This window comes from Streptomyces sp. NPDC006283 (assembly GCF_040613325.1).
Lineage (GTDB): Bacteria > Actinomycetota > Actinomycetes > Streptomycetales > Streptomycetaceae > Streptomyces.
In genome coordinates this window covers 1-43,029 of record NZ_JBEXRZ010000041.1, presented here as the reverse complement: position 1 = coordinate 43,029, position 43,029 = coordinate 1, and the positions used below count along the sequence as shown (strand labels likewise).

Annotated in this window: 36 protein-coding genes, 2 tRNA genes and 2 pseudogenes; 19 read left to right on the top strand and 21 right to left on the bottom strand. The window is 69.5% G+C overall.

Going from position 1 to position 43,029, the window contains the following annotated elements:
- Positions 1–456: 456 nt before the first annotated feature.
- A complete protein-coding gene (locus ABZ070_RS11905; RefSeq protein ID WP_356632569.1) occupies positions 457–1,938 on the bottom strand; it encodes an amino acid permease in 1,482 nt (493 codons plus the stop codon).
- A gap of 168 nt (positions 1,939–2,106) precedes the next feature.
- Between ABZ070_RS11905 and ABZ070_RS11900 the strand changes: the two genes are divergently transcribed.
- Both ABZ070_RS11900 and ABZ070_RS11895 read left to right on the top strand, forming a co-directional pair.
- On the top strand, positions 2,107–2,595 hold the full coding sequence (locus tag ABZ070_RS11900) for a ribose-5-phosphate isomerase (RefSeq protein ID WP_356632567.1): 489 nt from the start codon (positions 2,107–2,109) through the stop codon (positions 2,593–2,595).
- 66 nt (positions 2,596–2,661) lie between these two features.
- Positions 2,662–3,474 carry a DNA-formamidopyrimidine glycosylase family protein gene (locus tag ABZ070_RS11895; RefSeq protein WP_356632565.1) on the top strand — a complete coding sequence of 271 codons (813 nt, stop codon included), beginning with the start codon at positions 2,662–2,664 and terminating at the stop codon, positions 3,472–3,474.
- A 31-nt stretch (positions 3,475–3,505) separates the two neighbouring features.
- On the opposite strand, the gene ABZ070_RS11890 is transcribed toward ABZ070_RS11895, so the two are convergent.
- The gene (locus ABZ070_RS11890; RefSeq protein WP_356632563.1) at positions 3,506–4,735 is read right to left on the bottom strand and encodes a GNAT family N-acetyltransferase; all 1,230 of its coding nucleotides are present in this window, start codon (positions 4,733–4,735) and stop codon (positions 3,506–3,508) included.
- Positions 4,736–4,841: 106 nt separating this feature from the next.
- Here ABZ070_RS11890 and ABZ070_RS11885 point away from each other — a divergent pair, with 106 nt between their 5' ends.
- Entirely contained in the window at positions 4,842–5,987 is a 1,146-nt protein-coding gene (locus ABZ070_RS11885; protein ID WP_356632561.1) for a PP2C family protein-serine/threonine phosphatase, read from the top strand.
- Here ABZ070_RS11885 and ABZ070_RS11880 read toward each other — a convergent pair.
- Positions 5,944–7,161, bottom strand: coding sequence for a cation:proton antiporter (locus ABZ070_RS11880; RefSeq protein ID WP_356632559.1), 1,218 nt, complete (start codon positions 7,159–7,161; stop codon positions 5,944–5,946). The two genes, ABZ070_RS11885 and ABZ070_RS11880, sit on opposite strands and share 44 nt — an antisense overlap.
- Positions 7,162–7,334: 173 nt before the next feature.
- Between ABZ070_RS11880 and ABZ070_RS11875 the strand changes: the two genes are divergently transcribed.
- Positions 7,335–7,796, top strand: a complete 462-nt coding sequence (locus tag ABZ070_RS11875) for an HD domain-containing protein (protein WP_356632557.1) — start codon at positions 7,335–7,337, stop codon at positions 7,794–7,796.
- 80 nt (positions 7,797–7,876) lie between these two features.
- Here ABZ070_RS11875 and ABZ070_RS11870 read toward each other — a convergent pair whose 3' ends face one another.
- Positions 7,877–9,043, bottom strand: a complete 1,167-nt coding sequence (locus ABZ070_RS11870) for an acyltransferase family protein (RefSeq protein WP_356632555.1) — start codon at positions 9,041–9,043, stop codon at positions 7,877–7,879.
- A 423-nt stretch (positions 9,044–9,466) separates the two neighbouring features.
- Here ABZ070_RS11870 and ABZ070_RS11865 point away from each other — a divergent pair, with 423 nt between their 5' ends.
- The gene (locus tag ABZ070_RS11865) at positions 9,467–9,661 is read left to right on the top strand and encodes a hypothetical protein (RefSeq protein WP_005317603.1); all 195 of its coding nucleotides are present in this window, start codon (positions 9,467–9,469) and stop codon (positions 9,659–9,661) included.
- A 95-nt stretch (positions 9,662–9,756) separates the two neighbouring features.
- On the opposite strand, the gene ABZ070_RS11860 is transcribed toward ABZ070_RS11865, so the two are convergent.
- Positions 9,757–9,827 (bottom strand) — tRNA-Gly (locus ABZ070_RS11860).
- Positions 9,828–9,969: 142 nt separating this feature from the next.
- Here ABZ070_RS11860 and ABZ070_RS11855 point away from each other — a divergent pair.
- The 5 genes from ABZ070_RS11855 to clpX all read left to right on the top strand — a co-directional run bounded on the left by ABZ070_RS11855 (position 9,970) and on the right by clpX (position 14,633).
- A tRNA-Pro gene (locus ABZ070_RS11855) sits at positions 9,970–10,046 on the top strand.
- Positions 10,047–10,193: 147 nt separating this feature from the next.
- A complete protein-coding gene (tig, locus tag ABZ070_RS11850; protein ID WP_356632553.1) occupies positions 10,194–11,582 on the top strand; it encodes a trigger factor in 1,389 nt (462 codons plus the stop codon).
- 295 nt (positions 11,583–11,877) lie between these two features.
- Positions 11,878–12,483: an ATP-dependent Clp protease proteolytic subunit gene (locus tag ABZ070_RS11845; RefSeq protein WP_356632573.1), complete on the top strand. Its 606-nt coding sequence runs from the start codon at positions 11,878–11,880 to the stop codon at positions 12,481–12,483.
- A gap of 41 nt (positions 12,484–12,524) precedes the next feature.
- On the top strand, positions 12,525–13,199 hold the full coding sequence (locus ABZ070_RS11840; protein ID WP_356632551.1) for an ATP-dependent Clp protease proteolytic subunit: 675 nt from the start codon (positions 12,525–12,527) through the stop codon (positions 13,197–13,199).
- A gap of 147 nt (positions 13,200–13,346) precedes the next feature.
- Positions 13,347–14,633 carry an ATP-dependent Clp protease ATP-binding subunit ClpX gene (gene clpX / locus ABZ070_RS11835; protein WP_356632549.1) on the top strand — a complete coding sequence of 429 codons (1,287 nt, stop codon included), beginning with the start codon at positions 13,347–13,349 and terminating at the stop codon, positions 14,631–14,633.
- Between the two features lie 1,177 nt (positions 14,634–15,810).
- Here clpX and ABZ070_RS11830 read toward each other — a convergent pair.
- The gene (locus ABZ070_RS11830; protein WP_356632547.1) at positions 15,811–16,779 is read right to left on the bottom strand and encodes a hypothetical protein; all 969 of its coding nucleotides are present in this window, start codon (positions 16,777–16,779) and stop codon (positions 15,811–15,813) included.
- A gap of 137 nt (positions 16,780–16,916) precedes the next feature.
- On the opposite strand from ABZ070_RS11830, the pseudogene ABZ070_RS11825 reads away from it, so the two are divergent.
- Positions 16,917–19,397 (top strand): annotated as a pseudogene (locus tag ABZ070_RS11825) (valine--tRNA ligase); the annotation flags it as partial.
- A gap of 621 nt (positions 19,398–20,018) precedes the next feature.
- Here the strand turns inward: ABZ070_RS11825 and ABZ070_RS11820 are convergent.
- From ABZ070_RS11820 to ABZ070_RS11810, 3 genes and pseudogenes are all read right to left on the bottom strand, one after another.
- Entirely contained in the window at positions 20,019–21,008 is a 990-nt protein-coding gene (locus ABZ070_RS11820) for an antibiotic biosynthesis monooxygenase (protein ID WP_356632545.1), read from the bottom strand.
- Positions 21,005–23,730: pseudogene (locus tag ABZ070_RS11815) on the bottom strand (molybdopterin cofactor-binding domain-containing protein). Before ABZ070_RS11815 ends, ABZ070_RS11820 begins: the two are co-directional and overlap by 4 nt.
- A complete protein-coding gene (locus ABZ070_RS11810; RefSeq protein ID WP_356632543.1) occupies positions 23,727–24,554 on the bottom strand; it encodes an FAD binding domain-containing protein in 828 nt (275 codons plus the stop codon). The pseudogene ABZ070_RS11815 and the gene ABZ070_RS11810 overlap by 4 nt, the downstream one beginning before the upstream one ends.
- Before the next feature lie 623 nt (positions 24,555–25,177).
- Between ABZ070_RS11810 and ABZ070_RS11805 the strand changes: the two genes are divergently transcribed.
- Both ABZ070_RS11805 and ABZ070_RS11800 read left to right on the top strand, forming a co-directional pair.
- Complete coding sequence (locus tag ABZ070_RS11805; RefSeq protein ID WP_356632541.1) at positions 25,178–25,390, top strand: DUF4287 domain-containing protein; 213 nt, start codon at positions 25,178–25,180, stop codon at positions 25,388–25,390.
- Positions 25,391–25,567: 177 nt separating this feature from the next.
- Positions 25,568–26,053, top strand: a complete 486-nt coding sequence (locus ABZ070_RS11800) for a hypothetical protein (RefSeq protein ID WP_356632539.1) — start codon at positions 25,568–25,570, stop codon at positions 26,051–26,053.
- Positions 26,054–26,080: 27 nt separating this feature from the next.
- On the opposite strand, the gene ABZ070_RS11795 is transcribed toward ABZ070_RS11800, so the two are convergent.
- Positions 26,081–26,521, bottom strand: a complete 441-nt coding sequence (locus ABZ070_RS11795) for a nuclear transport factor 2 family protein (RefSeq protein ID WP_356632536.1) — start codon at positions 26,519–26,521, stop codon at positions 26,081–26,083.
- 157 nt (positions 26,522–26,678) lie between these two features.
- A complete protein-coding gene (locus ABZ070_RS11790; protein ID WP_356632534.1) occupies positions 26,679–27,572 on the bottom strand; it encodes an SDR family oxidoreductase in 894 nt (297 codons plus the stop codon).
- 42 nt (positions 27,573–27,614) lie between these two features.
- On the opposite strand from ABZ070_RS11790, the gene ABZ070_RS11785 reads away from it, so the two are divergent.
- The 4 genes from ABZ070_RS11785 to ABZ070_RS11770 all read left to right on the top strand — a co-directional run bounded on the left by ABZ070_RS11785 (position 27,615) and on the right by ABZ070_RS11770 (position 31,769).
- The gene (locus tag ABZ070_RS11785; protein ID WP_356632532.1) at positions 27,615–28,103 is read left to right on the top strand and encodes a MarR family winged helix-turn-helix transcriptional regulator; all 489 of its coding nucleotides are present in this window, start codon (positions 27,615–27,617) and stop codon (positions 28,101–28,103) included.
- Positions 28,104–28,306: 203 nt separating this feature from the next.
- On the top strand, positions 28,307–28,753 hold the full coding sequence (locus ABZ070_RS11780) for a hypothetical protein (RefSeq protein ID WP_356632530.1): 447 nt from the start codon (positions 28,307–28,309) through the stop codon (positions 28,751–28,753).
- A 44-nt stretch (positions 28,754–28,797) separates the two neighbouring features.
- Positions 28,798–31,080 carry a hypothetical protein gene (locus ABZ070_RS11775; RefSeq protein ID WP_356632528.1) on the top strand — a complete coding sequence of 761 codons (2,283 nt, stop codon included), beginning with the start codon at positions 28,798–28,800 and terminating at the stop codon, positions 31,078–31,080.
- Complete coding sequence (locus ABZ070_RS11770; protein ID WP_356632526.1) at positions 31,077–31,769, top strand: hypothetical protein; 693 nt, start codon at positions 31,077–31,079, stop codon at positions 31,767–31,769. The genes ABZ070_RS11775 and ABZ070_RS11770 overlap by 4 nt, the downstream gene beginning before the upstream one ends.
- Positions 31,770–31,852: 83 nt before the next feature.
- Here ABZ070_RS11770 and ABZ070_RS11765 read toward each other — a convergent pair whose 3' ends face one another.
- The 9 genes from ABZ070_RS11765 to ABZ070_RS11725 form a co-directional block, all read right to left on the bottom strand.
- Positions 31,853–32,425, bottom strand: coding sequence for a GNAT family N-acetyltransferase (locus tag ABZ070_RS11765; RefSeq protein ID WP_356632524.1), 573 nt, complete (start codon positions 32,423–32,425; stop codon positions 31,853–31,855).
- 180 nt (positions 32,426–32,605) lie between these two features.
- Positions 32,606–33,394 carry an SDR family NAD(P)-dependent oxidoreductase gene (locus ABZ070_RS11760; protein WP_356632522.1) on the bottom strand — a complete coding sequence of 263 codons (789 nt, stop codon included), beginning with the start codon at positions 33,392–33,394 and terminating at the stop codon, positions 32,606–32,608.
- Complete coding sequence (locus ABZ070_RS11755) at positions 33,391–34,398, bottom strand: NADP-dependent oxidoreductase (RefSeq protein WP_356632520.1); 1,008 nt, start codon at positions 34,396–34,398, stop codon at positions 33,391–33,393. Before ABZ070_RS11755 ends, ABZ070_RS11760 begins: the two co-directional genes overlap by 4 nt.
- A 146-nt stretch (positions 34,399–34,544) precedes the next feature.
- A complete protein-coding gene (locus ABZ070_RS11750; RefSeq protein WP_356632571.1) occupies positions 34,545–35,723 on the bottom strand; it encodes a DUF6596 domain-containing protein in 1,179 nt (392 codons plus the stop codon).
- An 8-nt stretch (positions 35,724–35,731) separates the two neighbouring features.
- On the bottom strand, positions 35,732–36,139 hold the full coding sequence (locus ABZ070_RS11745) for a YciI family protein (protein WP_356632518.1): 408 nt from the start codon (positions 36,137–36,139) through the stop codon (positions 35,732–35,734).
- A 100-nt stretch (positions 36,140–36,239) separates the two neighbouring features.
- Complete coding sequence (grpE, locus tag ABZ070_RS11740; protein WP_356632516.1) at positions 36,240–37,016, bottom strand: nucleotide exchange factor GrpE; 777 nt, start codon at positions 37,014–37,016, stop codon at positions 36,240–36,242.
- Positions 37,013–38,872, bottom strand: coding sequence for a molecular chaperone DnaK (gene dnaK, locus ABZ070_RS11735; protein WP_356632514.1), 1,860 nt, complete (start codon positions 38,870–38,872; stop codon positions 37,013–37,015). The genes grpE and dnaK overlap by 4 nt, the downstream gene beginning before the upstream one ends.
- A gap of 182 nt (positions 38,873–39,054) precedes the next feature.
- Positions 39,055–39,546, bottom strand: a complete 492-nt coding sequence (locus ABZ070_RS11730; protein WP_356632512.1) for a peptidylprolyl isomerase — start codon at positions 39,544–39,546, stop codon at positions 39,055–39,057.
- Between the two features lie 291 nt (positions 39,547–39,837).
- The gene (locus ABZ070_RS11725) at positions 39,838–40,995 is read right to left on the bottom strand and encodes an AI-2E family transporter (RefSeq protein ID WP_356632510.1); all 1,158 of its coding nucleotides are present in this window, start codon (positions 40,993–40,995) and stop codon (positions 39,838–39,840) included.
- Positions 40,996–41,217: 222 nt separating this feature from the next.
- Here ABZ070_RS11725 and ABZ070_RS11720 point away from each other — a divergent pair, with 222 nt between their 5' ends.
- Positions 41,218–41,784: a hypothetical protein gene (locus ABZ070_RS11720; RefSeq protein WP_356632508.1), complete on the top strand. Its 567-nt coding sequence runs from the start codon at positions 41,218–41,220 to the stop codon at positions 41,782–41,784.
- A gap of 15 nt (positions 41,785–41,799) precedes the next feature.
- Positions 41,800–42,369, top strand: coding sequence for a hypothetical protein (locus ABZ070_RS11715; protein ID WP_356632506.1), 570 nt, complete (start codon positions 41,800–41,802; stop codon positions 42,367–42,369).
- Between the two features lie 207 nt (positions 42,370–42,576).
- Here ABZ070_RS11715 and ABZ070_RS11710 read toward each other — a convergent pair whose 3' ends face one another.
- Positions 42,577–42,915 carry a MerR family transcriptional regulator gene (locus ABZ070_RS11710; protein ID WP_356632504.1) on the bottom strand — a complete coding sequence of 113 codons (339 nt, stop codon included), beginning with the start codon at positions 42,913–42,915 and terminating at the stop codon, positions 42,577–42,579.
- Positions 42,916–43,029: the final 114 nt, after the last annotated feature.

Sequence of the window (43,029 nt, the reverse complement as noted above, 5' to 3'; positions counted from 1 at the left end):
CCTCCCCCCTCTCCCTCTTATGTGGCTCGCGGGGTCGTGCAGTGACCTGAGACCGGCGAGCCTCTTCTGCGTTTTTGGCTCGTGCGGCCCGTGCGTACGGTCGCCGCAGCGAACGCGAAGTCGGCGAAGCGGCCCACCGTCCGCGGCTCCAGCACCTCGAAACCCCGGGCGTGCAGGGCCCGGACGGACCGGCAGACCCTCTCCCGGCCGCGTACCGCACGCCCGCCCGGACGCCCTCGGCGTCACGGGCGGCGATCGCGAGCTCGGGCCACTGCGTGAAACCGGTCCGGAAACCGGCCGGTTCGCCGGCGTAGTTCTCGTCGCCCGGCCTCAGGACGGTGACGGCGGTGGGAAACATGAAGGAGGCTCTCCGTACGTTCCTTGTCGGACGTACGGAGAGCCTCGGAATACCTGACATGTGCCGCCAAGCATTCCCCCGCTGAAGTGCCGCTTCGATCAGGCGCCGGACACCGGTGCCTGCTCACGCTCCTCCGCCGTGGCAGCGGCCCTGGCGGCAGGCTGCGGGAAGAACTTCTGGCGGACCAGCGCGACGGCGAGGACGACGGCCGCGACGGCGATCGACAGCAGTGCGACCTGGCGGTTCGCGTCGTCGTAGACCATGTAGCCGAGCACGAAGACGATCATTGCCGCGGTCGCCCAGGTGAGATACGGGAAGAGCCACATCTTCACGGTCAGCTTCTCCGGCGCCTCGCGCAGCAGGATCCCGCGCATCCGCAGCTGGGTGAAGCAGATCACCAGCCAGACGAACAGCGCCACCGCACCCGAGGAGTTCAGCAGGAACAGGAAGACCGTGTCCTTGAACGCGTAGTTGAAGTACACGGCGACGAAGCCGAAGACCACGGAGGCCAGGATGGCCGCGGTCGGGACGCCCTTGGCGTTGGCCTTGGCGAACGCCTTGGGGGCGTCACCGCGCTCACCCAGCGAGAAGGCCATGCGGGAGGCGGTGTAGAGGCCCGAGTTCAGGCAGGACAGAACGGCGGTCAGGATGATGACGTTCATGATCTGACCCGCGTGCGCGATGCCGATCGAGTCCAGAGCCGCGACGTACGAGCCCTTGTCCGTGATCGACTTGTCGTTCCACGGCAGCAGCGTCAGGACCACGAAGATCGAGCCGAGGTAGAAGAAGCCCACACGCCAGATCACGCTGTTGGTGGCCTTGGTGACCGCGCGCCTCGGGTTCTCGGACTCGCCCGCGGCCAGCGTGACGATCTCGCTGCCCATGAAGGAGAAGACGACCAGCAGCACACCGGCGAGAATCGCGCCCGCGCCGTTGGGCATGAAGCCGCCCGCGTCGGTGAGATGGGAGAAGCCGGCGCCAGGGTTGTCGGAGCCGGGCAGCACGCCGAACACGGCGAGCAGGCCGATGACCACGAACGCGCCGATGGCGACGACCTTGATGCCCGCGAACCAGAACTCGAACTCGCCGTACGACGAGACCGACACCAGGTTGGTGGCCGTCAGCACGACCATGACGATCAGCGCCCAGCCCCACTGCGGCACGGCCGGTATCCAGCCCTCCAGGATCTCGGCGCCGGCGGTCGCCTCGACGGCCAGTACGACCACCCAGAAGAACCAGTACAGCCAGCCGATGGAGAAGCCGGCCCAGCGGCCGAGCGCACGGTCGGCGTAGGCGGAGAAGGAACCGGAGTTCGGGCTGGCGGCGGCCATTTCGCCCAGCATGCGCATCACGAAAACGACCAGCATGCCGACGAGGGCGTACGACACGAGGATCGCGGGGCCCGCGGCAGCGATGCCGGAGCTGGATCCGACGAAGAGGCCGGCGCCGATGACACCGCCGATGGCGATCATGGAAAGGTGGCGGTTCTTGAGACCGGCCTTGAGACCTTCGGGGGAATTCGGCTGTCCGGGGATCTCGGACGGGCCGCCTTCCTTTGTGAGGGTCGTCTGCGACGTCATGGACGAATCCTTATGTCTCGGTGTCGCTCGGGTTACGAACCTGGGCATTCAAACCCAGTACCTTCCGGTACGGAAGAGCCGACTCCGTTTCGTTGTACTCATCACTCCGAAACGCTGGGAGCCGGGCCCGGGCCCGGATGCGCCTGCCCCGCATGCCACACTCGAACCATGCGCGTGTACCTCGGCTCGGACCATGCCGGCTTCGAACTCAAGAACCACCTCGTCGAGTGGCTCAAGGCCCACGGCCACGAGCCCGTGGACTGCGGTCCCCACATCTACGACGCACAGGACGACTACCCGCCCTTCTGCCTGCGCGCCGCCGAGCGGACGGTCGCGGACGAGGGCAGCCTCGGCATTGTGATCGGCGGCTCCGGCAACGGCGAGCAGATCGCAGCCAACAAGGTCAAGGGGGTGCGGGCGGCGCTGGCGTGGAGCGAGCAGACCGCCGCGCTCGGCCGTGAGCACAACAACGCCAACGTCATTGCGATCGGCGGCCGGATGCACACCGTGGAGGAGTCGACGAAGTTCGTCGAGATCTTCCTGAACACCCCGTACTCGGGTGAGGAGCGTCACACCCGCCGTATCGAGATGCTCTCCGCGTACGAGGCCACCGGCGAACTCCCCCCGATCCCGGCCCACCACCCGCAGCAGGGCTGACCCCACGTCCCTCGTGCCGCCGGGTCTCCCCGGCGGCACAGCCATGCCGTCCAGGAGCCGCCGCCCATGCCCGAGGGGCACACGATCCACCGCCTCGCCGAGGACTACCTGCACCGGTTCGCGGGCCGGAGTACGCGCGTCAGCAGCCCGCAGGGCAAGTTCGCGGACAGCGCCGCCCTCCTCGACGGCCGGGTCCTGGACGCCGCCGACGCCCACGGCAAGCACCTGTTCCTCGGCTTCGAGGACACCGGGTGGGTCCACATCCACCTCGGACTCTTCGGCAAGCTGGGCTTCGGCAGGACGCCCGCCCCGCCGCCGGCCGACACGGTCCGGCTGCGGGTCCTGAACGAGGACCACTACGCCGACCTGCGCGGTCCGACCACCTGCACGCTCATCACCGAGCCCGAGAAGCAGGCGATACACGACCGCCTCGGCCCCGACCCGCTGCGCCCCACCGACGGCCCGGACCGGGCCTGGGCGCGGATCTCGCGCTCACGCACGACGATCGCCGCGCTGCTCATGGACCAGAAGATCATCGCGGGCGTGGGCAACGTCTACCGTGCCGAGGTCCTCTTCCGCCACGGCATCGACCCGTACCGGGCGGGCCGGGACCTCACCCCCCGGCAGTGGGACGCGATCTGGCACGACCTGGTCGACCTGATGCGCGAGGGCGTACGCAACAACCGCATCGACACCGTCCGTCCGGAGCACACGCCCGAGGCGATGGGCCGCGCGCCGCGCGTCGACGACCACGGCGGCGAGGTCTACGTCTACCGGCGGGCGAACATGCCGTGCCACATCTGTGCATCCGAGATCCGCACGGCCCCCATGGCGGCGCGCAACCTCTTCTGGTGCCCCGGCTGCCAGATCCCGTCCTGACCGGGGCGCCCCGCCTCGGCGCGGCGCCGGCTCAGAACCCGTGCGGCAGCCACGGCGCGACGTCGGACCCGAACGCCACCGACGCCTCCGCGAGCGCCCCCTTGCGCAGCTCCCGTACCCGGCCCGCCCCCGCCAGCGACGACAGCGACACGCCCCCGAGGTATGCCGCGCCCAGCTCCCGTACGGACACTGCGAGCTCCGCCGCGTCCCGGGTCCGCTCGCACGACGCGCCTTTCGCGTCCCCCGTCAGACGCCAACGTCCCTCGTTCCAGGGGCAGAACGCGTCCTCGACATCGAGCACCACATCGACCGGCGCCGTGTAGCGGCGTGCTTCGAGCGCGGCCCCCACGTCGACGAGACGTACATGCAGCGCGTCCCGTACGCGCACGCCGCAGCGCCGGATGTCCGTGACCAGGTGGAGCAGCGGGTCGTCGACCGGACGGTTGTGGGACCGGACCGTCGACGTCAGGTCGATCTCGCACAGGAACCGCCACAGCACCGCGTACGCCGCCGGGTCGAGCGCGTCGACGTGCCGGACCGAGATCGAGCCGTCGGCTCCGGCCGCCGCCCATGCCGGCTTGTTGTGGAAGCGGGCGTAACCCACGACCCGGCCGTCCCGTTCGGCGAGCACGCACTGCATCGGCGACGCGCCATCGCGCTCGCTCGACGGATCGAGCAGCGGCAGCCGCTCCCAGCCCTTGCCGCGCGCGAGCATCCCGGGCCGCGAGCCGATGGTGCGCCGGTACACCTGCTCGCACGCCTCTGCGCCCTCGGCGACCGGCACGAACCGCAGCCGTACGTCCTCGGCGCCGGGCGGCACGGCGACTCCCACCCGCGACGAGTCGATTTCCAGGGACATCTGATGGGTGGCGATCCCGTAGCCGAAGCGGCCGTAGATCACCGGCTCCGAGGCGGTCAGCACCGCGAGCGGTTCACCCCATGAGCGGACGTCGTCCAGCTGACGCCGCATCATCGACGTCAGGATTCCGCGCCGCCGGTGGGTCGCCGCGACGCTCACCATGGTCACGCCCGCCGCGGGTACGAACGTGCCGCCCGGCGCGGACACGGAGAACGTGAACGCCCCGGCGGTGCCGACGCACTCGGCACCGTCCCAGACGCCGATGGAGCGGTCGGTCTCCGTCAGCTCTTCCCAGAGCTTGCGTTCCGCACGGGCCTCGGCGACGCCGCCGAACGCGAGCTCGAGCCTGCCGTACCAGTGGTCCCACTCGGACTGCCGCAGCACCCGCAGTTCTGTCGTCATATGCCATCCCTACCAGGCGCGCGCGGCCCGTCGCGACCCGATTTCGAACACAATGTCATGGGGTCCCCCTGCACGCCGGGTCGGCGGGTGGATAGGGTCCACGGCAATGGCCCGCGGCTCTGCAGCAGACTCGTTCACGGCCCGGTTGCGCAAGGCGATGCACCGGGCGCGCATCGCGCTGCGCAAGTCCGCGGTCGACTACTTCCGCGGCGACGGCTCCGACCGGCTCGCTCTGGCAGGTCTGTTGGTCACCGTCCCGGCGATCACCTGGGGCACCGTCGTCGCGCCCGTGTGGTGTTCACCGGTCGCACTGGTCCTGCCGATCGTCGCGGGCGGGCTGCTGCTTCGGCCCGCGAGCCTGCTCGGTCTCTACGCGGCGGCCGCGGCGGCCCTGATCGTCGAGTCCATAGTGCTCGGCCCGTACACCGAGGGCCCGGCCAGGGTCACCCCCGGAACGGTGCTCGTGGTCGCGGCGTGCGGCCTGTTCGGGCTGCTGATCGCCCAGTTCCGGGCCCGGGTCGGCGTGCCGTGGCGGCGCGGCGGCACGATGCTCTTCGACCTGCGGGAACGCATCAGGGTGCAGAGCGCCCTGCCGCGGCTGCCGCACGGCTGGCACCAGGAGATGGCGCTGCGCCCGGCCGGGGGCCAGTCGTTCTCCGGCGACTTCGTGGTCGCCGCCCGCACGAGCGGCGGCCGCACCCTGGAGGTCGTCCTCACCGACGTGTCCGGCAAGGGCATGGACGCGGCCTCGCGTGCTCTGCTGCTCTCCGGCGCCTTCGGCGGGCTGCTGGGTTCGCTGCCGCCGCACGCCTTCCTGCCGGCGGCCAACGGCTATCTGCTGCGGCAGGACTGGGACGAGGGGTTCGCGACGTCGATCCATCTAGTCCTCGACCTCGACTCCGGGGACTACGAGCTCCTGTCCGCCGGCCATCTGCCCGCGCTCCAGCTCCACGCGGGCAGCGGCCGCTGGGAGGAGAAGGCCGCGGAGGGCCCGCTCCTCGGTGTCTACGACGGGGCGCAGTTCGACCCGGTGAAGGGTTCCCTGCGCCCCGGCGACGTGCTGATGCTGTTCACCGACGGCTTGGTGGAGGCGTCGGGCCGGGACATCAGCGAGGGCATCGACCGCCTCACCGGTGAAGCCGACCGCTACGTGTCCTCCGGTTTCGAGGGCGCGGCCTGGCACCTGATCGAGGCGGTCGCCAAGGACGTCAACGACGACCGGGCCCTGCTGCTGCTGTGCCGTCAGGCGTGAGGGATACGAGACCTTCCGCGTCGGGGCCCCCGCCCCCGCGGCCTCCCGGCAGGATGCGGGCGAGCCAGTGCGACCGCCCGGCCGCGAGCGGGGCGAGCACCGCGAGGATCAGCACGTATCCGGCGATGAACGGCGAGAGCCGGTCGTCCAGGCCGGCGCCCGCCGCCATCGTCGCGAGAATGAGGGCGAACTCGCCGCGGGCCAGCAGCGTGGTGGAGATGTTCGCCGTCTGCCCGGCGTCGAACCGGTAGATCCGTGCGGCGGCCAGTCCCGCCACCACGTTCATCAGCAGCGTCAGTGCGACGGCCGCGAGGACGGGCCATACGACGGTCGGCAGGTCCCCCGGGTCGATCGACAGGCCGAAGGCGAAGAAGAAGATCGCGCCGAAGGCGTCCCGCAGCGGATGCACCAGCTTGCGGATGCGCTCGCCCGAGGTGGTGCTGCCGAGCATCAGGCCGACCATGAACGCGCCGATGGCGTCCGCGACCCCGAACCATTCGGAAACCCCCGCCACGAACACCGCGGCGCCGAGGAAGGAGATGACAAGCAGCTCGTCGTCGCGGGTGGAGATCAGCCGTCCGACGAGCCGGGTGCCGAAACGCGCGGCGAGTGCGAGCAGCAGCAGGAAGGCGAAGGCCTTCGCGCCGTCCATGACGGCGGCGGCGAGGTTCTGTGCACCGGACAGGATGGGCTGCAGTGCGGCCAGGTAGAGGGCGAGGAAGACGTCCTCCACGACGATGATGCCGAGGATCGGCCGGGTCTCGTCGTTGCCCAGCCGGCCGAGATCGACGAGGACCTTGGTCACGATCGCGGACGAGGAGATGCCGAGCACTCCGGCGAGCACGAGCGCCTCGGAGGTGCCCCAGCCGAGGGCGAAGCCGAAGCCGAGCCCCGCGCCCACGTTCAGCGCGAGATACGCCCCTCCGGCGAGCGCCATCTTGCGGCCGCCGGCCTTGAGGTCGTCGAGATGGAACTCCAACCCCAGGTAGAAGAGCAGCAGCACGAGTCCGAGAGCGGAGAGCATCTCGAGGTCGTGCGGGTCGGAGACGAGAACGACCCCTGGGGTGTGCGGGCCGAGAAGGATCCCGGCCAGGATGAACAAGGGGATGGTCGGCAGTCCGATACGGCCGCCGAGGCGGGCGAGCACGGCGGCGGCGAGAAAGGCGCCGCCCATGGCGATGAGGGTGTCTGCGTGGCCGATGAGCTCAGGTCCCTTCGCATCTGTGCGCCTGGGGCGCAACAAGTCAAGAGAAGGTCAAAAAAACGTCAGTAGTTAGTTTACCAAACGATTATTTGCTCGGCGTTCGGCACCGCTCGAGGCGGTTCCGTTGCGCGTAGAGTCGTGCCATGTCGCAGCAGATGCTGACCCTGGCCGAGATCGAGGCGATCGCCCGCGAGGCCCACTCCGGCCAGAAGGACAAGGCGGGGCGCCCCTACGCCGAACACATCACCGCCGTGGCAGAGGGGGTGCGCTCGCGGGGCGGGAGCGACGACCAGATCGCCGCGGGCTGGCTCCACGACACCGTCGAGGACGACGTGTTGAGCCGCGAATGGCTGGAAGGAGCCGCGCTGCCGCCGGCCGTGAAAGACATGGTCCTCGCCCTCACCAGAGGTGAGGACGAGGACTTGGAGGTCTACACGCAGCGCATTCTGGCCACTCCCGGCGCGCTGCTCGTCAAGCAGGCTGACTTGGCCCACAACGCCGACCCCGCGCGCCTGGCCGTGCTGGACGAGGCGACACGGGACAAGCTGGCCGCCAAGTACGCGAAGATGCGCCGGCTGCTCGGCCTGACGCAGGAGGAGAGCTGACCGGCGGGCCCCGCTGGGGCCCGCCACGGCCGCCCGGTTCCACGAAGTCGTTCAGTGCATGAAGCCTCGCGGCCGCGAAGTCACCGACGCGGGCCCAGCTCCGAGGCGTCCCGGCGGAAGGCCCACCTCATCTCCGGCTCCGTCACGCACCTCAGCGCCCTGCGCACCGGCGGCGTGCACAGCAGCGTCACCGCGCCCGCCGCGCCCACCGTCACCACGATCAGACCGAGCGGGCTGCCCAGCCACGGGTAGCTCTCGAACAGGCCCCAGTAGTCACCGGCCTTGACCAGGAAACCGTGCAGCAGGTAGCCGCAGATGGTCCCGGTGCCCAGCACCGTGAACCAGCTCCTGCGGCGCGGCACCCAGGCGAGGAACGCCACGGTCAGCAGTACCGCGCACCCGAAGAAGGCGAAGGTCATCACAGCCCCCGACCACCACGGCACACCGAGCTCCTGCACGCTGCTCGAGCGGTAGAACCAGCCCAGCTTCATCCGCGGCGCCGCCCAGTACCCGACGAGCAGGGCGGCCGCGACCACCGCCAGCGACAGCAGCCGCACCTCGCGCCGCCGTACGAGCTGGAAGTGCTCCGGCTTCAGGCACAGGCCGAGCACGAAGAACGGCAGGAACTGCAGCACACGCTGAAGGTTCAGGTCCGCCCCGATGTCCGGCGTCAATGTGGCCAGAACCGCCAGCACCAGAGAGATGGTCAGCGGCCACCGCACCGTCCGCCACAGCGGGGTCGTCAGCCGCCAGATGAACAGCGCCGCCAGGAACCACGTCAGATAGAAGGGGTCGAGCAGGCTGATCGGATGCTCCGGATCGTCGTTCGCGTATCGGGCGAACAACGAGTAGGCCACCTCGAAGACCACGTACGGCAGGGCGATGCCGGTCAGCAGTCGTCTGAGCTGATGCGGTTTGCCCTGGTAACTCCGTGAGAAGTAGCCGGAGATGAGGATGAAGGCCGGCATGTGGAAGGTGTAGATCACCATGTAGAGGGCACGCGTGGCCCGGCTGCCGTCCATCACCGGCTCCCAGGCGTGCGCCATGGCCACCAGCACGATGGCCAGATACTTCGCATTGTCGAAGTAGGCGTCGCGTCCGGTGGCCTTGGGGGCCGGCTGCGGGGCGGACTTCAAGCCACTCGTGGCGGGGGCGAGAGCGGTCGCCGCCGACGTCGTAGGGGTGGGCTTCGGCTCCTCGGCCTCAGGCCGCCGGGCCGTCTCGTATCCATGCGCAGCGTGGAACATTCAAGGCACCCTAGCCGGGCCTATTCGATTTCGTAAAACACGTCGGGCACCTGGGCTATTCGAATCTGACACCGCCACCAACCGACCCATATGCCCTAGTTAATCCGCCTTAAACAGGGCATACCGCCCCGTTCGGAGGAGGTCGTGAATTACCTCACGTCACCTCTTCGAATTTCTCGTGACCAAAGTGTGGGGACAGTGAAACGATCAAGTTGAATTGACGCTGGCATTTCACTCCGCCGGACCACCCGCCGCGCCGGCTCCGAGTGCGCCGCGCGCCGCGGTTGGCGTGATCTTGTCCAGGACGATTCGTCACCCGGCAACAGGGGCAGGGGGGTTGGTGGCACGATGGTGCAGGCGGGAGTGTGCTGGGCCGTGCGCTCCCGGGCCGGCAAGGCGGACCGACCGAGGGTGTGATCAGTTGTGGCCATTTCACTGTCAGTGGTGCTTCTGTTGGCGATCGTCCTCGTGGTGCTGATCCGCGGCGGCTCCATCAAAGCCGGACCCGCCATCGTGGCGGTGCTCTTCGGTTTCTTCCTCGCCTCGACGGGCATGGCGCCGTCGATCAACAGATTCATGAACTCGATAGCGGAGACGATCAACCAGATCAGCTTCTGACGCCGTGCCCGGCGTGGCCGCCCGCTGAACGACCCTGAACGACTTCGGGCCCGGTCCGGTGAGTGATCACCGAGCCGGGCCCGAAGCATGCACAGAGCGGGCGACGGGAATCGAACCCGCGTAGCTAGTTTGGAAGACTAGGGCTCTACCATTGAGCTACGCCCGCAAGCTCGCACCGCAGGTCACGAGGGCCGCGGCACGAGAAGCATCGTAGCGGGTCCGGGGCGCTCGACGCACACCCCATTCCGTACGCCCCGTAAAGGGGCAGGCTCACGCCCCGCGGGCATGTACCCTACGGTTCGCACCGACGGGGTGTGGCGCAGCTTGGTAGCGCGTCCGCTTTGGGAGCGGAAGGTCGTCGGTTCGAATCCGGCCACCCCGACCAGCAAGATCGCGTTGTGAGGCTCCTCCCGCTTGCCGTTACTATGCAAGCTGCGTGCCCGTGTGTCTGATGTGCCGGGCCCCATCCGCCGGACTGCTGAATCACAGCGCCGGCGAACCCAAAGAAGTCAGCCACCAAGGAGACCGAACCGTGAAGAGCGCCGTGGAGACCCTGAACCCGACCCGGGTTCGGCTCACTGTCGAGGTGCCCTTCGAGGAGCTCAAGGACAGCCTCGACGCGGCGTACAAGAAGATCAACCAGCAGGTCACGGTGAAGGGCTTCCGTAAGGGCAAGATCCCGGCCCGAGTGATCGACCAGCGGTTCGGCCGTGGTGCGGTGCTGGAGGAGGCGGTCAACGACGCGCTTCCCAAGCTCTACACCGAGGCGGTCAACGAGGCCGAGCTGAACCCGCTCGGCCAGCCCGAGGTGGACATCACCGAGCTGAAGGACGGTGAGACGCTGGCCTTCACCGCCGAGGTCGACATCCGCCCCGAGATCGAGATCCCGGACTACTCCGGCATCGAGGTCACCGTCGACGCCGTCGAGGTCACCGACGAGGACGTCGAGAAGTCGGTGGAGCAGCTCCGTGAGCGCTTCGCCTCCACCAACCCGGTCGAGCGCGCCGCCGCCGAGGGCGACGTCGTGACGATCGACCTCGAGGCCAAGGTCGACGGCGAGGTCCTGCCCGACGGTGTCGCGAACGGCGTGTCGTACACCATCGGTTCCGGCGAGCTCCTCGAGGGCATCGACGAGGCCGTCACCGGCCTGGAGGCCGGCGGCGAGGCCACCTTCACCTCGCAGCTGAAGGGTGGCTCCGCCGAGGGCAAGGACGCGGAGGTCACCGTCAAGGTCACCGCCGTCGCCGCCAAGGAGCTCCCCGAGCTCGACGACGACTTCGCGCAGATGGCCAGCGAGTTCGACACCCTCGAGGAGCTGAAGGCGGACAGCCGCAAGCGCCTCGAGAACATGAAGCAGTACGACCAGGCCACCCAGGCCCAGGAGCGCGTCCTCGACGAGCTGCTGAAGCTGGCGGAGGTCCCGATCCCCGAGAAGCTCCTCGAGGACGAGGTCAAGACCCGCAAGCACAACCTTGAGCACCACCAGCTCGGCCAGATGGGCCTCGACCTGGGCAAGTACCTGGAGATCCAGGGCAAGACCGAGGAAGAGTTCGACGCCGAGACCAAGGAGCAGGCGGTCAAGGGCATCAAGACCCAGTTCATCCTGGACGAGCTCGTCAACAAGGAGAAGCTGAACGTCAACCAGGAGGAGCTCACCGAGCACCTCATGCGGCGTGCCCAGTCCTCCGGCATGAGCCCCGACCAGTTCGCCCAGGCCGTCGTCGAGGGCGGCCAGGTGCCGATGCTCGTCGGCGAGGTCGCCCGCGGCAAGGCGCTGGCCGTGGTCGTCGAGGCCGCCAAGGTCGTCGACACCAACGGCGAGGTCGTCGACCTCGAGGACGACGAGGAAGAGGTCGAGGCCGCCGCCTCCGCCGTCGAGGCCGCCGTCGAAGGTGAGACCGAGGAGAAGAACGAGGCCTGAGCCTCGAGCTGACCCTGTACGGGCTCCGGACGCCACTACGCGACCGGAGCCCGTACGCGTACTACCGGCGCCCGCAGAGGCCGTTTCAGGGCCCGCCCACGCGCGCAGCGGCGGACGCCGGCCCCGCACCCCGACCTTGCGCTCCCAGCGAACAGTTCGGGAAGCGGGATGGCTCTGTCCGACCTGCGCGTTAGGGTCCATGAGTACGAGGGCAGGGGAGTCCCCGCCCCCGGTTACAAGACGCTGAGACGGTCGAAGCCGTCAGAGACGAGCAGGTGGATACGTGACGAATCTGATGCCTTATGCCGCCGGCGAGCCGTCCTTCGGTGGTGGCCTCGGCGACCAGGTCTACAGCCGGCTGCTCGGCGAGCGCATCATCTTCCTGGGCCAGCAGGTCGACGACGACATCGCCAACAAGATCACCGCGCAGATGCTGCTCCTTGCCGCCGACCCGGACAAGGACATCTACCTCTACATCAACAGCCCCGGTGGCTCGGTGACGGCCGGCATGGCGGTCTACGACACCATGCAGTACATCCCGAACGACGTCGTGACCATCGGTATGGGCATGGCGGCGTCCATGGGCCAGTTCCTGCTGACCGGCGGCGCCCCGGGCAAGCGCTTCGCGCTCCCCAACACCGACATCCTGATGCACCAGGGTTCGGCAGGCCTCGGCGGCACCGCCTCGGACATCAAGATCCAGGCCGAGTATCTGCTCCGTACGAAGAAGCGCATGGCGGAGATCACCGCCCGGCACTCCGGTCAGACCGTCGAGGCGATCATCCGCGACGGTGACCGCGACCGCTGGTTCACCTCCGAGGAGGCCAAGGAGTACGGCCTCATCGACGAGATCATCTCCGCCGCATCGGGCGTCCCGGGCGGCGGCGGCACCGGCGCCTGAGCCGTACCGCACCGAGCCCCAGCCCGCCGAACGCCACCAGGATGGTGAACACCCACATGAGCAACTTCTCCGCGAGCGGCCTCTACACCGGCCCCCAGCCGGACAGCCGCTACGTCGTCCCCCGCTTCGTCGAGCGCACCTCCCAGGGTGTGCGCGAGTACGACCCGTACGCGAAGCTCTTCGAGGAGCGCGTGATCTTCCTCGGCGTGCAGATCGACGACGCCTCCGCAAACGACGTGATGGCGCAGCTGCTGTGCCTGGAGTCGATGGACCCGGACCGGGACATCTCGATCTACATCAACAGCCCCGGTGGCTCCTTCACCGCGCTGACCGCCATCTACGACACGATGCAGTTCGTGAAGCCGGACATCCAGACGGTCTGCATGGGCCAGGCGGCCTCCGCCGCGGCCGTGCTGCTGGCCGCGGGAACGCCCGGCAAGCGGATGGCCCTGCCGCACGCCCGCGTCCTGATCCACCAGCCGTCCTCGCAGACCGGCCGGGAGCAGCTCTCCGACCTGGAGATCGCGGCCAACGAGATCCTGCGCATGCGTGAGCAGCTGGAGGAGATGCTGGCCAAGCACTCCACCACGCCGCTCGAGAAGATCCGCGACGACATCGAGCGCGACAAGATCCTCACCGCCGACGGCGCGCTCGCGTACGGCCTCGTCGACCAGATCGTCTCCACCCGCAAGAGCACGGCCGCAACGGCCGCCTGACCGATCCCGGCGGCCCTTGGCGCGGTACACGTCAATGTGAACCGCGCCAAGGGGGGCCCGAACGGGGGGCTCGGCAAGGTACCGTCGAATATGAGGCACCAGGAGCCGGCTGAACCAAGCCGCTCCCAGGCGAAGGGGAAGCACCTCGTGGCACGCATCGGTGATGGCGGCGACCTGCTCAAGTGCTCGTTCTGTGGAAAGAGCCAGAAGCAGGTGAAGAAGCTCATCGCAGGCCCCGGGGTGTACATCTGCGACGAGTGCATCGACCTCTGCAACGAGATCATCGAGGAGGAACTCGCAGAGACATCCGAGGTGCGGTGGGAGGAACTCCCCAAGCCTCGCGAGATCTACGAGTTCCTGGAGGGCTACGTGGTCGGCCAGGAGCCGGCCAAGAAGGCGCTCTCGGTCGCGGTGTACAACCACTACAAGCGCGTCCAGGCCGGCGAGAACGGCGGCGCGCAGGGCCGGGACGACGCGATCGAGCTCGCCAAGTCCAACATCCTGCTGCTCGGCCCCACCGGGTCCGGCAAGACGCTGCTCGCCCAGACCCTGGCCCGCATGCTGAACGTCCCGTTCGCCATCGCCGACGCGACGGCGCTCACGGAGGCGGGTTACGTCGGCGAGGACGTCGAGAACATCCTGCTCAAGCTGATCCAGGCGGCCGACTACGACGTCAAGAAGGCCGAGACCGGAATCATCTACATCGACGAGATCGACAAGGTCGCCCGTAAGAGCGAAAACCCGTCGATCACCCGCGATGTCTCCGGCGAGGGCGTCCAGCAGGCTCTCCTCAAGATCCTCGAGGGCACCACCGCTTCGGTCCCGCCGCAGGGCGGCCGCAAGCACCCGCACCAGGAGTTCATCCAGATCGACACGACGAACGTGCTCTTCATCGTGGGCGGCGCGTTCGCCGGCCTCGAGAAGATCATCGAGTCGCGCGCGGGTGCCAAGGGCATCGGCTTCGGAGCCACGATCCGCTCCAAGCGCGAGATCGAGGCGAGCGACCAGTTCCAGGAGGTCATGCCGGAGGACCTGGTCAAGTTCGGCATGATCCCCGAGTTCATCGGCCGCCTCCCCGTCATCACCTCGGTCCACAACCTGGACCGCGAGGCGCTCCTCAAGATCCTCGTCGAGCCGCGCAACGCGCTGGTGAAGCAGTACCAGCGCCTGTTCGAACTCGACGGCGTCGAGCTGGACTTCGACCTCCCGGCCCTCGAGGCCATCGCCGACCAGGCCATCCTCCGCGGCACGGGCGCGCGCGGCCTGCGCGCGATCATGGAGGAGGTCCTGATGTCGGTGATGTACGAGGTCCCGTCCCGCAAGGACGTGGCCCGCGTGGTCATCACGGAGGACGTGGTCCACAACAACGTCAACCCGACGCTGGTCCCGAGGATCGTCAAGGACGACAACGGCCGCCACGAGAAGTCGGCGTAGCCGCACCCGAACGTGGAAGGGGCGCTCGGTCAACCGAGTTGACCGGGCGCCCCTTCCACGTTCGGGTGGTGTTATGCGACAACTACCCCCAATGGCGGTTCTTCCCCTCGCGAGTAGAGCAAGTCTGCAGGAGGGTGCTGCCCTCGAATACGCCGACCTGTACAAAGGCAAGTCGTATCCCCCCGGAATCGGACGCGCGGGTACCCCAACTCTCTGACGTTCCCTTGCCGGCGTAGAGGCGGTGCCAGGGCCAGGCATGGTTCCTGCCGTCGCTCTTGCGAGTGATCAACCTGACAGCGACATGATGTCCGTCTGCCTTTTTGTCATAAACGGAAAGGGTCATCGGCTCCAAGAGGGTTCTACTGACGAAGTTCCACTGGCCTCCCCCGTCAGCTCCGCCGAAGATGGATCCACCATTGATAGTGGTGCAGCCTTCGTTGTAGTCAATGGCGGCACTGGCCGGTGACGCTGTGAGCGGCACGATGAGGCTGGCTACGGCGGCCGTAACGAGTGATGCATACCGTTTGCGCACGGCTCCCCCTTGAACGGCTGGGTCTAGGAAGGCCGAAGCTATCGAAAACTTGAGCTACGGGCCGTGTGTGGGGTTTGGTGGAAGCGATCTCAAGCCTGGCCGTCCTTGTCTTGATCGCTCAGCCAACGGTGCCCGGGGATTCGGTTGTTGCCCTGCTTTGGTAGCGCAGTGTGATGGTTCATCACTGTCGGCGGCAGTGTCCTCAGTTGGGCGCGCGGCGTTGATCTGCCGAGGGGCCGGGCCCGGTGGGTGTCGTCACGCGCTCTCACTTGGCGTAGCGCCAGCTGGAGGGGTGATCACCCCTGCCGGCGCTGTGAGTCTCGTAGCGTCATGAGCATGGCGTGATCAAGCCAACGGATGTCGGCTTTCGCTTCGAACGCTCGTCCGAAAATCGATGCTTGTCCGTGCTGGTAGCTGTCGACTTGGCGTACTGGGGTGCCCCATCTTCGAGCTGCCCGCCTAAAGGGGCCAGTGCCCGGCAGCTCATGCGCCCCGGTCGGCACGCACAAACTGCAAGCGACGATGGAGGAGGCCCTGATGCTGGGTATGCAATGCCTCATCCGCAAGGGCGTGCCTCCGGTCGTTGTGCAGACGACCAAGGGGCGCCCGGTCGCTGACCGGCGCCCCTTCGCTGCGCGGTCGGCGTTATGCCTTGACGCGGATCGCGTTGCGGGTGTCGACGGTGATCTTGATCGCCGTCTCCTTGTCGACCCCCTTGGTGGCATCACCGGGCGACACCATCGCGAGGGTGCTGTGGTCGGCCCACACGCAGAACCAGTCGGTCTTGTTCTTCTGCGTGAGCGCGTCCTTGCCGCTGGCAGCCTGGCACTTCATGAGGCCGTTGAAGCCGGCCGGGGTCGCCTCCTCCGGCGTGCCGACCATCTTGGGCCCTTCGCCGCTGCTGGACGACGAGTCCTTGTTGATCTGGGCAAAGAAAGCGTCCAGTGCCTTCTGCGGGTCCGCGACCTTGCCGTAAGCGCCGACGAAGGTGATGCCCTTGGCGGTCTTCAGGTCCGGGACCGAACTCGGGTCGCTCGGGTCGTACTTGCTGATGTCGGCGGTGGTGTACTGGCCCATCAGCGACTTGCCGTCCTGGACGCCGCTTTTCTCCATGTCCTTGACTGCGGAGTCGCCGCCGAGCTCTTGGCCGTCCTTCGACACCCGCTTGTAGTCGGTGAGAAGCGTCGCGGGTGTCGTCAGCTTGTGCGGGCCGTCGTCCTCCAGGCCGCCGCCACCGCCGAGCAGGAAGTAACCGCCGCCGCCCAGCACGGCGAGTGCCACGACCACGGCGCCGATGATGAGGCCGGTCTTCTTGCCGCTGCCGCCCTGGGCCGGCGGCGGGGGCGGGTAGCCGCCGGGCTGCTGGCCGTAAGGACCGGGCTGCTGGGGCTGGCTGTACTGGCCGGGCTGCTGCTGCGGGTATCCGTACGGCTGCTGCGGCGGGACGCCCTGCGGGGCCTGCTGCGGGTACCCGTAGCCGGGCTGCGGGGCCTGCGGCTGCTGGCCGTAAGGGCTCGGCTGGCCCTGCGGCTGCCCGTAGGGCCCCGGCTGTCCGTACGGTCCGGGCTGCTGCGGCTGCTGCCCGCCGTACGGGCCCGGCTGGTTGTAGCTCATTACGGGATTTCCCCTCGTGATGTTTATGTGTTCCGAACATCCTGGCCCAAGCCCCGGCCACCCGGGGCGGCGGGGGGCACACCGTTACGTAGGAATCGCGTTTCAGGACGACCCTGTGACACCCCTAAACTGGTCCCGTGACCGAGAACACTCAGCAGCCCACAGCGCCCACTTCCGAACTGCCGACCCAGTACGCGCCGGCCGAGGTAGAGGGGCCGTTGTACGAGCGCTGGGTAGAGCGCGGGTACTTCGAGGCGGACGCGAAGAGCGAGAAGTCTCCGTTCACGGTTGTCATCCCGCCTCCGAACGTCACCGGAAGTCTCCACCTGGGCCATGCCTTCGAGCACACGCTGATCGACGCCCTCACCCGCCGCAAGCGGATGCAGGGTTACGAGACGCTGTGGCAGCCGGGCATGGACCACGCCGGCATCGCCACGCAGAACGTCGTCGAGCGCGAGCTCGGCAAGGAGGGCAAGTCCCGCCACGACCTGGGCCGTGAGGCGTTCATCGAGCGCGTCTGGCAGTGGAAGGGCGAGTCCGGTGGCCAGATCTCCGGCCAGATGCGCCGCCTCGGCGACGGCGTCGCGTGGTCGCGCGAGCGCTTCACCATGGACGAGGGGCTGTCCCAGGCCGTCCAGACCATCTTCAAGAAGCTCTACGACGACGAGCTGATCTACCGTGCCGAGCGCATCATCAACTGGTGCCCGCGTTGTCTGACGGCGATCTCGGACATCGAGGTCGAGTACCAGGACGACGACGGCGAGCTCGTCTCCATGAAGTACGGCGAGGGCGAGGACACCATCGTCGTCGCCACGACTCGCGCCGAGACGATGCTCGGTGACACCGCGGTCGCCGTCCACCCCGACGACGAGCGCTACGCGCATCTGATCGGCAAGCAGATCAAGCTGCCGCTGACCGACCGCACGATCCCCGTCGTCGCCGACACGCATGTCGACCCCGAGTTCGGCACGGGTGCGGTCAAGGTGACGCCGGCTCACGACCCGAACGACTTCGAGATCGGGCAGCGTCACAACCTGCCTTCCCTCGCGGTCATGGACGAGCGCGCGGTCATCACCGCCCACGGCCCCTTCCAGGGCCTGGACCGTCTGGAGGCGCGCAGCGCCATCGTCGGCGCGCTGCGCGCGGAGGGCCGGATCGTGGCCGAGAAGCGGCCCTACGTCCACTCCGTCGGGCACTGCTCGCGCTGCAAGACGACCATCGAGCCGCGGCTGTCCATGCAGTGGTGGGTCAAGGTCGGTCCGCTGGCGAAGGCCGCCGGTGACGCGGTCCGCGACGGCCGGGTCAAGATCCACCCGCAGGAGATGGAGAAGCGCTACTTCGACTGGGTCGACAACCTCCACGACTGGTGCATCTCCCGCCAGTTGTGGTGGGGCCACCGCATCCCGGTCTGGTACGGCCCGAACGGCGAGATCGTCTGCGTCGGCCCCGACGAGGAGCCGCCGACCGGGGAAGGCTGGACCCAGGAGACCGACGTCCTGGACACCTGGTTCTCCTCCGGCCTGTGGCCGTTCTCCACGCTCGGCTGGCCCGAGCAGACCGAAAGCCTCGCGAAGTTCTATCCGAACTCCGTCCTGGTCACCGGCTACGACATCCTCTTCTTCTGGGTCGCCCGGATGATGATGTTCGGCCTGTACGCGATGGACGGCACGCCGCCGTTCCACACCATCGTCCTGCACGGCATGGTCCGCGACCAGTTCGGCAAGAAGATGTCGAAGTCCTTCGGCAACGCGGTCAACCCGCTGGACTGGATGGACAAGTACGGCTCCGACGCCCTGCGCTTCACGCTCGCGCGCGGCGCCAACCCGGGCGTCGACGTCCCGATCGGCGAGGACTGGGTCCAGGGTTCCCGCAACTTCGCCAACAAGATCTGGAACGCCACCCGCTTCGCGCTGATGAACGGCGCTACGGTGGAAGGCCCGCTGCCCGCACCGGAGGAGATGTCCTCCGCGGACCGGTGGATCCTGTCGCGGCTGAACAAGACGGTCGCCGAGGTGGACGCCTTCTACGAGGACTACCAGTTCGCGAAGCTCTCCGAGGCCCTTTTCCACTTCGCCTGGGACGAGGTCTTCGACTGGTACGTCGAGCTGTCGAAGACGACGTTCTTCGCGGGCGGCGAGCAGGCCAAGGTGTCCGGCCGGGTCCTCGGTGAGGTCCTGGACGTCACGCTGCGGCTGCTGCACCCGGTCGTCCCGTTCGTCACGGACACCCTGTGGACGACGCTGACCGGTGGGGAGTCGCTCGTCGTCGCCGACTGGCCGGGCACTGTGCGTGTTCCTGGCGCTGACGCGCCGGGCGGCTTCCGTGACGACGCCGCGGAGCGGGAGATCGAGCTCGTCCAGCGGGTCGTCACCGAAGTCCGCCGGTTCCGTTCCGACCAGGGGCTCCAGCCCGGACAGAAGGTCCCGGCCAAGCTCACCCTCGACGGCACCGCGCTCGCGCCGCACGAGCCCGCGATCCGGCAACTGCTGCGGCTGCAGCCGGAGGGCGAGGGCTTCCACGCGACGGCGTCCCTCCCGGTCGCCGGGGCGACGGTCGCCCTCGACCTGTCGGGCACCATCGACGTCGAGGCCGAGCGCAAGCGTCTGACGAAGGACCTGGGGGGCCGGGCCCGGCCCCCCAGGACGCACCAACCTGTTTGCGCAGGCCGGGTTCCCCGCGCCGGGGGCGTCAACGCCGGGGATGCCCGGGGCATCGCCCAGTGGGCCGGGCCGGTACTGCCCGCTTCGGGCCGTAGGCCATCCAGGGGGCGTGGTGAGCGAGGTCGCGGCTGCTGCGTGGCGGTACCGCCGAGGCGGCTTAGGGTCCTCGTCGTGGCAGAGATCCCGGATGAACTGATCGAGCTGGAACGTTCCGCCGAGGAAGAGCGGGCGAAGCTCGCCGGCCTGGACGACGGGGAGCGCGAGGCGCAGGAAGAGCGCTGGCGCGACGCGGCCGACAGGTTCGAGGCTGCGGTGACGAAGCACGCCGAGGCGACCGGGCAGAGCCGGGACGAGGTGAGGGCGGCGGCGAGGAAGGCCGTCAGGAACGCGGAGGAGGACCCGGCGGAGTAGGGCGGCTTCCCCTCCCCCGCTCCCCCGTTCTCCGGTGCAGGCGCGGCCGGCGAGGGCCTCGGGGGCGGGCCGGACACCGCCTTTCGCGGCCCGTGCGGCATCGACTCCCGTTGTGGCCAACGGTGCCGCCGCCGCAGGTGGCACACCTGTCCGCGTGGGGCCGTGGGGTCAGGGCAGGGTCCAGAACTGTCGCGTGATCAGGTAGAAGACGACCACCCAGAAGACGGTCACGGCGGCGACGGTGCCGAGCCCCTTGAGGTTGGTCTTGGTCCGCGGTTCCTCCGGTGGGGGCCACAGCCACCGCTTGAGCAGTCGGTTCACGTAATGGGGCATCGTGAAGAAGCTCATGATGAAGCTCGACAGCAAGTTGCCCACGAGCAGCCCGAGCAAGAGCGGCCACCTCAGGGGCGCCAGGGCGAGCGTGAGGAGCACCACGGTCGGGTAGAGGCCGACCCAGACCGCGATGGCGGTCTTGGTCTCCGAGGGTGGCGGCGCTTCCCTGCCGTTCTCCTCGAAGGCGAACCAGCTGCCGAACGAGTTGTCGATCGTGCGCAGCTTGAAGTCGTCGAACTTCTCGCCTTCGGCCAGAACCTCCCGCCGCTTCGCCGACGTCAGCCAGGCGTCGAGGTGCTCGGCGTTGTCGTAGCGGTACAGGGTGGTCCATTCGTCCTGCAGGCCCTCGATCGGCCGGAAGATCTCGGTGCCGCGGAAGCCTTCGAACTTGCTCTCCTCCTGGCTCATGCGCTGCTGCCAGTCGAGGAAGGCGTCGACCTGGTGCGGGGCGACGCGGTGGGTCACCACCACGGTGACGAGCGGGTCCGTCGGCTGCGTGCCGCCACTGATCACCTGCTGGGTCGCGGGACCGTCGAAAAACTTCTCACCGGTGTCCAGCAGCCTCTGCCGGGTCGCGCTGTTGATCCACGCCTGCAGATGGGCCACCGAGTCGAAGCGGTAGACGATGACCCAGTCGGGTTGCAGATCCGTCGCCGGGGAGACCTCGGCGCCGAGGTACCCGGCGTACCCGGCGGCGGCGGCGTTGACGCCCTCCTGCCATTCCTCGTACTCCCGCTCCATGCCGGGCTTGACCTTGCGGCCGATGATGACCGTCGCGGCGGCGTCCGCGCGTTGCGCGGCGGCGGTGGGGTTCTCGGTGGTCATCGGGCCGGGCCCGTCCGTGCGGACCGGCTCTCGTTGAGCCGGCTGTAGATCCGCTCCGGGGTCAGGGGCAACTCGCGGTAGCGCACGCCGGTGGCGTCGCGGAGCGCGTTCGCGAGCGCGGGAGCCACCGGGTTGATGCAGCATTCCGCCATCCCTTTCGACCGCATGGGCCCGACGGAGTCCGACGAGTCCACGAGGAGCAGTTCGGTGCGGGGGACGTCGGCGAAGGTGGGGATCCGGTAGTTACGGAGGTTCGGGTTGGCCATGGCACCGTCCGCGTCGACCTGGTAGTTCTCGGTCAGCGCGAAGCCGATGCCCTGGGCCACGCCGCCGTCCACCTGCCCCCGGACCTGCTCGGGGTTGATCACCACACCGGCGTCGGTCGCCTGGACGCTGTACAGGACGCGGATCTCCCCCGTGACCGAGTGGACGGCGATGCGGAACCCCTGCGTGTTGGAGGTGACGCTACGGGGCGAGCCGTACGCCTTGCGGGCAGCGGTGAAGCGGATGCCGCGGACCCGGGCCAGCGCGACGAGCTCGGCCAGCGGGACGCGTGTGTCCCCGCAGACGACGTCCTCGTCGTCCATCGAGCACATCACCACATGGACACCCGTGTGCGCGGCGGCGAACTCCAGGATGCGGTCGCGCACCGCGTTGGCCGCCCGGAGCACCGCGTTGCCCGACACGAAGAGTCCGGCGCTCGCGAAGGCGCCGGTGTCGAATCCCGTGCGGTCGGTGTCGGACTGCACGAGGCGGATCCGCGACGGAGTCGTCCCCAGCCGGCTCGCCGCGATCTGCACGTGCGCCGTCGAGGTGCCCTCGCCGAACTCGACCGTTCCGACGGCCAGTTCGTAGACAAGATCATCGCCCAGTGTCACCCAGGCCGTGGAGATGTGCTCGGTCGGGGGCGCTGTCTCGTGCAGGGAACTCGCCACGCCGCTCCCCACCCGCCACCCCGGTCCGGGAGCGGGCTGGTCCGCCGTCCGGGCCAGGGCCCCTCCCACGAGGTCGATGCACCGGGCGAGCCCGTCCTCGTTGAACATGACGTCGTCGGGGCCCTCGTGCATCGCGACGAGCGGATCGCCGGGACGCACGATGTTGCGGCGGCGCAGTTCGAGCGGGTCCATGTGCAGGGCCAGGGCCAGCTCGTCCATCGCCGACTCCACGGCGAAGGCCGGCTGGGTCATGCCGTAACCGCGCAGCGCGCCGCTCGGCACGGTGTTGGTGTAGACGGAATAGGCGTCGTACGTCTTGTTGGGACAGCGGTAGATCATGACGGCGGCGCCGCCCGCGTACAGCGTCTCGCCGCCGTGGTTGCCGTAGGCGCCCGTGTTGGACACGTTGCGCACCTGGAAGGCCGTGAGCGTGCCGTCCGCCTTCGCGCCGAGCCTGACCGTCAGCTTCATCGGGTGCCGCGGCGAGGCCGTGGTGAACTCCTCCTCGCGCGTGTACTCGAAACAGACGGGCCGTCCGGTGTCCAGGGTGGCCAGCGCGACCAGATCCTCGGCAATGACCTCCTGCTTGCCGCCGAAGCCGCCGCCCACGCGCTTGCAGAACACGCGGAGCTGGTCGGGGCGCAGGGCGAACAGGTACTCCAGTTTGACCTTCGCGATCGACGGCGACTGCGAACTGGTACGGACGTTGAGCCGGCCGTCCTCCATCCAGGCGATCGAGCCGTGCGTCTCCAGATGCGCGTGCTGGACGCGGGGTGAGACGTACGTGCCCTCGTGGATGACGTCGGCCGCGGCGAATCCGGCGTCGATGTCGCCGATGTGCGAGTGGATCTCCAGCAGGAGGTTGCGGACGCTGTCACGGACGAACGGGTCCTCGGAGCGGTGCAGTTGCGGTGCCCCGCCGGCCATGGCCTCCTCGGGGTCGAAGACCGCCGGCAGCACCTCGTACTCCACCCCAGCTTCCGGCAGCCCTCCTCGGCGGCCCCGACCGTGTCGGCGAGAACGACGGCGACGCGCTGACCGACGAAACGGACCGTGTCGTCGAGGATGTAGGTGTCGTCCGGATCGACGAGGTGGTCGGTGTGGATCGCCGTGGTGAAGCGCCTGCGCGGCACGTCCTCCCAGGTGTAGACGCGACGCACGCCGGGGACCGCGAGTGCGGCGGTCTTGTCGACCGTGACGATCCGGGCGTGCGCGTGGGGCGAGTGCAGCACTTTGAGGTGCAGCATGCCGTTCATGCGGGTGTCCATCGTGAACTCGGCCCGGCCGGTCACCACGTCCTCGGCGGCCGGTGCGCCGACGCTCGTTCCGACGGCCTTGCCCGGCGCCGCCGTCTGCGCGTGAGCGACGCCCCTGACGGCATCCTCGATCGACCGGTAGCCGGTGCAGCGGCAGAGATTGCCCTTCAACGCCCGGGGCAGGTCGGCCTTCTGCTCCTCGGTGAACGTCGCCGACGTCATGATCATCCCGGCGGTGCAGAAGCCGCACTGGAATCCGGGGGCGTCCCGGAACCGGCGCTGCACCGGATGCAGGTCGCCTGGTGATCCGAGCCCCTCGACCGTGGTCACCTCCCGTCCTTCCGCGCGGAAGGCCGGGGTGATGCAGCTGTGGACCGGGACGCCGTCCAGCCACACCGTGCACGCACCACAGTCGCCCGCGTCGCAGCCCTTCTTGACGCCGAAGTGGCCGAGCCCGCGCAGGAAGGTGCGCAGGCACTGGCCGGGGTCCGGCTCCTCGCCGAAGCTTCTGCCGTTCACGAGGTAGGTCATGCCGGGTCCCCCGCGATGAGTTCGCGACGAATCTCTTCGGCGAAGTGCTGTGTCAGGTGGCGACGGTGGTCGGGGGTTCCGTTGGGGTCGGCGAACCAGACGTCGGCGGGGACGGCGTCGATGCTCTGCCGCAGCGTGTGGGCATCGGGCATGGTCTCGAAGGCGAAACGCACCGGCCGCGTGGTACCGGCGGTGACGGTCAGCAGCAGATCGCTCGTTCCGGGTGTGTGCGTGCCGATGAGGAACACCGTCGAGCGGCCGAGGTGGGTGAGGGTGAAGCGGCGGTGCGCGTGGCGTCTGCGCAGCGCGTGCGCCGGGATGTCGATACGGCGCAGCACCTCCCCGGGAGCGAGGATGTTGCGGTTGTTCCCGGTCACGAAGTCGAGGGCGTCGACGGTGCGCACGGAGCCGTCGGGGGCCCACAGTTCGTAGCGTGCCTCGAGCGCGACTGTCAGCGTGATCATCGGACCGGCGGGGAGGGACATGCAGATGTTCCCGCCCACGGTCGCCGCGTTCCAGACCTTGAACGAGGAGAGGAACGCCTCGCAGGACGTCGCGAGGAGTGCGCCGGCGGTCCAGTCGTCGGGCGGCACGAAGGCATGGAGGTCGCGGATCGTGCACGTGGCACCGATCTCGAGGCCGACGTCGCCGGGGACGAGGGGATCCCACGGCAACGCCGTGAGGTCGACCAGGCGGCGCAGGTCCGGCTGTTCCACGGAGAACAGCCACGTGCCGCCCGCGAGCCAGGCGTCGCCCTCGCGCCAGTCCGCGCCCGGCCGGGCGGACGGCCGCCGGACGACTTCGGTGATGGTGTTGAGATCCATGGGGATACACCTGCCCCTGCACGCGGGGAGCTGCGCCAACCTCGCGCGGCGGGATCGGCTACCGGCAGCCGCGGTCATCGAGTGGGAGACGGGGCCGGTGGACAATATGGATTCCCTGACCAGCCTACCCAGAACGGACCGCCCCCGCGCGGCCGAACCGGCCCCGCGCCCCCGGCCTGGCGCGGCTTCCGCCCCCTCCGCGCCGGCATCGGTGCGGACGTACGTCGCTGTCCTGTCGCTCTCGGTACCGGGCCGCCGCGGAGGGGACGACGGGCAGCGGCTTCAGCTGGCTCCGGTTCAGCACTTCCCTTCGCGGGCGCCGCGGCTGCGGCCGCCGCGGTGGGCGGGATCGTCCTCGAGCTGCGCCACCGTCGGGGGCAGCGTCGCGCGGCCCCGTGTGCGACACGCTTCTCGATGAGCCGCCCTTCGGTGAGCGGGCGGGATCCGTCCGCGGACAGCCGCTGGCGCAGTGACCGAATGGCGGGCGGCTGAGCGTCTGTCGGTTGCCGCACCACTCGGGCGCTTCTGTGACCGGAATCACCGGCGGGCGCCGATCAGTTGGGCGCTGGTGTCCGGTCTTCTGTGCAGACCAGCGACCGAGCGCCCCGAAAGGACCGCGACACATGACCGCAAGCGTGAAGGGACCCGCCTCCTACTTCCCGTCGATCGAGAAGAAGTACGGCCGTCCCGTAGCGGAATGGAAGGACCTCATCCGCTCCTCCCCGTTGAACAAGCACATGGAACTCGTCACCTGGCTGAAGGAGGAACACGGGCTGGGTCACGGACACGCCAACGCGCTGGTCGCCCACACGCTTGCCGAAGCCGCGGCGAAGTGACCCGTCCGGCCGGGTGCCGGTGAGGCGAAGGGCACGAGCCCGCTCGCCCTTGCCGGGGCCGTGGCCGGCGTCGGGCGGGCGAGGTGGGAGACTGGCCGGCCGGGAATTGAACTGAAGAAGGAGGCGGCGGGGACCGTGTTGCTGCGACGGGGGCGCACAGGCCTGACGGGCCTGGTCATGGCGACTGTGCTGACGACGGCGAGCGGCTGCGGTGCCCTGCTCCTGGAGGACAAGGGCCCGCTCCCGCCGCGCTACTCCGGCCCTCCGCTGGCCGCGGACGACGTGGTCGCGGATCTGACGTCGGCGCTCAAGGCCGAGGGCATCACGCTGGAGCGGATGCCGCAGGAACTGATCCCGATCGAGTGTCACGAGTCCTTGTACGGCGAGCACAGGGCGGCCACGGCGGGCGCAGCCCTGGAAGCCGCGTTCGAGCGGGCGCGTTCGGAGGACGGCTGGAGGGCCGAGGCGGGCAACGGCGAGGACGGCCGGCTGCTGATCCGCAAGGGCAACTGGACGGCCGTGGCCAAGCTTCCCGAAGCGGGCGCGCCCGGCACGGCGGGTTCTGCCACGGTGCCGGTCGCGGTCGCGTTGGGGTGTGACGGCGGGCTTTCCAAGTCCCGGTCGCGCACGGGTTCTCCGGCGCCGTCGCCCACGCCTTCCTGAGAGCCGGGCCACCTGTGCCCGCCCCCTTCACGGGGCGCAGGCCTCGGCGATGGACAGGCTGTTCTCATAGAGGTGGTGCCGGGTGATCCGGCCGTTCTCGACGGTGAGGTGCAGCGCGAACGGGCCCTCGAAGGGCTTTCCCGTCGCGCGTACGGTCCCGGACACGTGGCCCGTCAGGACGGCGTCGGTGCCGTCGACGAGGAAGGTGTCGACGCGGGCGCGGGCGTCCTCGGGGACCGTGTGCCGCATCAAGTCCGTGAATTGTGCGGCGCATTCGGCGGCGGTGGACCGTGGGCGGATCCATGGGACGGTGGGGTTCTCGGCGAGCTGCCAGTCGACCTCGTCGGCGAAGAGGGCGACGAGCCGCCCGGTGTCGCCGGCCATCCGGGCGGCAAGGAAGTCCTGCACGAGGGCCCGGGTGGCCTCGGCGACGGAACTCGCGGTGGTGGCAGGGGGGTTGACGGACATGGCGCTCTCCTCGCGGCCGGCTGCGGCCGGGTCCCGGCGGGTTTCCCCGGCCGGGGGTCCCGTCTCTGCCGGGGAAGAGGGGGGCGGTCGATTACCCCGGGGGTCATGGCCCCCCTGCCTTTGCCGCAACCGGGTGTGCAGGCGGCCGCGGGGCCGGTCAGGCGACCCAGGCGCCGGTGAGGTGCTGGACCGCGGAGCCGTCCACGTCGGCGAGCTTGGTGGCGACGAAGCCGCGGGCCCAGTCGGTGGTCTGGATCCGGAAGGCGGGGCGGTCGGCGGTGAGCGCTTCCATGACCGCTTCCGCCGCCCCGGCCGGGGTCTGCGCGCTGCCGTCGAGGAACTGCTCGACGGTGCGGTCGATGTAGCGGCGCAGTGCGCCGGTGTACGGGCCGGCGTCGATCTCTGCTTCGAGGTCGATGCCGACGTTGTTCACGAATTCGGTGGCCACGGCGCCGGGTTCCACGACGGACACGCTCATGCCGAGGGTGCGCGCGACGGGCGCCAGGCTCTCCATGTAGCCCTCGACGGCGAACTTGGCGGCGCAGTAGGCCTCGTTGAACGGCTGGCCGATGACGCCGCCGACGCTGGTGACGGTGATCAGGCGGCCGCCGGTGGCGCGCAGGTGCGGGAGTGCGGCCTTGGAGACGCTGAGCACGCCGAAGAAGTTGACCTCCATCACCTTGCGGATGTCGGCGAGGGAGTCGTTCTCCAGGGTGCCCAGGTGGCCGGCGCCCGCGTTGTTGACGACGGCGTCGAGGTGGCCGTAGTCGGCGATCACGCCGTCCACGGCGGCGGTGACGGACGCCTCGTCGGTCACGTCGAGCTGCCGGATGTCGAGTTCGACGTCCGCTTCTTCGGCGGCCTTGCGCAGTGCGTCGGCGCGGGTGGTGTCGCGGAGGGTGGCGATCGTGCGCCAGCCGGCCCGGGCGGCGGCGATGGCGGCGGCGAGGCCGATGCCGGAGGAGGTTCCGGTGATGAGGACGGTGCGGGGGGTGGCGGACATGGTGGGGCCTTTCGGAAGAAACCGTTTATGTGCGTGCACACACAACATAGCTTTATGTGTGTGTGCACGCAACCCCTCTATACTCGGTCCATGCCGAAGAAACTGCCGCAGGCCGAGATGCCCGCCGCCGACTACGCCTTCTACGGGCTGGTCTGGGCCGGCACCGTGATGACCGAGCGTGTCGACCGGGCCCTCGTCAAGGCGCACGACCTCCCCGTGTCGTGGTTCGAGGTCATGCTGTGGCTGGCCTCCAGCCCCGAGCCGGTGCCCGCCTCCGTCCTCGGCCACAGCACCATGCTCAGCCGAAGCCAGGTCTCCCGGGTCGTGGACGCCCTCCAGGCCCGCGGGCTGGTGACCCGCACCCCCTCCGTGCGCGACGCGCGGTCGGTCGAGGTCTCGCTCACCGCCGAGGGCCGCCGGGTCTTCGCCGAGGCCGACGCCACCCGCCGTGAGGCCCTGGCCCCGGTCTTCACGGAGCTCCTCGACGAGCAGGACCTCGAGGCCCTCGGCAGGGTGTGGCGCAAGCTGAAGGCGGAGAAGGAGCGGCTCGCGGAGGAACCGGGACCCCGGCCCTCCTGACGGCGGCGGGTCCGCTGCAGCAACCGGCCCGGACCTCCTGTCGGCGACGGTTCGCAGTCGCCAGGCCGATTGTGGGATCTTCGTGAATATCCCGGCGACCAAGCCGCCCGCCGGTCCTTTGCACTTGGCAATTGGCTACGGTGGGCTCAGCACGGTCATGCAGCGACACAACAGATCAATGGGCGACACCCGGGGGGCCAGCCATGGCATGGGATGAGTGGGAGCAGGCCAAGGCCGAGTCCGCTGCGTCAGGTTCGGCGCACACACGGCTCAATCAGGCGGTCGCCTCCGGCTCCGGTTCGGGCGCCAACCTGACCGTCCATGACGATGTGCTGGGCAAGCTGGGCGACATGGCCCGCTCGCTGCACGGGCAGCTGGCGACCGACGGTGACCACGCCCGCGTCGCCACCTTCGAAGCGTCCAACGACCTCTTCAACAGCGGTCTCGACATGGGTGCCGGTCTTCTCGAGGTGCACGACGCCTGGAACACCAAGCTCCGCACCCTCAGGGAAGCCTGCGGCCACATCTCCAACCACCTCGACCACTCGCGCTCCACGCACGGGGCGGAGGAGAAGAAGATCGTGCTGGGGATGCAGGACGCCGACGGCAAGACGATGAACGTGTCGCGCATCTACGACCAGTTCAAGTAGATCCGCAGCACACGACGAGGGCAACGGGGAATCGGGAACACGACATGGTGACGTGCCAGGAACTGCAGGACCTGAATTTCAGCAAGCTGAACACCGCTGTCACGCAGTGGAAGCAGATGCTGGACAAACTCGTCCTTCTCGCCGACGGGGGCGACGGCGGCATCAACGCGGCCGACTTCGAGCGCAAGGCCAACGCCGCGGACTGGAAGGGCGACAACGCCACCGTCACCAAGGAATTCACCACCACGACGGCCCGCCAGTTCGACGACATGGTCACCGAGGCCCGCAGCATCCACAAGATCCTGCAGGAAGCCGCAACGAACCTCAAGAAGAACCAGGACGACCTGAAGGCCGCCATCGACAAGTGGGCCAAGCAGTACATCTACATCGACGGCAAGGGCGGCGCGAGGTACTCCGGCCCGCCGCGTGAGGTGGAGGGCGGCCCCAAGGAGCAGCCGAGCCAGGAAGTCGTCGACAGCGCGGCCGCCGAGATAGGCAAGATCCTGGAGGCGGCGAACGAGACCGACCGGATCGCCGCGCGGGCGCTGCGCAAGCACGCGCAGAGCAAGTACGACTTCGACGAGAAGGGCTACAGCGGCCTCAAGGACGCCGACCGCCAGCAGGGCATCGAGGACGCCGACGCGATGGTCAAACTCGCGGGCAAGGGCGACCAGTTGACCGACGCGGAGCTGAAGCGGTTCAACGAGATCGCGAAGTACCACCGCGACAATCCGGCCTTCGCGGAGCGGTTCGCGACCAAGCTGGGCGCCGACGGCACACTCGAGTTCTGGCGCAGCATCGCCGACCCGGGCCAGGGACGCACGCCCGAACCGGGCAGCGACCGCGCGAAGATCCTCGCCAAGGTCCAGGACAACCTCGGCATCACTCTCGCCAACGCCAGCCGGTCCGATTCCCCTGAGATGCAGCAGTGGAAGGACCGGATGATCGAACTGGGCGACGACCACATCAAGTCCAGCAGCGGCATCCCCAGCGCCCCGTACGGCTTCAAGGTCCTCGGCCCGCTGATGACCGAGGGGAAGTGGGACACCGACTTCCTCAACAAGTACGGCACCCGGCTGCTCGAGTTCGAGCGCAAGTCGGACGACCCCGTGCTGGGCGGCCCGGACCAGCTCTGGAACAGCCACTGGGACCCGGCGCAGCTCTCCTACCCGCCCGGCGCCACCAAGCCGGAGAGCGACCCGGTCGCCGACCTGATGGAAGCACTCGGACACAACCCCGAGGCGTCCCTGGAGTTCTTCAACGGATCGTCCGGCAAGGGCGACGACGCGATGAGCAACTGGGACTACCTCGTCGAGCAGGGCGGCAAGGACGCACGCGAGTGGCCGACCGACGAGGACGGCAAGACGACGGGGTTCAAGAACCTCGGCCACGCCCTGGAGTCGGGGACGCTCGGGTACGCGTACGACGACAAGCCTCCGTCGATCCCGCCGCTCAAGAGCGAGGCGGACATCGCCGCCCGCGAGGAGCGCACCCTCCTGATGGACCGGGTCGTGGACCACTACAAGTCGGCCGACGTGATCGACAAGCAGGACGGCATCCGCGACAGCCTGGCCAACATGGCGGCCGGCCACATCGACAGCCTCAACTACTCCATGGCCGACTGGGGCGGCACCGGGGCGGCCTCGGGCAGGGACGGTCTGTACAACTCGGAGGAGCAGCGCCTGCGCGACTTCGGCGAGACGGGCAGCAAGAACTTCCTGCGGGCGCTGGCCTCCGACGAGGGCTCGTACGAGACGGTCGCCACCGCCCAGCAGGTCTACGGAACGAGTTCGATGGCCGCCCAGGACAACCGGTCGGACGCGCTGGACGCCGGTGTGAACAGTGCGAGGATGCACGGTCTGCTGGACCAGGCCCGGGCCGAGGCGATCGGCAAGGAGTTCGCCGACGACAAGGCCCAGCGCAATCTCGAGCTCGAGAAGCAGGGCGAGTGGCGCAAGTTCGCGGCCGAGGCCGCGGTCGGCGTGGGCGTCGGCGCGGCCACCGCGCTGATCGTGCCCGCCGGCCCGCTGGCGGCGGTCGCCGTCCCGCTGGCCATCGAAACGGTCGGCGGGGCCATCAACACGCAGGTCTCCACGGACACCATGCAGTGGCTGAAGGACCACGAGTTCGACAACTTCGACGATTCGGTCGAGGGCATCGACAAGGCGAAGTACGACGGAAGCAGAAACGCCATGACACCGCTCCTGAACTACGCCGAGGCGCAGGGAATGAGTGAGGACGACATCCGGAAACTGGCCGAGCGTGCCGAGGGCCGGTACAACGACGGCGGCCGGCTCGGCGGCACCGAAGCCGCGCGGGGGTGGTGACCCTGCGACGGCAGCTCACGCCGGCCGCGCTGGCCGTTGTTCTGTTCGGGGCGGGTGCCTGCACCGGGGGCGAGGACGGCACCAAGGGGGACCCGCCCCCGGCCACCGCCGACGGTTCCGCCTGCGAAGCGCTGCTGGGCGACGCCGGGATGGCGTGGCTGAAGGACCGCACGGGCGGCACGCCCCGTCCGGAGGCGGGCGACGATCTGAAGAAGGCACGCTCGCTGTTCTACCGTCAGGTGGAGAACTGGGACACCGGCGACAGCGGAGCCCGTACGTTCCTGCGGGCCGACCTGTGCCGGGCAACCGGTACCGGCGGCGGCAAGCAGTTCGAAGTGCGGTACGGGCCCTCCTACTTCCCCTTCGACGCGCCCTTCGAGGAGGCGTCGGACGTCAGCCCGGCGCAGACCGTGACCGAGGTCAACCCCGACGTCAAGCTGGTCCACGGGAAGGACGCCGACGGAGCGACGCGCTACCGCGTGTACGTGCGGTGCAAGATTGCCGGCACGCCCGCGCAGCAGGAGAGCGAGGTCCCGATCGAGGGACTGATGACGGACACGCTCACCGGTGACACCGACGCCCGGGTGCATCTCACTCATCTGCTGCACTCCGCCAAGGTGGTGGCGGACGGTTTCGACTGCGAGAACAAGCCGGTGGTGCCCGGGCAGCCGCCCGCCTCACTGGGGTAGCGGGGCGGGGACCGCACCACAAACGGGGGCCGGCAGGACGGAGCTTGCCCGGGTCGGGCTGTGCAGCCGGCGGGGCTGCTCGGTCAGCGCAGGTCGAGGCGCATCAGGACCCGGGGGTGGCCGGCCAGTACCGAGGTGGTGTCGGCGGCGTGGGTGAAACCGGCGCGTTCGAAGTTCTTCCTGAGGCCGGGGTAGGCCATCGTCAGGTCGACCTTGGCGTCGCCGTTGTCGAGCGGGTACGCCTCGATAGCTGGTGCGCCGTGGGCGCGGGCGAACTCGACCGCGCCGGCGATGAGGGCGTGCGAGATTCCCTGCTTGCGGTGGCCGGGGCGTACGCGGATGCACCACAGCGACCAGACCGGCAGGTCGTCGACGTGCGGGATTTTGCGGTTGCGTGCGAAGGCGGTGTCCGCGCGCGGTGCCACGGCCGCCCAGCCGACCGGCTCGCCGTTGTCGTAGGCGAGCACCCCGGGAGGGGGCTGCTCATGGCACAGCCCGGCGACGTATTCGCCGCGGGCCGGGCCGCGAAGCTCGTTGTTGAGCTTGGACGGGATCCGGTAGCTCAGGCACCAGCAGACGTTGGAGCCCGGTGACTTCGGGCCGAGCAGGATACGGACGTCCTCGAAGACCGAAGCCGGGTGAACTTCGATGGTCATGACCCCACGATGTCACGGTGTGCTCGGCGAGACCGTCGGGTTCGGTGGCACGCGCCCGGGCTTCGAGGCCGAGGTGTGGTGCCTCGGCCTCGAAGCCCGGTGAGGTCGCGACGTTCGCGGGGCAGAGCGCCTTGGGCAGTGCGGCGTGCGGCGTGCGGCGTGCGGCGTGCGGCGTGCGGCTCAGGAGTACGCGGGGCGTCCCGGAGCCGGGACGTTGCGGAAACGGAACGGCTCCGGGGCGCGGCCGGGCTGGATGAACCAGCATTCCCCGGTGCCGTCGCCGGTGACGATGTCCAGCACCGTGCCGGCGACGACCTCCGCGGGGATGACCGGCAGGCCCTGCTCGGCGAGCATGCCGCGCAGCGGGTCGATGATCCGGGACTCGGCGAAGCCCGGGCAGACCGCGTTGAACCGGATGCCGTCGGGCTCCAGCGCCGGTCCCAGTGAGCGTGCGAGACCGACCACGGCATGCTTGTTGGCCCCGTACAGGGGGTCGAGCGGTACCGAGGCCAGGCCGGCCAGGGACGAGGTGGCCACGATCGAGCCGCCGCCGCGGGCCCGCAGCGCCGGCAGAACCGCGTGGGTGCCGAAGACGACGCCGTCGAGGTTGGCGCCCATGGCGCGGCGGTAGCGTGCCAGGTCGAAGTCGTCGCCGACGCCGCAGCCCGTGGCCACACCCGCGTTGAGGAAGGCGATGTCGACGCCGCCGCAGCGCTCGGTGGCGAAGTCGACCAGAGCGCGGTTGGCCTCGAAGTCGGAGACGTCGCAGGCCCGGAAGTGGCCGCCGACGAGGTCGGCCACCTCCCGGCCGCCCTCCGCGTCGAGGTCGGCGACGACCACTTCGGCACCCGCGCCGGCAAGTGCCAGCGCCGTGGCCCGGCCCAGCCCGCCGGCGCCGCCCGTGACGATCGCGACCTTGCCGCGCAGCGGTGCCTGTCCTTGCGTGTCCGGGGCGGCGGGGGCTGTCATGCCAGCTCCAGGACGAGCTTGCCGACGTTGTCGCCGCGGAAGAGCATCTGCAGGGTCTCGGGGAAGTCGTCCACCGTCCCCTTCACCACATGTTCCTTGACCTTGAGCCGGCCCTCGCCGATCCAGCCGGCGATCTCCTGTGCGGCTTGTGCGTAGCGCTTGGCATAGTCGAAGACCACGAAGCCTTCCATGCGGGCGCGGCGCACGAGCAGGGACAGGTAGTTCGACGGGCCCTTGACCGGGGTGGCGTTGTTGTACTGGCTGATCGCGCCGCAGATCACTACGCGGGCGTTCATGGCCAGCCGGGTGAGCGCCGCTTCGAGGATGTCTCCGCCGACGTTGTCGAAGTAGACGTCGATACCGTCAGGAGTGTGTTCGCGCAGGGCGCGCTTGACGTCGCCGGCCCGGTAGTCGATCGCCGCGTCGAATCCCAGCTCGTCGGTGAGCAGTGCGCATTTCTCGGGCCCTCCGGCGATGCCGATGACGCGGCAGCCCTTCACCTTGGCGATCTGGCCGACCATGGTGCCGACCGCGCCGGCCGCGCCGGAGACGACGACGGTCTCGCCGTCCTTGAGGGCGCCGACGTCGAGCAGTCCGAAGTACGCGGTCATGCCGGGCATGCCGAGGGCGCCCAGGTAGGTCGAGGGCGGCGCGAGAGAGGTGTCGATCTTCAGGGCGCCCTTGCCGTCGGACACGACCTGCTCCTGGACGCCGAAGGTGCCCACGACGTGGTCCCCGGGCTGGAAGCCGGGGTGGTTGGAGGCGGTCACCTCGATGACCGATCCAGCGCGCATCACCTCGCCGAGCCCGACGGGCGGGAGGTAGGAGGGGCGGTCGTCGAGCCAGCCGCGCATGGCGGGGTCCAGCGATATGACGCGTGTCCTGCCCGCGAACTGGCCGGGGCCGGGGGCCTCGACGGGTGCGGAGACGTGTTCCCAGTCCTCGGGTTTCACGTCACCCACGGGGCGGGCTGCCAGGCGGATCTGGCGGTTGGTCGCAGACATGAAGCCTCCTGTCGTCCGTGCGCCCGACCATACCGACCAGTAGGTACGCGTGGGATGTGAGGTACACCACATCCGAGGCGGGTCGGGCTCCGCGGTCGTCGTCCGCCGGTGCCGCGACGGTGTCCGGCCGCGCGTGGGGGTGGCCGTCAGGGACGCCGCAGGCGGGTGTTGAGGCGGGCGGCCTGGCGGGTCAGGTGGTCCCGTTCGGCGAGGTCGGGCGCCTTGTGGGCCGCCTCGGCGTACAGCCGTGCCGCCGTCGCCAGGTCGCCGTCGCGTTCGTGGAGGTACGCCGCCACCGCGGCGTGGCGGGGAATGGGGCGTCCCCTGCCCGAAGAGGTTGGGGAGGAGTCGTCCAGCGCCGCGAGCGCCGCCAGCCCGGCGCGCGGTCCGTCGGCCTCGCCGACGGCCACCGCGCGGTTGAGCCGGACGACCGGGCTGTCGGTCAGGCGCACCAGCTCGTCGTACCACTCGACGATCTGCACCCAGTCGGTCTCCTCGGCGGTGGGCGCGTCGGCGTGGAGTGCCGCGATGGCGGCCTGGGCCTGGAACTCGCCCAGCCGGTCGCGGGCGAGGGCCGCCTGCAGGATCTCGACGCCCTCGGCGATCGCCTCGGTGTCCCAGCGGCCGCGGTCCTGCTCGGCGAGCGGCACCAGGCTGCCGTCGGACGCGGTCCGGGTGGCGCGCCGGGCGTGGTGGAGCAGCATGAGGGCGAGCAGCCCCGCCACTTCGGGGTGGTCGACCCGGGCCGCGAGCTGCCGGGTGAGCCGGATGGCCTCGGCGGCGAGGTCGACGTCGCCGGAGTAGCCCTCGTTGAAGACCAGGTAGAGGACGCGCAGCACGGTGGCGACGTCGCCTGGCTGGTCGAACCGCACGCCGGAGACGGTGCGTTTGGCCCGGCTGATGCGTTGCGCCATGGTCACCTCGGGCACCAGGTAGGCCTGGGCGATCTGGCGGGTGGTCAGCCCGCCGACGGCGCGCAGGGTGAGCGCGACCGCGGACGACGACGTCAGCGACGGGTGGGCGCACAGGAAGTAGAGCTGGAGCGTGTCGTCCACCGCGGGCGCGGGTCCGGGCGCCGGCTCCTCGTCGACGAGGTCCTCCCGCCGGCGGCGGGCGGCGTCCGCCCGGGTGGCGTCGAGGAACCGGCGCCAGGCCACGGTGACCAGCCAGCCCTTCGGATCCCGGGGCAGATCGCCCGGCCAGACCCGGACCGCCTCGACCAGCGCGTCCTGCACGGCGTCCTCGGCCGCCGCGAAGTCGGCTCCGCGGCGGACGAGGATCCCGAGCACGCTCGGCGCGAGGCTCCGGAGCAGGGCCTCGTCCATCGAGGAAGTCATTCCGTGATGGTGGGCGGGGCGGTCAGGAACGGGCGCACCTCGAGCCACTCGTGGATCGGCTTCCCGCCCGCCCCGGGGGCGGCCGACAGCTCCCCGGCCAGCTCGACGGCACGCTCGTAGCTGTCGACGTCGATCACCATCCAGCCGGCGACGAGGTCCTTGGTCTCGGCGAACGGGCCGTCGGTGACCGGCGGGCGCCCCTCACCGTCGTACCGGACCCACGCCCCCTCGGGGGCGAGCGCCTGGCCGTCGACGAACTCGCCGGTCCCCTCGAGCCGGGCCGCGAAGTCGTTCATGTACTGCACGTGCGCCGAGATCTCCTCGGGCGTCCACTGGTCCATGGGCACGTCGTTGACCGCGGCCGGAGCGCCGCGGTAGTGCTTGAGCAGCAGGTACTTGGCCATCGTGGTTCTCCTCGGTGTGGTGCGGCCATTGTGGTCGCATTCACCCCGGGGACGGAGCCGGGCACGGGTTCTCGACATCGGCGTCCGAAGTTTTTTCGGCTCACGTCGATGCGGGGCGTCCTTCATCCGGAAGGCGGGACCTGTCCGGGGCCGGGGCCGTGTCCGAGGTGCGTCCGAGGCCGTGTCCCGGCCCCCGGCCGGGACTGCCGGCGGGCGGGCCGGTCACGGACACCTCGGCGGGGCGCAGGAGATGCTCTCCGACGCGGTAGCCCTGCCGCAGCACCTCCGTGCAGACGGCGTGCGTCGCCCGGTTCGACGAGTGGTAGGTGAGTGCCTCGTGGACCGTGGGGTCGAAGGTCTCCCCCGGTGCGCCGACGGTCTGCAGGCCGAGCGCTGCCAGCCGTTCGCCGAGCACCTCGGCCACCGCGCCGGTTCCGGAGTCGGCCCCGTGCTTGCGTGCCCCCTCGAAGGCGTCGAGTACGGGCAGCAGGCCGGCCAGGACGTTGGCCACGGCGATCTCGCGGATCGCCAGTCGGTCCCGGCGTACGCGTTTGCGGTAGTTGTCGTACTCGGCCTTCAGGCGCTGGAGATCGGCCGTCAGTTCCGCGTTCCTGGCGCGCAGTTCGGCGGCCTCGGCCTGTGCACGCCGCATTTCGGCGGCTTCCGGCTGCGCGGGCCCCAGCTCGTCGGCCTCGGTGTGCGCACGCCGCATTTCGGCGGCTTCCGGCTGCGCGGGCCCGTTCGGCTTCGACGGGGGGCCGGCCGGCTCGGTGGGGCGGCGGGGCTGGAGGGTGACCGGGTCGGTCCTGCGCCGGTCCCGGACGACGACGGGCGGCCGCCGGTCCGGGTCCTTCCTGATGTCGGGTTCCTGGCTCATCCGGCGCCTCCCTTCTGCTCGTCGTCGACGATCTCCGCGTCGACGACCTCGTCGCCAGGGGCCTGGTCGGAGCCGGTGCCGGCCGTTCCCGCGCCGGTGTCGTCGCGCTGCGCCCGGGCGTAGAGCGCCGAGCCGATCCGTTGCGCGGCCGCCGTCAGCTTTTCCGCGGCCGACCGGATCGCGCCGGTGTCCTCGCCCTTGAGCTTCTCCTTCAGCTCGGTGAGGGCGGTCTCCGTCTCGGACCGCGCGTCCTCGGGGATCTTGTCGCGGTTGTCCTGCAGCAGTTTCTCGGTCTGGTAGACGCTGCTCTCCGCCTGGTTGCGGGTCTCCGCGGCCTCCTTGCGGCGGCGGTCCTCCTCCGCGTGCTGCTCGGCCTCACGGACCATGCGGTCGATGTCCTGCTTCGGCAGCGAGGAGCCGCCGGTGACGGTCATCTTCTGCTCCTTGCCCGTGCCCAGGTCCTTCGCGGTCACGTGCATGATGCCGTTGGCGTCGATGTCGAAGGCGACCTCGATCTGCGGGACCCCGCGCGGGGCCGGCGGCAGACCGGTCAGCTCGAACATCCCGAGCTTCTTGTTGTACGCCGCGATCTCGCGCTCGCCCTGGAAGACCTGGATCTGCACGGACGGCTGGTTGTCCTCGGCCGTGGTGAAGACCTCGGACCGCTTGGTCGGGATCGTGGTGTTGCGCTCGATGAGCCTGGTCATGATGCCGCCCTTGGTCTCGATACCGAGGGACAGCGGGGTCACGTCGAGGAGCAGGACGTCCTTGACCTCACCCTTGAGGACACCGGCCTGCAGGGCGGCGCCGATGGCGACGACCTCGTCCGGGTTCACACCCTTGTGCGGTTCCTTCCCTGTCAGCTCCTTGACCAGGCCGGTCACCGCCGGCATCCGCGTCGAGCCGCCCACCAGGATCACGTGGTCGATGTCCGACACCTTGATCCCGGCGTCCTTGACGGCGTTGTGGAACGGGGTCTTGCAGCGCTCGAGCAGGTCGGAGGTCAGCTGCTGGAACTGGGCGCGCGTGAGCTTCTCGTCCAAGTGCAGCGGGCCCTCGGCCGACGCCGTGATGTACGGGAGGTTGATCGTCGTCTCCGTCGTGGACGACAGCTCGATCTTCGCCTTCTCCGCGGCCTCGCGCAGACGCTGCAGAGCCATCTTGTCCTTGGCCAGGTCCACGCCGTAGTTGTTCTTGAACTGCTTCACCAGGTGATCGACGATCCGCTGGTCCCAGTCGTCCCCGCCGAGGTGCGTGTCACCGTTGGTGGCCTTCACCTCGACCAGGCCCTCCCCGATCTCGAGCAGCGACACGTCGAAGGTGCCGCCACCGAGGTCGAAGACGAGGATCGTCTGTTCGCTCTCCTTGTCCAGGCCGTACGCCAGGGCCGCCGCGGTCGGCTCGTTGATGATCCGCAGCACGTTCAGGCCGGCGATCTCCCCCGCCTCCTTGGTGGCGGTGCGCTGGCTGTCGTTGAAGTACGCCGGGACGGTGATCACCGCGTCGGTGACGTCCTCACCGAGATACGCCTCCGCGTCGCGCTTCAGCTTCTGCAGCACCCGCGCCGAGATCTCCTGCGTGGTGTAGCGCTTGCCGTCGATGTCCCCGGAGTCCGGGAAACGCCACTGCGCGTCGCCCATGTGCCGCTTGACCGACCGGGCGGTCCGGTCGACGTTCGTCACCGCCTGCCGCTTGGCGAGCTCGCCGACCAGCACCTCGCCGTTCTTCGCGAAGGCGACGACGGACGGCGTGGTCCGGGCCCCTTCGGTGTTCGCGATGACCGCCGGCTCGCCGCCTTCGAGGACGGACACCACGGAGTTCGTCGTTCCCAGGTCGATTCCGACTGCCCTTGCCATCGCCGCCTCCTCGTGCCGGCCGCCATCGCAATCCCCTGCTCCCCCATGCACAAAGCTACGGCGGAACGGCTCTCAGTCCCACCAGAGGCCACGACCGGAATCTACGCGGCGCCCGCCGGCGGGCAGCGGGCTCGGGCCTCCCCGGCCGGCAGCCCGCTGTCCGCCTCGGCGGGGCATCGGGCTCAGACCGTGCCGCAGTCCGAGATGACGATCTTCTTGGCGGTGGACCCGGACCGGCTGCCGAGCGCCTCGACCGCCTTCACGACGTCCATGCCCTCGACGACCTCGCCGAAGACGACGTGCTTGCCGTCCAGCCAGTCGGTGACGATCGTGGTGATGAAGAACTGCGAGCCGTTGCTGTTCGGGCCCGCGTTGGCCATGGACAGCAGGCCCGGCTTGGTGTGCTTGAGCTGGAAGTTCTCGTCGGCGAACTTCTCGCCGTAGATGCTCTTGCCGCCCGTGCCGTTCTGGTTGGTGAAGTCGCCGCCCTGGAGCATGAAGTCGGGGATGACCCGGTGGAACGGCGCGCCCTTGTAGCCGAACCCGTTCTCGCCGGTGGCCAGCTCACGGAAGTTCCGTGCCGTCTTCGGGACGACGTCGTCGTACAGCTTGAACTCGATGCGTCCGAGCGGCTCGCCGTCGGCGGTCACCTCGAAGAAGACGTTCTGGCTCATTGCTCTGCTCCTCTGGGATACGAAAGGTGGGTGGCACTCGGGCAATAGAAGACACCCGGGGTGTGCTCCGGCACAAAGAGTGACACACCCCGGGGGTGCGTCCACCTGCGGGCCTGGCCCGCAGGTGCTGCCTCGACCAGCCCTCGGGTCACCGTGCACCAGGGCCGATGTCCCCGGTAGCGACGGCCTCTGGGGTCCGGCCTGGTGACGTGGTGTCATCCCGGGCGTCGTGCGCTGTCCGCGGGACTGCGTCGCCCGCCCCGGGCCCGAAGTGCCGGGGAACTACGGTGGTTACGCCGCTCCGCTCGGTTGTGTCGTGGTCGGGGCGAGGTGCTGTGACGGGACGTCGGGACCGGTGGGCGGCTCGTCGCTCTCCGGCTCCTGCGGCGGGTCGCTGAGCTGCTCGCGCAGATAGTTCCAGACCACCGCGATCAGCGCGGCGGCCGGTACGGCGAGCAGGCTGCCCACGATGCCGGCCAGGCTGCCGCCCAGTGTCACCGCCAGCAGGACCATCGCCGCATGGAGTCCGAGCCCGCGGCTCTGGATCATGGGCTGGAACACATTGCCCTCGAGCTGCTGCACCACGACGATGATCGCCAGCACGATCAGCGCGTCCGTCGGCCCGTTCGACACCAACGCGATGAGCACCGCGACCAGACCGGCGAACAGGGCGCCCACGATGGGCACGAACGCGGACACGAACGTCAGCACCGCCAGGGGGAGCACCAGGGGCACACCCAGGATCCACAGGCCGAGGCCGATGAAGACGGCGTCGAGCAGGCCGACGAATGCCTGGGAACGCACGAACGCGCTCAGGGTCTCCCAGCCGCGGGCCGCCACGGTCGGGACGTCGGTGGCGAGCCGGCCGGGGAGCTGGCGGGAGAGCCAGGGCAGGAACCGCGGGCCGTCCTTGAGGAAGAAGAACATCAGGAAGAGGGCCAGGACGGCGGTGACCACACCGTTGACCACGGTGCTCACGCCCGTGAAGACAGCGGTGACCATGCTGCCGACGCTGTCCTGCATACGGGCGATCGCGGCGTCGGAGGCGCTGCTGATCTGGTCGTTGCCGATGTTCAGCGGCGGCCCGGCGGCCCACTCGCGCAGCCTCTGGATGCCTTCGACCACGCCCTCGGTCAGCTCGCCGGACTGGGAGGCCACCGGCACCGCGATCAGCGCCACGATGCCCGCGGCGACCAGGAGGAACGTCACGGTCACCACCGACGCGGCCAGGGCGGGGGGCCAGCCGCAGCGGCGCAGGAAACGGGCCAGGGGCCAGGTCAGTGTGGTGAGGAGCAGGCCCACGATGAGCGGCCACACGACCGACCACATCCGGCCAAGTAGCCACAGGGCCACCGCTGCTGCGACGAGGACCAGCAGCAACTCGACGGAGACGCGCGCCGTTGTCCGGAGCGCGGCGCGGGTTCTCGTGGAACTCAACGTGGCAGGCATGAGGGTCACCCTATGGGCACCGCGGTCGCACGTCGGAATCGCCGCTCGTCAGGGGCGGCCGGGGCATCGGTATGAGTGCGGGTGTGGCCGTGGGCCGGGACGCACGCCGCACCCTCCGGAGACCGATTCACGGGATAATCACCCTGATTGTGCATGTTGTGCCCCGATCGTGGAACCCGCCGTGGTGACGCGGCCTCCGGCTGCCCACGAGCGGAGAGTTCCATGGACACGACGTGGATGATCGTCATCATCGTGGTTGCTGTGGTCGTCGTCGCGCTGCTGGCCCTGACCGTGCAGCGGACGGCGCGCCGTCGGCGCCTGCAAGAGCGTTTCGGCCCGGAGTACGAGCGCACGGTCGAGCAGGGGGCGAGCCGCCGGCAGGCCGAGCGTGATCTCGCTGCTCGGGAGGAGCGCCATGAGGGCCTGCAGATCCGGGCGCTGCCGTCGACGGTCCGGGACCGGTACGCGCGGGACTGGAACGGGGTGCAGGAGCGCTTCGTCGACGATCCCGACCGGGCGGTGGACGAGGCGGACCGGCTGGTGACCGCGCTGATGAGCGAGCGCGGATACCCGACTGAAGGGTACGAGCAGCAGACGCGCGACCTGTCGGTCGAGCACTCCCGCACGTTGGAGCACTACCGCATCGCCCATGAGATCAACAGCCGTGCCGGCGGAAGGAACACTTCCACGGAAGAGCTACGGAGCGCGATGGTCCACTACCGGGCGCTGTTCGAGGAGCTGTTGAAGGACGGTGCCGCTCCGTCCGACGACGGCCGCCGACAGGCGTAGGTCAAGGAGAGCGACATGCAGCGAGAAGGCGGATTCGGGCGGGAAGAGACCGGGCGTTTCGCACCCGGTGAGGAGAAGCTGTCCACCGAGGACATAGCGCGGACGGACAGGGAGCCGGCACGGCCCGCCGAGCCCGCGGCGCCCGCGGCGCCCATGGCCCCCTCGGCCCCCGCGGCAAAGGAGCCGATGCCGCCACAGGACGAGGAGATGACGCAAGCGCCCATGGAGGAGCCGCCGGAGCGGGTCGGCGAGCCCCCCGGCCCGGTCGCCACGCACGAGCAGCCGCAGGAGGCGGCCCCGGCAGGCGAGGAGGAGCCCGTTTCGCTTCTCGACTCCGGTGCGGCGGAGGGTCTGCGGTCACGCTGGAGCGACATTCAGCAGGGCTTCGTCGACGACCCGCAGGCGGCCGTACGAGCGGCGGACGAACTGGTTGCGGAGGTCATGCAACTGCTGGCCACGACCTTCGCCGACCACAAGGAAGGCCTGGAGAGCCAGTGGCACCGGGGTGACGAGGTCGCCACCGAGGATCTGCGGATCGCGCTGAGGCAGTACCGGTCCTTCTTCGACCGGCTGCTGACGACCTGACCCGCTCACGCCGTCCCGCCCCTCGACCCTGCCAGTGGCCTGGCCGGGTCGAGGGGGCGGGAACGCTGTTCCAGCGTCCCCGCGTCTCTTCTCCCGCCCGCCGCGTGGACGCCAGGGTCCGCCTGTGCGGGTGCCGGGGTGCCCTGGTTCCCCGGACGGGCGGCTGTCCGTCGGCTGCCGACCGCGGGAGAGCGGTGGGACCGCACGTCAGGCGTCGGTCGCCTGGCGCGGTTCAGCGTCACGACGGCGCAGCTCTTCGTTGATGCGCTGGGCTTCCTCGAGTTGGTCTTCGAGGATGACGATGCGGCAGGCGGCCTCGACCGGTGTGCCCTGGTCGACGAGTTCGCGCGCGCGAGCTGCGATGCGCAACTGGTAGCGGGAGTAGCGACGGTGGCCGCCTTCGGAGCGCAGGGGGGTGATGAGGCGGGCTTCGCCGATGGCCCGCAGGAAGGCGGGCGTGGTGCCGAGCATTTCGGCAGCCCGTCCCATGGTGTAGGCGGGGTAGTCGTCGTCGTCGAGACGGCCGAGGGGGTTGTCTGCGGTCACTTTCACCTCTGTCGTGGGAACGCGTCGCTGACTGCAATTTCTCTCGGAATGCCGTCCGTTCCGATGAAGCTCGCCGACCGGAGGGTCAGCCGGAAGATCCAGGTCGGTTCTGTC

Excerpts from the sequence above, each read along its gene's own strand:
- ABZ070_RS11745 (WP_356632518.1), bottom strand. The coding sequence starts at position 36,139 with ATGGCCAAGTACCTGCTGCTCAAGCACTACCGCGGCGCTCCGGCCGCG.
- ABZ070_RS11875 (WP_356632557.1), top strand. The coding sequence starts at position 7,335 with ATGTCGCAGCAGATGCTGACCCTGGCCGAGATCGAGGCGATCGCCCGC.
- ABZ070_RS11715 (WP_356632506.1), top strand. The coding sequence starts at position 41,800 with ATGCAGCGAGAAGGCGGATTCGGGCGGGAAGAGACCGGGCGTTTCGCA.
- ABZ070_RS11820 (WP_356632545.1), bottom strand. The coding sequence starts at position 21,008 with ATGACCACCGAGAACCCCACCGCCGCCGCGCAACGCGCGGACGCCGCC.
- dnaK (WP_356632514.1), bottom strand. The coding sequence starts at position 38,872 with ATGGCAAGGGCAGTCGGAATCGACCTGGGAACGACGAACTCCGTGGTG.
- ABZ070_RS11830 (WP_356632547.1), bottom strand. The coding sequence starts at position 16,779 with ATGAGCTACAACCAGCCGGGCCCGTACGGCGGGCAGCAGCCGCAGCAG.
- ABZ070_RS11775 (WP_356632528.1), top strand. The coding sequence starts at position 28,798 with ATGGTGACGTGCCAGGAACTGCAGGACCTGAATTTCAGCAAGCTGAAC.
- ABZ070_RS11720 (WP_356632508.1), top strand. The coding sequence starts at position 41,218 with ATGGACACGACGTGGATGATCGTCATCATCGTGGTTGCTGTGGTCGTC.
- ABZ070_RS11725 (WP_356632510.1), bottom strand. The coding sequence starts at position 40,995 with ATGCCTGCCACGTTGAGTTCCACGAGAACCCGCGCCGCGCTCCGGACA.
- ABZ070_RS11880 (WP_356632559.1), bottom strand. The coding sequence starts at position 7,161 with ATGGGCGGCGCCTTTCTCGCCGCCGCCGTGCTCGCCCGCCTCGGCGGC.
- ABZ070_RS11890 (WP_356632563.1), bottom strand. The coding sequence starts at position 4,735 with ATGACGACAGAACTGCGGGTGCTGCGGCAGTCCGAGTGGGACCACTGG.
- ABZ070_RS11785 (WP_356632532.1), top strand. The coding sequence starts at position 27,615 with ATGCCGAAGAAACTGCCGCAGGCCGAGATGCCCGCCGCCGACTACGCC.
- ABZ070_RS11750 (WP_356632571.1), bottom strand. The coding sequence starts at position 35,723 with ATGGACGAGGCCCTGCTCCGGAGCCTCGCGCCGAGCGTGCTCGGGATC.
- ABZ070_RS11760 (WP_356632522.1), bottom strand. The coding sequence starts at position 33,394 with ATGACAGCCCCCGCCGCCCCGGACACGCAAGGACAGGCACCGCTGCGC.
- ABZ070_RS11905 (WP_356632569.1), bottom strand. The coding sequence starts at position 1,938 with ATGACGTCGCAGACGACCCTCACAAAGGAAGGCGGCCCGTCCGAGATC.
- ABZ070_RS11780 (WP_356632530.1), top strand. The coding sequence starts at position 28,307 with ATGGCATGGGATGAGTGGGAGCAGGCCAAGGCCGAGTCCGCTGCGTCA.
- ABZ070_RS11800 (WP_356632539.1), top strand. The coding sequence starts at position 25,568 with ATGGCGACTGTGCTGACGACGGCGAGCGGCTGCGGTGCCCTGCTCCTG.
- ABZ070_RS11765 (WP_356632524.1), bottom strand. The coding sequence starts at position 32,425 with ATGACCATCGAAGTTCACCCGGCTTCGGTCTTCGAGGACGTCCGTATC.
- ABZ070_RS11755 (WP_356632520.1), bottom strand. The coding sequence starts at position 34,398 with ATGTCTGCGACCAACCGCCAGATCCGCCTGGCAGCCCGCCCCGTGGGT.
- grpE (WP_356632516.1), bottom strand. The coding sequence starts at position 37,016 with ATGAGCCAGGAACCCGACATCAGGAAGGACCCGGACCGGCGGCCGCCC.
- ABZ070_RS11895 (WP_356632565.1), top strand. The coding sequence starts at position 2,662 with ATGCCCGAGGGGCACACGATCCACCGCCTCGCCGAGGACTACCTGCAC.
- ABZ070_RS11805 (WP_356632541.1), top strand. The coding sequence starts at position 25,178 with ATGACCGCAAGCGTGAAGGGACCCGCCTCCTACTTCCCGTCGATCGAG.
- ABZ070_RS11795 (WP_356632536.1), bottom strand. The coding sequence starts at position 26,521 with ATGTCCGTCAACCCCCCTGCCACCACCGCGAGTTCCGTCGCCGAGGCC.
- ABZ070_RS11730 (WP_356632512.1), bottom strand. The coding sequence starts at position 39,546 with ATGAGCCAGAACGTCTTCTTCGAGGTGACCGCCGACGGCGAGCCGCTC.
- ABZ070_RS11845 (WP_356632573.1), top strand. The coding sequence starts at position 11,878 with ATGCCTTATGCCGCCGGCGAGCCGTCCTTCGGTGGTGGCCTCGGCGAC.
- ABZ070_RS11885 (WP_356632561.1), top strand. The coding sequence starts at position 4,842 with ATGGCCCGCGGCTCTGCAGCAGACTCGTTCACGGCCCGGTTGCGCAAG.
- ABZ070_RS11810 (WP_356632543.1), bottom strand. The coding sequence starts at position 24,554 with ATGGATCTCAACACCATCACCGAAGTCGTCCGGCGGCCGTCCGCCCGG.
- ABZ070_RS11900 (WP_356632567.1), top strand. The coding sequence starts at position 2,107 with ATGCGCGTGTACCTCGGCTCGGACCATGCCGGCTTCGAACTCAAGAAC.
- ABZ070_RS11870 (WP_356632555.1), bottom strand. The coding sequence starts at position 9,043 with ATGTTCCACGCTGCGCATGGATACGAGACGGCCCGGCGGCCTGAGGCC.
- ABZ070_RS11840 (WP_356632551.1), top strand. The coding sequence starts at position 12,525 with ATGGTGAACACCCACATGAGCAACTTCTCCGCGAGCGGCCTCTACACC.
- ABZ070_RS11790 (WP_356632534.1), bottom strand. The coding sequence starts at position 27,572 with ATGTTGTGTGTGCACGCACATAAACGGTTTCTTCCGAAAGGCCCCACC.